This window comes from Streptomyces sp. NPDC031340, from assembly GCF_055569945.1.
The window spans coordinates 1-56,844 of record NZ_JBVIIE010000042.1 but is presented as its reverse complement, the minus strand read 5'-3'; the positions used below and the strand labels follow the sequence as shown (position 1 = coordinate 56,844).

48 protein-coding genes (1 of these 48 only partly in view) are annotated in these 56,844 nt (G+C 72.7%); 21 read left to right on the top strand and 27 right to left on the bottom strand.

Annotation, left to right across the window (positions count from 1 at the left end; translation table 11 throughout):
- The 3 genes from ACZ5GT_RS28460 to ACZ5GT_RS28450 form a co-directional block, all read right to left on the bottom strand.
- Window positions 1-855 carry the 5' portion of an acyl-CoA dehydrogenase family protein gene (locus ACZ5GT_RS28460; protein WP_469031775.1) on the bottom strand. It extends 279 nt beyond the left edge of the window, so 855 of the gene's 1,134 nt are visible here — the first part of the coding sequence; it begins with the start codon at window positions 853-855; its stop codon lies beyond the left edge, outside the window.
- A 52-nt stretch (window positions 856-907) separates the two neighbouring features.
- Window positions 908-2,329 (bottom strand): citrate/2-methylcitrate synthase, encoded by a 1,422-nt coding sequence (locus ACZ5GT_RS28455; RefSeq protein WP_469031774.1) that lies wholly within the window; start codon window positions 2,327-2,329, stop codon window positions 908-910.
- 223 nt (window positions 2,330-2,552) lie between these two features.
- The gene (locus ACZ5GT_RS28450) at window positions 2,553-3,875 is read right to left on the bottom strand and encodes a cation:proton antiporter (protein ID WP_469031773.1); all 1,323 of its coding nucleotides are present in this window, start codon (window positions 3,873-3,875) and stop codon (window positions 2,553-2,555) included.
- A 283-nt stretch (window positions 3,876-4,158) separates the two neighbouring features.
- On the opposite strand from ACZ5GT_RS28450, the gene ccrA reads away from it, so the two are divergent.
- From ccrA to ACZ5GT_RS28425, 5 genes are read left to right on the top strand one after another with little or no spacing between them, the layout of a single operon-like run.
- Window positions 4,159-5,538 (top strand): crotonyl-CoA carboxylase/reductase, encoded by a 1,380-nt coding sequence (ccrA, locus tag ACZ5GT_RS28445; protein ID WP_469031772.1) that lies wholly within the window; start codon window positions 4,159-4,161, stop codon window positions 5,536-5,538.
- Window positions 5,535-7,319 (top strand): 3-hydroxyacyl-CoA dehydrogenase family protein, encoded by a 1,785-nt coding sequence (locus tag ACZ5GT_RS28440; RefSeq protein WP_469031771.1) that lies wholly within the window; start codon window positions 5,535-5,537, stop codon window positions 7,317-7,319. The genes ccrA and ACZ5GT_RS28440 overlap by 4 nt, the downstream gene beginning before the upstream one ends.
- Before the next feature lie 35 nt (window positions 7,320-7,354).
- Window positions 7,355-7,513 (top strand): hypothetical protein, encoded by a 159-nt coding sequence (locus ACZ5GT_RS28435; protein WP_469031770.1) that lies wholly within the window; start codon window positions 7,355-7,357, stop codon window positions 7,511-7,513.
- Window positions 7,510-8,841, top strand: coding sequence for a glutamate-5-semialdehyde dehydrogenase (locus ACZ5GT_RS28430; protein WP_469031769.1), 1,332 nt, complete (start codon window positions 7,510-7,512; stop codon window positions 8,839-8,841). The genes ACZ5GT_RS28435 and ACZ5GT_RS28430 overlap by 4 nt, the downstream gene beginning before the upstream one ends.
- A gap of 15 nt (window positions 8,842-8,856) precedes the next feature.
- Window positions 8,857-9,036, top strand: a complete 180-nt coding sequence (locus ACZ5GT_RS28425) for a hypothetical protein (protein WP_469031768.1) — start codon at window positions 8,857-8,859, stop codon at window positions 9,034-9,036.
- A 66-nt stretch (window positions 9,037-9,102) separates the two neighbouring features.
- On the opposite strand, the gene ACZ5GT_RS28420 is transcribed toward ACZ5GT_RS28425, so the two are convergent.
- The 8 genes from ACZ5GT_RS28420 to ACZ5GT_RS28385 form a co-directional block, all read right to left on the bottom strand.
- Window positions 9,103-9,516, bottom strand: coding sequence for a peptidoglycan-binding domain-containing protein (locus tag ACZ5GT_RS28420; RefSeq protein WP_469031767.1), 414 nt, complete (start codon window positions 9,514-9,516; stop codon window positions 9,103-9,105).
- Window positions 9,517-10,005: 489 nt separating this feature from the next.
- Window positions 10,006-11,607 (bottom strand): Na+/H+ antiporter, encoded by a 1,602-nt coding sequence (locus ACZ5GT_RS28415; RefSeq protein ID WP_469031766.1) that lies wholly within the window; start codon window positions 11,605-11,607, stop codon window positions 10,006-10,008.
- A gap of 195 nt (window positions 11,608-11,802) precedes the next feature.
- Complete coding sequence (locus ACZ5GT_RS28410) at window positions 11,803-12,186, bottom strand: nuclear transport factor 2 family protein (protein ID WP_469031765.1); 384 nt, start codon at window positions 12,184-12,186, stop codon at window positions 11,803-11,805.
- Between the two features lie 186 nt (window positions 12,187-12,372).
- Window positions 12,373-13,419, bottom strand: coding sequence for a zinc-binding dehydrogenase (locus tag ACZ5GT_RS28405; RefSeq protein WP_469031764.1), 1,047 nt, complete (start codon window positions 13,417-13,419; stop codon window positions 12,373-12,375).
- Between the two features lie 24 nt (window positions 13,420-13,443).
- Window positions 13,444-14,223: an SDR family oxidoreductase gene (locus ACZ5GT_RS28400; RefSeq protein WP_469031763.1), complete on the bottom strand. Its 780-nt coding sequence runs from the start codon at window positions 14,221-14,223 to the stop codon at window positions 13,444-13,446.
- A complete protein-coding gene (locus ACZ5GT_RS28395) occupies window positions 14,220-15,287 on the bottom strand; it encodes an NAD(P)-dependent alcohol dehydrogenase (protein WP_469031762.1) in 1,068 nt (355 codons plus the stop codon). The genes ACZ5GT_RS28400 and ACZ5GT_RS28395 overlap by 4 nt, the downstream gene beginning before the upstream one ends.
- 35 nt (window positions 15,288-15,322) lie before the next feature.
- Complete coding sequence (locus ACZ5GT_RS28390; protein ID WP_469031761.1) at window positions 15,323-16,207, bottom strand: aldo/keto reductase; 885 nt, start codon at window positions 16,205-16,207, stop codon at window positions 15,323-15,325.
- Between the two features lie 11 nt (window positions 16,208-16,218).
- Window positions 16,219-17,724: an MFS transporter gene (locus ACZ5GT_RS28385; protein WP_469031760.1), complete on the bottom strand. Its 1,506-nt coding sequence runs from the start codon at window positions 17,722-17,724 to the stop codon at window positions 16,219-16,221.
- A 282-nt stretch (window positions 17,725-18,006) separates the two neighbouring features.
- Between ACZ5GT_RS28385 and ACZ5GT_RS28380 the strand changes: the two genes are divergently transcribed.
- The gene (locus ACZ5GT_RS28380; protein ID WP_469031759.1) at window positions 18,007-18,903 is read left to right on the top strand and encodes a helix-turn-helix transcriptional regulator; all 897 of its coding nucleotides are present in this window, start codon (window positions 18,007-18,009) and stop codon (window positions 18,901-18,903) included.
- 28 nt (window positions 18,904-18,931) lie between these two features.
- Window positions 18,932-19,951 carry an aldo/keto reductase gene (locus ACZ5GT_RS28375; RefSeq protein ID WP_469031758.1) on the top strand — a complete coding sequence of 340 codons (1,020 nt, stop codon included), beginning with the start codon at window positions 18,932-18,934 and terminating at the stop codon, window positions 19,949-19,951.
- Between the two features lie 604 nt (window positions 19,952-20,555).
- Here ACZ5GT_RS28375 and proB read toward each other — a convergent pair.
- From proB to ACZ5GT_RS28360, 3 genes are read right to left on the bottom strand one after another with little or no spacing between them, the layout of a single operon-like run.
- The gene (gene proB, locus ACZ5GT_RS28370; protein ID WP_469031757.1) at window positions 20,556-21,806 is read right to left on the bottom strand and encodes a glutamate 5-kinase; all 1,251 of its coding nucleotides are present in this window, start codon (window positions 21,804-21,806) and stop codon (window positions 20,556-20,558) included.
- Window positions 21,803-22,816 carry an alpha/beta fold hydrolase gene (locus ACZ5GT_RS28365; RefSeq protein WP_469031756.1) on the bottom strand — a complete coding sequence of 338 codons (1,014 nt, stop codon included), beginning with the start codon at window positions 22,814-22,816 and terminating at the stop codon, window positions 21,803-21,805. The genes proB and ACZ5GT_RS28365 overlap by 4 nt, the downstream gene beginning before the upstream one ends.
- Window positions 22,813-23,631, bottom strand: a complete 819-nt coding sequence (locus tag ACZ5GT_RS28360) for a WhiB family transcriptional regulator (protein ID WP_469031755.1) — start codon at window positions 23,629-23,631, stop codon at window positions 22,813-22,815. The genes ACZ5GT_RS28365 and ACZ5GT_RS28360 overlap by 4 nt, the downstream gene beginning before the upstream one ends.
- A gap of 662 nt (window positions 23,632-24,293) precedes the next feature.
- Between ACZ5GT_RS28360 and ACZ5GT_RS28355 the strand changes: the two genes are divergently transcribed.
- Entirely contained in the window at window positions 24,294-25,355 is a 1,062-nt protein-coding gene (locus tag ACZ5GT_RS28355; RefSeq protein WP_469031754.1) for a type III polyketide synthase, read from the top strand.
- Window positions 25,356-25,414: 59 nt separating this feature from the next.
- On the opposite strand, the gene ACZ5GT_RS28350 is transcribed toward ACZ5GT_RS28355, so the two are convergent.
- Both ACZ5GT_RS28350 and ACZ5GT_RS28345 read right to left on the bottom strand, forming a co-directional pair.
- Window positions 25,415-26,134 (bottom strand): TetR/AcrR family transcriptional regulator, encoded by a 720-nt coding sequence (locus ACZ5GT_RS28350; protein WP_469031753.1) that lies wholly within the window; start codon window positions 26,132-26,134, stop codon window positions 25,415-25,417.
- A gap of 174 nt (window positions 26,135-26,308) precedes the next feature.
- Window positions 26,309-26,917 (bottom strand): TetR/AcrR family transcriptional regulator, encoded by a 609-nt coding sequence (locus tag ACZ5GT_RS28345; protein ID WP_469031752.1) that lies wholly within the window; start codon window positions 26,915-26,917, stop codon window positions 26,309-26,311.
- A gap of 165 nt (window positions 26,918-27,082) precedes the next feature.
- On the opposite strand from ACZ5GT_RS28345, the gene ACZ5GT_RS28340 reads away from it, so the two are divergent.
- Genes ACZ5GT_RS28340 through ACZ5GT_RS28330 form a run of 3 tightly spaced genes read left to right on the top strand, consistent with a single transcriptional unit; the run spans window position 27,083 to window position 29,886 of the window.
- Complete coding sequence (locus ACZ5GT_RS28340) at window positions 27,083-28,135, top strand: 3-oxoacyl-ACP synthase III family protein (RefSeq protein WP_469031751.1); 1,053 nt, start codon at window positions 27,083-27,085, stop codon at window positions 28,133-28,135.
- The gene (locus ACZ5GT_RS28335) at window positions 28,132-29,688 is read left to right on the top strand and encodes an acyl-CoA carboxylase subunit beta (RefSeq protein WP_469031750.1); all 1,557 of its coding nucleotides are present in this window, start codon (window positions 28,132-28,134) and stop codon (window positions 29,686-29,688) included. Before ACZ5GT_RS28340 ends, ACZ5GT_RS28335 begins: the two co-directional genes overlap by 4 nt.
- Before the next feature lie 12 nt (window positions 29,689-29,700).
- On the top strand, window positions 29,701-29,886 hold the full coding sequence (locus ACZ5GT_RS28330; protein WP_469031749.1) for an acyl-CoA carboxylase subunit epsilon: 186 nt from the start codon (window positions 29,701-29,703) through the stop codon (window positions 29,884-29,886).
- Here the strand turns inward: ACZ5GT_RS28330 and ACZ5GT_RS28325 are convergent.
- The 9 genes from ACZ5GT_RS28325 to ACZ5GT_RS28285 all read right to left on the bottom strand — a co-directional run bounded on the left by ACZ5GT_RS28325 (window position 29,863) and on the right by ACZ5GT_RS28285 (window position 40,087).
- Complete coding sequence (locus ACZ5GT_RS28325) at window positions 29,863-30,435, bottom strand: TetR/AcrR family transcriptional regulator (RefSeq protein WP_469031748.1); 573 nt, start codon at window positions 30,433-30,435, stop codon at window positions 29,863-29,865. The two genes, ACZ5GT_RS28330 and ACZ5GT_RS28325, sit on opposite strands and share 24 nt — an antisense overlap.
- 554 nt (window positions 30,436-30,989) lie before the next feature.
- Window positions 30,990-32,681, bottom strand: coding sequence for an FAD-dependent monooxygenase (locus ACZ5GT_RS28320; protein ID WP_469031747.1), 1,692 nt, complete (start codon window positions 32,679-32,681; stop codon window positions 30,990-30,992).
- Window positions 32,665-34,011, bottom strand: a complete 1,347-nt coding sequence (locus tag ACZ5GT_RS28315) for an MFS transporter (RefSeq protein ID WP_469031746.1) — start codon at window positions 34,009-34,011, stop codon at window positions 32,665-32,667. The genes ACZ5GT_RS28320 and ACZ5GT_RS28315 overlap by 17 nt, the downstream gene beginning before the upstream one ends.
- A 116-nt stretch (window positions 34,012-34,127) precedes the next feature.
- Entirely contained in the window at window positions 34,128-34,589 is a 462-nt protein-coding gene (locus ACZ5GT_RS28310) for an SAM-dependent methyltransferase (RefSeq protein ID WP_469031787.1), read from the bottom strand.
- Window positions 34,590-35,016: 427 nt separating this feature from the next.
- Window positions 35,017-35,814: a class I SAM-dependent methyltransferase gene (locus ACZ5GT_RS28305; RefSeq protein ID WP_469031745.1), complete on the bottom strand. Its 798-nt coding sequence runs from the start codon at window positions 35,812-35,814 to the stop codon at window positions 35,017-35,019.
- 136 nt (window positions 35,815-35,950) lie between these two features.
- Window positions 35,951-36,745, bottom strand: a complete 795-nt coding sequence (locus ACZ5GT_RS28300) for an alpha/beta hydrolase (RefSeq protein ID WP_469031744.1) — start codon at window positions 36,743-36,745, stop codon at window positions 35,951-35,953.
- A gap of 4 nt (window positions 36,746-36,749) precedes the next feature.
- Entirely contained in the window at window positions 36,750-38,222 is a 1,473-nt protein-coding gene (locus tag ACZ5GT_RS28295; protein ID WP_469031743.1) for a coproporphyrinogen-III oxidase family protein, read from the bottom strand.
- A gap of 262 nt (window positions 38,223-38,484) precedes the next feature.
- On the bottom strand, window positions 38,485-38,643 hold the full coding sequence (locus ACZ5GT_RS28290) for a hypothetical protein (protein ID WP_351894043.1): 159 nt from the start codon (window positions 38,641-38,643) through the stop codon (window positions 38,485-38,487).
- 118 nt (window positions 38,644-38,761) lie between these two features.
- Window positions 38,762-40,087 (bottom strand): radical SAM protein, encoded by a 1,326-nt coding sequence (locus tag ACZ5GT_RS28285; protein ID WP_469031742.1) that lies wholly within the window; start codon window positions 40,085-40,087, stop codon window positions 38,762-38,764.
- A 152-nt stretch (window positions 40,088-40,239) separates the two neighbouring features.
- On the opposite strand from ACZ5GT_RS28285, the gene ACZ5GT_RS28280 reads away from it, so the two are divergent.
- Entirely contained in the window at window positions 40,240-40,647 is a 408-nt protein-coding gene (locus ACZ5GT_RS28280; RefSeq protein ID WP_469031741.1) for a DUF6278 family protein, read from the top strand.
- 433 nt (window positions 40,648-41,080) lie between these two features.
- Here ACZ5GT_RS28280 and ACZ5GT_RS28275 read toward each other — a convergent pair whose 3' ends face one another.
- A complete protein-coding gene (locus ACZ5GT_RS28275) occupies window positions 41,081-41,845 on the bottom strand; it encodes a hypothetical protein (protein WP_469031740.1) in 765 nt (254 codons plus the stop codon).
- A 128-nt stretch (window positions 41,846-41,973) separates the two neighbouring features.
- On the opposite strand from ACZ5GT_RS28275, the gene ggt reads away from it, so the two are divergent.
- Complete coding sequence (gene ggt / locus ACZ5GT_RS28270) at window positions 41,974-43,776, top strand: gamma-glutamyltransferase (RefSeq protein ID WP_469031739.1); 1,803 nt, start codon at window positions 41,974-41,976, stop codon at window positions 43,774-43,776.
- A gap of 173 nt (window positions 43,777-43,949) precedes the next feature.
- Here the strand turns inward: ggt and ACZ5GT_RS28265 are convergent, their stop codons facing one another.
- Window positions 43,950-46,484: an ATP-dependent Clp protease ATP-binding subunit gene (locus ACZ5GT_RS28265; RefSeq protein ID WP_469031738.1), complete on the bottom strand. Its 2,535-nt coding sequence runs from the start codon at window positions 46,482-46,484 to the stop codon at window positions 43,950-43,952.
- 290 nt (window positions 46,485-46,774) lie between these two features.
- Here ACZ5GT_RS28265 and ACZ5GT_RS28260 point away from each other — a divergent pair, with 290 nt between their 5' ends.
- The 8 genes from ACZ5GT_RS28260 to ACZ5GT_RS28225 all read left to right on the top strand — a co-directional run.
- Window positions 46,775-47,026 carry a helix-turn-helix domain-containing protein gene (locus ACZ5GT_RS28260; RefSeq protein ID WP_469031737.1) on the top strand — a complete coding sequence of 84 codons (252 nt, stop codon included), beginning with the start codon at window positions 46,775-46,777 and terminating at the stop codon, window positions 47,024-47,026.
- A 133-nt stretch (window positions 47,027-47,159) separates the two neighbouring features.
- A complete protein-coding gene (locus ACZ5GT_RS28255; protein ID WP_469031736.1) occupies window positions 47,160-49,562 on the top strand; it encodes a hypothetical protein in 2,403 nt (800 codons plus the stop codon).
- 189 nt (window positions 49,563-49,751) lie between these two features.
- Window positions 49,752-50,594, top strand: coding sequence for a nitrilase-related carbon-nitrogen hydrolase (locus ACZ5GT_RS28250; protein WP_469031735.1), 843 nt, complete (start codon window positions 49,752-49,754; stop codon window positions 50,592-50,594).
- Window positions 50,591-51,877, top strand: a complete 1,287-nt coding sequence (locus ACZ5GT_RS28245; protein ID WP_469031734.1) for an aspartate aminotransferase family protein — start codon at window positions 50,591-50,593, stop codon at window positions 51,875-51,877. Before ACZ5GT_RS28250 ends, ACZ5GT_RS28245 begins: the two co-directional genes overlap by 4 nt.
- Before the next feature lie 202 nt (window positions 51,878-52,079).
- Complete coding sequence (locus ACZ5GT_RS28240; protein WP_469031733.1) at window positions 52,080-53,717, top strand: PucR family transcriptional regulator; 1,638 nt, start codon at window positions 52,080-52,082, stop codon at window positions 53,715-53,717.
- 155 nt (window positions 53,718-53,872) lie between these two features.
- The gene (locus ACZ5GT_RS28235; RefSeq protein WP_324788082.1) at window positions 53,873-54,715 is read left to right on the top strand and encodes a nitrilase-related carbon-nitrogen hydrolase; all 843 of its coding nucleotides are present in this window, start codon (window positions 53,873-53,875) and stop codon (window positions 54,713-54,715) included.
- A gap of 31 nt (window positions 54,716-54,746) precedes the next feature.
- Window positions 54,747-56,150 carry a dihydropyrimidinase gene (gene hydA / locus ACZ5GT_RS28230; protein WP_469031732.1) on the top strand — a complete coding sequence of 468 codons (1,404 nt, stop codon included), beginning with the start codon at window positions 54,747-54,749 and terminating at the stop codon, window positions 56,148-56,150.
- An 11-nt stretch (window positions 56,151-56,161) separates the two neighbouring features.
- Window positions 56,162-56,844, top strand: a 683-nt coding sequence (locus tag ACZ5GT_RS28225) for a TIGR03842 family LLM class F420-dependent oxidoreductase (RefSeq protein WP_469031731.1), incomplete at its 3' end; no start/stop codon positions are given.

Genomic DNA, 56,844 nt, shown 5'->3' with positions numbered 1-56,844 from the left:
GTCGGCGATGCGGTTGGACACCGACTGGAACTCACCGATGCGGCGGCCGAACTGGCGCCGCTCGCGGGCGTGCGCCACGCACTGCTCCACGAGCCGGTCCAGCAGCCCCACGTAGAGGGCGAACAGGCAGGCCCGCTCCCAGCCCATGGAGTGCTGGAAGATCGCCGCGCCCGCGCCGACGCCGCCGAGCACCTGCTCCTCGGGGACGAAGCAGTCCTCGAAGGTGATCGCGCCGGCCGGGCAGGAGAGCATGCCCATCTTCTCGTACGGCTGCCCGACCATGAGGCCGTCGGCGCCGCGTTCCACCACGAAGCCGGTCACGCCGAGGAAGCCCGCCTTGGGGTTCACGGTCCCGTACGTCACGTACACGTCGGCGGCCGGGCCGTTGCTGACGAAGCTCTTGGTGCCGTTGAGCAGGTACCCGCCGTCGACCGCCGTCGCCGTCACGCTGAGCCGTGAGGAGTCCGAGCCGGCGTCGGGCTCGGTCATCGCGTTGCCCGCGATGAGCCGGCCCGCGGCCAGCTCCGGAAGCAGCCGGCGCCGCACCGGCTCGCTGCCGAACTCGGCGATCGGCACGGCGCAGGCGAAGGTGTGGGCCGCGGCCGCGAACACCAGTCCGGTGTCCAGGCAGCCGCGGCCCACCGCCTCCACCACGCGGGCGGTGTCCAGCGCGCCGAGGCCGCGCCCGCCGTGCTCCGCGGGCAGGCAGGCCCCGAGCATGCCGATCTCACCGAGGCGCAGCCAGTCCTTGCGGCTGTAGAACCCGCCGTCCGGCGGCGCGGGGAAGGCGGCCCGGGTGGCCGCCAGCACCTCGTCGTAGCGCGCCTGTTGCTCTTCGTTCCAGCCGAACTCCACGTCTTCTCCTGGGGTACGGGGAAGGCGGCGCCCTCCCGCCGTCGGTCGGTGGTCAGTTGTGTCCGGGCCCGAGGGCCTTGGGCAGCCGCAGGTTGCGCGGGCCGACGTAGCGCAGGCGCGGGTGAATGCGCCCCTGCTGGGCCCGCTGCTCCTCGACGTGCGCCAGCCACCCGGGGACCCGGGCGGCGGCGAACATGGGGACGAACAGGTCGGAGGGCATGCCGAGCATGTGGTAGATGGCGGCGGCGTAGCAGTCCACGGTCAGGTAGGGGCGGGGGCCCTTCGACGGGTGGGCGGCGGTCCGCACGGCGTCCAGCACCTCCAGGACGCGCTCGCCGTCCGGGTTGCCGCGCAGCCGCCGGGCCGCCTCGCGCAGCGGCCGGACCCGGGGGTCCTCCTCGGCGTACGAGCCGTTACGGGCGCGCCCCTCGCGGGCCTGGTCGACCCGGCCGCGCAGGTAGGCGGCGGCGGCGGACGGACTGTCGCCCTCCCGGGCCAGCTCGATGACCTGGTGGGCGGCGCCGCCGTGCAGCGGGCCGGTGAAGGTGGCGAGTGCCACGGTCATGGTGGCGAAGGTGTCGGCGCCGGTGCCGGCCGCGACGCGGGCGGCGAACGCCGAGGCGTTGCAGCCATGTTCGGCCTGGAGGATGAGGCACAGGTCGACCAGCTTCACCCGCTCCGGGTCGCGGGGCAGGCCCAGCATGTGCAGGATGTTCTCCGCGTGCGACAACTCCGGTTCGGGGCGCGGGAGTTTGCGCCCCGTACGGGCCGCCTGCTGGATGGCGAAGATGGTCGGGATGCGGGCGACGAGCCGCTCCCCGAGGTCGATGTGGGCCGCCGGGTCGGCGTCGGCCTCCGCGGCGACCGCGAGTGCCGACACCGCCGTGCGCAGCACCGAGGACGTGCTGCAGCCCGAGTTCAGCACGAGGTTGGTGGCGACCATGGAGGGCAGTTCCCGCGCGGCCGCCAGCCGGGCGCGGAAGGCGGTCAGCTCGTCCGGGTCGGGCAGCCAGCCCCGGATCAGCAGGTGGACGACCTCCTCGAACGTCACCCGGCCGATCAGCTCCTGGACGGGATAGCCGCGGTAGGCCAGCCGGCCGCGCGCCGGGTCCACCTCGGAGATGTTGGTCTCGCCGATCACCATCTCGGAGGCGGCCTCAGGAGCCGGGGCCGGTGCGGGCCGGTCGGCCGGTCCGGGCAGGGGAGGGGCGATGGCGGATGCGTCCCGCGGGGCCTTCATCGAGCTGAGCTCGGCCAGCCGTTCGTCGTAGAACTCCCGCAACTGGCCGACGGAGTCGATGCGTTCGATGAGGTGGTCGTCGAGGGTGGTGCCCAACTCGTGTTCCAGGTGGACCTGGAGCTCCACGGCGCTGAGGTCGTCCCAGCTGGCCACGGCGCGGAGCTGCATCTCGTCGCCGATGAACTCCGACGGCATGTCGAAGACCCGGGACAGCGTGCTGATGACGGGGTGCACCTGGACCATCTCCTTGTCTGGACGTCACTTCTGTGGTTCCGGACGCCGCTTGTCGTGCGGGTGCCGTTCGACGCGTCCCGCCCTCGTGGGGCGGCCCGCGGTCGGTCACCGGCCGGGTCGGCGGCCGGTCACCGGGCCGGGCCCGCGGCCGGTAGCCCGCCGGGTGGGCGGCCGGTCACCGGACCGGACCCGCGGCCGGTCACCCGGCCGGATGGGTGGCCGGTCACCCGGCCAGGTCGGTGGCCTGCTCCGCGGGTTCCGGCATGCGGACCACGGAGGCGGTGTGGCGCGAGGCGACCAGGCCGAGCCGGTGGGGGAAGAGGTAGGGCAGCAGCGGGCCGGTCATCGCCGTGGTGATCAGCGCCATGAGGACCATCTCGGTGAACAGCGTCTCGTCGAGCACGCCCAGGTTCAGTCCCACGCCGAGGATGATCAGTTCGGTCAGGCCGCGGGTGTTCATCAGCACTCCCACGCCGGTGGACTCCCGCCAGCTCAGGCCGAACGACCGGGCGGGCAGACCGCCGCCGAGCAGCTTGCCGCACATCGCGGCGCACAGGATGAGGGCCAGCTCGCCCCAGGCGGTCGGCGACATGTCCGCGATGTCGACGGAGAGCCCGGTGACGATGAAGTAGACCGGCAGCATCAGCTCCCCGGCGTGCTGCAGCGGCCGGAGCATCCGCTCCTCCAGCGGGACGTGCGGTTTGCGCGGCATGACCAGGCCGAAGGCGAAGGCGCCGAAGATGGGGTGGATGCCGATCTTCGAGGTGGTGTACGCGGAGAGCAGCAGGCCCGCCGTGACCAGGGCCGCGAGCTGGGCTCCGGTGCCCTTCCGCAACAGCCGGGCCACGGCGCCGGCGAGCAGCGGACGGACGACGACGATCATCGCGGCGCCGTAACCGGCCGACATCCACAGGGTGTCGGTGAACCCGGTGGGGCCGGACGCGGTGACCACCGCGACCACGGCGGCCAGCAGGCACCAGGCGAGCACGTCGCCGAAGGCCGCGCTGGTCAGGGCGAGCGCGCCGACCGCCGTACGGTTGATGCCGTTGTCCTTGAGGATGCGGGCCAGCACCGGGAACGCCGTGATCGACATGCTGACGCCGAGGTAGAGGGTGAAGGAGGTCATCGGGACCTTCTCGCCGTCGACGACCGAGTGGTTGTGGTAGAGGATCGCGGCGACGCCCATGCCGAGGATGAGCGGCGTGAGGATGCTGCCCGCCGTGACGGCGGCCACCGAGCTCTTGCGGCGGCGCATGGAGGCCCAGTCCAGCTCCCATCCGACGGTGAACATGAACAACAGAAGGCCCAGTTGGGCCACCATCGACAGCAAGGGCCGCACATCGTTCGGGAAGAGACGGTGCGTCAGGTCACCCGGCAGCAGTCCGAGCAGGCTCGGGCCGAGCAGGATGCCCGCGGTGATCTCGCCGATGACGGCAGGCTGACGGACTCTGCGGGCCAGGTGCGCCAGGGCGGTGCCGACGATCAGGATGCCGGCGATGCCGGCGATCGCGGTGGCCTGCAGGGACTCGAGCTGGTGCGGTGTCACGGCAGCTCCCTCGGGTGCCTGGGAAGACGAACAAAATTCAACGACCAAGGAACTCAACTGCTGGTGAGTTTTGCATGCCGGGCGATGTCGGACAAGGGGCGTCCGGACGCGGGGGCGGGTCGCGGGCGCGTCGCGGGTGGGTCGGGACGGGGCTTGCCGGGGTCCTGGCTTCGTGTAAAACTCCTTGCCTGTTGAGTTCATTCTCTGTTGAGTTCTCTTCCGGTGGGAAGTCGGGTCGTCCTCGGCGCACACCGGCGAGAACCGCGGAAGGCGGTGCCTGCTCATGCGCGAACTGGTGGAGGCGATCGAGTCACCGGACTCGGTGCCGGCCGACGTGGCGGCCCTGGGGGTTCCCGACTCCTACCGGGCGGCCGTGCTGCACAAGGCGGACGCGGGCATGTTCGACGGCGTGCCGCTGCACGACCGGAAACCCGCCGACTCCTTGCACATCGAGGAGGTGCCCACCCCCGAACCGGGCCCCGGCGAGGTCCTGGTGGCGGTCATGGCGAGCGCCGTGAACTACAACACGGTCTGGAGCGCCCTGTTCGCACCGGTGCCCACCTTCGCCATGCTGGAGCGGTACGCCCGGCTCGGCGGGCTCGCCGCCCGCCACGACCGGCCGTTCCACGTCATCGGCTCCGACCTCGCCGGCGTCGTCGTCAAGCGCGGCCCCGGCGTACGGCGCTGGAACGTCGGCGACCGCGTCGTGGCGCACTGCGTCTCCGTCGAACTCGAGGCCGCCGAAGGCCACAACGACCCCATGCTCGACCCCGAGCAGCGCATCTGGGGCTACGAGACCAACTACGGCGGCCTCGCCGACCTCGCGCTGGTCAAGGCGACCCAGCTGCTGCCCAAGGCGGAGCACCTCACCTGGGAGGAGGCCGCCGCACCGGGCCTGGTGAACTCCACCGCCTACCGCCAGCTCGTCACGCCCAACGGGGCCGGCATGAAGCAGGGCGACAACGTGCTGATCTGGGGCGCGGTCGGCGGCCTCGGCTCCTACGCCACCCAGCTCGCGCTGGCCGGCGGCGCGAACCCGATCTGCGTCGTCTCCTCGCCCGAGAAGGCCGCCCTGGCACGCTCGCTGGGCGCCGAGCTGATCATCGACCGGAACGCTGAGGGCTACCGCTTCTGGAGCGACCCGCACACCCAGGACCCGAAGGAGTGGAAGCGCCTCGGCTCCCGCATCCGCGAGCTGACCGGCGGCGAGGACGTCGACATCGTCTTCGAGCACCCCGGCCGCGAGACCTTCGGCGCCTCCGTCTACGTCACCCGCAAGGGCGGCACCATCGTCACCTGCGCCTCCACCGCCGGATACGTCCACGAGTACGACAACCGCTACCTGTGGATGTCCCTGAAGCGGATCATCGGCACGCACTGCGCCAACTACCGCGAGGCGTGGGAGGCCAACCGCCTCATCGCCAAGGGCAGGATCCACCCCACCCTGTCCCGCACCTACGCCCTCGACGACGTCGCCCGCGCCGTGGAGTCCATCCACCGCAACGAGCACCACGGCAAGGTCGGCGTGCTGTGCCTGGCACCCGGCGAGGGCCTGGGCGTCCGCGACCCGGAACTGCGCGCCCGCCACGAACCGGCCCTGCACCGCTTCCGGGAGACGGCCACCCCGTCGGACCGGGCCCTGCTGAGCGGGGTGGCGGCATGAGCGCGGCGGACAACCGGGAACCGGACGGCACACCACAGCCGGCAGCCGCCCGCCCGCCCGCGGCCGCCGAGGAGCCGGGCGGCGCCGCGCTCGGGATCGTCGGCCTCGGCGTCATCGGCGGGGCGCTGCTGCGCCGGGCCGTGCTCGCCGGGCACGCCGTCGTCGTACGGGATCCGCGCCCCGACGCGCGGGCCCGGATCACCGAGCTGTTCGACACGCCCGAGCAGGCCCGGGCCGCCGGCCGGCACATCCGGCTCGCCCGCGGCTGGGCGGAGTTCGCCTCGGCGCGGGTCGTGGTGGAGGCCGTGCCCGAGCGGCGGGACGTCAAGACCGAGGTGCTGCGCGCACTGAACGGGGCCTGCCCGCCCGACACCGTCCTCGCCACCACCGCCTCGGCGCTCTCCCTCACCGACCTCGCGGCGGCCTCCGGGCGGCCCGGACGGGTCGTCGGCCTGCACCTGCCGCTGCCCGCCGCCGGCCTCGCGGAGATCGGCCGCACCGTCATCGCCGAGTCGTCCGCCGTGGCACGCGTCCGCGAACTCGTGGGCGCGCTGGGCCTGGAGGCCGTCATCCTGGGCGACCGCCCCGGCCTGGTCTCCGCCTCGCTCCTGTTCGGCTTCCTCAACCAGGCCGTCACCATGTACGAGCGGCGGGCCGCCGGACGCGACGACATCGACGCCGCCATGCGGTACGGCTGCGGGCTGCCCAGCGGCCCGTTCGAACTCCTCGACGTCATCGGCACCGGCACCGCCTGCGACGTCCTCGACGCGCTGGCCGCCCGCTACGACGAGCCCGCCTTCGAACCCGCCCGCCGGCTGCGCCACATGGCCCTGGCCGGTCTCCACGGCCGCAAGTCCGGCCGCGGCTTCTACGACTACCGCGAACCCTCCGCCACCGGCCCCGCCCCCGCGCGCCCCTCGCAGGGCGCGTCCCGGGTGCGCCGGGTCGGCGTCGTCGGCACCGGCACCATGGCCACCGGCATCGCCGAGGTCTTCGCCAAGGCCGGCGTCGACACGCTGGTCGTCGGCCGGAGCGACGAGCGCGCCAAGTCCGCCTGGGAGGCGGTCGCCGCCTCCACCGGACGCGCGGTGCGCCGCGGCAGGCTCACCGAGGCCGACCAGACGGCCGCGCTGGAACGGCTGGCGCCGACCAGCGACCTGGACCGGCTCGCCGACCGCGACCTGGTCATCGAGGCCGTCGCGGAGGACCTGGCGGTGAAGAAGCCGCTGTTCGCCCGGCTCGGCGCGGTCGGCAGGCCCGGCGCGCTGCTCGCGACGACCACCTCCAGCCTGCCGGTGATCGAGTGCGGGCTGGCCTCCGGGCGGCCCGAGGACGTCATCGGCCTGCACTTCTTCAACCCGGCGCCGGTAATGCGGCTCGTCGAGGTCATCCCCTCCCTGGAGACCGCGACCCGGCACGTCGACACCGCCCGGGAGATGTGCCGGCGGCTCGGCAAGCACCCGGTGCAGTGCATGGACCGGCCCGGCTTCATCGTCAACGCGCTCCTGTTCCCCTACCTCAACGGCGCGGTACGGCTCGCCGAGAGCCACTACGCCGGCGCCGACGAGATCGACGCCGTGATGAGGCTGGGGTGCGGCTATCCGCTCGGGCCCTTCGAACTGCTCGACGTGATCGGCCTCGACGTGTCGCTCAGCATCCAGCGCGTGCTGCACGACGCCGACCGCCGCCCCGGGACCGTGCCCGCACCGCTGCTGGGCCATCTGGTGGCGGCCGGCCGCGCGGGACGCAAGACGGGCGCCGGATTCCGGGTCTACGGCTGAGCCCGGCAACTCCGCCAAGGACAGGGAGAACCCCTATGAAGAGCACGGGCCCCGAACCCACCGCCCACGGCGACGCGGCGGACGCCCTCGCCTGGGCGCTGCTGGCCGAACTGATCGGCTGGTCACCGACGTCCGCGGACGTCCTGCCCCCGCACGCCCCGACGCCCCCCGCGGAACAGGGGGAGGACCGATGACGACCACGGCACCCCGGCACCCCGGCACCGGCGACGCCCCCGACCCGTCCGCGGCGGCCGCCCCCACCGTCCGCGAGGCCGCGCTCGCCGCCCGGGCCGCCGCGCGCGGCCTCGCCCTCACCACCGGCGCCGAGCGGGACGCCGCGCTGTCCGCGATGGCGCGCCGGCTCGCCCTCGACCCGGCCGGGATCCTCGCCGCCAACGAACGCGACCTCGCCGCGGCCCGCGCCGCCGGCCGGTCGGCGACCGTGCTCGACCGGCTGACCCTCACCCGCGCCCAACTCGACGGCCTCGCGGCCATGTTGCGCACCCTGGCGGACCAGCCCGACCCGGTCGGCGAGATCGTCAGCGGGGGAGTGCTGCCCAGCGGTCTCGAGGTGCGCCGCGTCCGGGTCCCCCTCGGCGTGGTCGGCGTGATCTACGAGGGGCGGCCCAACGTCACCGTCGACGCCGCCGGCCTCTGCCTCAAGAGCGCCAACGCCGCCCTCCTGCGCGGCTCCTCCACCGCACGCCACACCAACGCCGCCCTGGTCGCGGCCCTGCGCGAGGCCCTCGCCGACACCGGCGTCCCCGCCGACGCCGTACAGACGGTGCCCGGCACCACCCACGCCTCCGTACGCGAACTGATGTCCCTGCGGGGCCTGGTGGACGTCCTCGTCCCGCGCGGCGGCGCCGCGCTGATCCAGGCCACGGTGCGGGACGCCGCGGTCCCGGTCATCGAGACGGGCGTCGGCAACTGCCACGTCTACGTCGACGAGCACGCCGACCTCGACAAGGCACTCGCCATCCTGCTCAACGCCAAGACCCAGCGCCCGTCCGTGTGCAACGCGGCCGAGTCCCTGCTGGTGCACGAGGCCGTCGCGGCCGATTTCCTGCCCCGCGCGCTGCGGGCGCTGACCGAGCACCGCGTGCTGGTGCACGGCGACGCGCGGGTGCGCTCCTTCCACGACGCGGTCGTGCCGGCCACCGACGCCGACTGGGACCGCGAGTACCTGGCCCTCGAACTCGCGGCCGCCGTCGTCGGCTCCCTCGACGAGGCGGTCGAGCACATCCGCCGGCACGGCAGCGGCCACACCGAGGCGATCGTCACCGAATCGCAGGCCGCCGCCCGCCGCTTCGTCGCGTCGCTGGACACCGCGGTCGTCGCTGTCAACGCCTCCACCCGCTTCGCCGACGGCGGAGAACTCGGCCTCGGCGCCGAACTCGGCATCTCCACCCAGAAACTCCACGCGCGCGGCCCCATGGGGGTGACCGCGCTGACCACCACCAAGTACGTCCTGGTGGGCGACGGTCACATCCGGGGCGGAGCCGCCGCCCCGGTGCAGTAGACGGGAGGTCGGTCCATGTACATACGGATCATCACGGAGACCAGACCGGCGGGCCGGCCGCTGTACGAGCGCGAGCCGCACGGGATCTCCCGGCCGGCCGCCTTCCGGCCCGCCGCGCCCGAGGCCCCGCACCTGGCCCTCGCCGGCGTGGACGAGGACCCGGCCGAGACCCACATCGTCCGCGGCATCGACTGACGGCTCGCCGCCGGAGCCGGTCGCTGCGGCCCCGGCGGCGAGCCGAGCGCGTCCGATCGGTACGGATCAGGCGGAGCGCAGCGCCCGCCAGGTCTGCGGGCCGACCATGCCGTCGATCGAGATGGGGTGGTCGCCACCGGCACTCCAGTTGACCTGGAGCCTGTGGACCGCCGCCTCCGTCTTCGCGCCGTAGTCCCCGTCGACGGTCAGCTTCGGGCCGTCGTAGTACGCGTGGTCGTTGATCAGGCACTGGATCTCACGGACGATGTTGCCCTGGTCGCCCCGCTGCACCACCGTGTTCCAGGCCCAGCTGTAGCCGGCGGTGAATCCGGAGTAGCCCCCGCTGGTCTTCCAGTGGATGTTGCAGGTGGCCGCGGCGACGGCGCCGGAGTCCTGGGCGGCCCAGGCCGGGGCCTGGGCGCCGGCGGTCAGAACGGCGGCGACCGCCGCGGTGGCGACGAAGAACCTGCGCATGGACATGGGTGTTCCCCCTGTGTTCGGTCGTGGCCGGAAGCGGTCGGCAGTCGCGTGCTTCCGGCTGGTGGTCACGAGGGCGGCGCTTTCCCGCGCCGCCCTCCACCGCGGCCCCGGTGGTCCTCCGGCGCCCCGTGACCCCAGAACCTACGGTCCACCCGGTCGAACCGCGTCCCACCCGCGGTTGACGACCCCGCAAACCACCGCGGTAGCCGCCCGGCCTCTGCAACTTCCGTGGTAACCCCAGGGGTTGACACCACCCGCCCGCGTGGCCGGACTTGCATCCGTGCGGGGTGACCCTCAGCCGCGCGTCGGATCGATTGCCTCAGGCGAGTCCGGTGCGCCGCAGTCAACGCTGATCTGGCCCATGTCGCCTATTCACCGGCGGAAGACTCCTCGTTGTTTCAACGGCGCGGTGGTTTCGGTCGACGACGGTCGAGCCGCCTTCTGGCCGACCAGGGCGCCCGTATCGGGCACCGGCACTGGCGGGGGCAGTTACTGGTCCTGGCTTACCTGCGCGAGGCGTACCTCCTCTGCATCGAGTTGTTCCTGTACCCGCAGCAGAACGGCGTCGTCGATGCGGTGCCCATCGCGCAGGGCGATGACGGCGGAGCGCTTGTGTTCCAGGAGCGCCAGGCGCAGGGAGGTCTCCTGGCGTCGGCGTCGCAGGAGAGGTTCGGACTCCGGGCCGCTCGCGGCGTCGGCGGCGTGCACTGTACTCAGGTGCGTTTCGTACTCGGTCTTCAGCCTCTCGACGGTCTCGGCGTCGGTACCGAGGTCGGCCGCTGTCGCGGGGAGTGCGTCCAGAGCGGCCCGGGAGGCAGCGGTCCGGGCGAGGGCAAGCTCCTGCTCGGAGTCCGTGTCCTGAGGCAGCCGTGCCCAGCGGGCGACGGCCGGAAGCACCAGGCCCTGCACCACGAGGGTGGCGACGACGACACCGGCGGTGACGAAGACGATCGTGTCGCGGTCGGGGAACGGCACGCCGGAGTCGAGCGTGTACGGCACGGACAGGGCCAGGGCCAGGGAGACGGCTCCGCGGAAGCCCGCCAGAGCGCTGACAGCCCGAGCACGGTGACCCATCCGGCGTCCGCGCTGCTGCGGACGCCGGTCCAGCGCCCTGATGGTGTACACCGCGACGAACAGGAACAGGAAGCGGACGATGACCAGCGCACACGCCACCGCCACCACCATCACCACGGCCTCGGTCAGGGCGGTACCGGACAGGGCGCGGACCGCCGCTTGCGCTTCGAGCCCGACCAGAACGAACAGGGCGCCGTTCAGGAGGTACATCGCCAGCGACCAGAAAGCTTCTGTCTGCCGCCGGGCCGCAGCCCGGCCCAGGCTCGGCCCGGCCTGGCTCATGATCAGCCCGCACACCACCACTGCGAGCACGCCTGACGCCTCGATCTGCTCGGCCACCAGGTAGGCGCTGAACGGGATCAGGATGATCGTCAGGTTGTCCAGCAGTGTGTCGCCGAGTTGGCGCACCCGACGCCGCAGCTGGATGCCGAGCCATGCCACCACCGCTCCGGCCGCCAGGCCGCCACCGTAGGACAGCGTCACCAGGCCGCTCACGTGGGCCGCGCTGAGGTGCTCGGAGCCGACGGTGACGCCGACCGCGAGGCTGTAGACGACCAGCGCGGTGCCGTCGTTGATGAGAGATTCGGCGCGCAGCAGTGTGACGTTGCGCTGGGGCAGCAGCCGGGAGGCGACGCTGACGGCGGTGGCGTCCGTCGGTGCCACGGCGGCGCCGAGCACCCAGGCCGGGCCCCACGGCAGACCGAGCATGTGGGCGAGCGCGGCCACGGCCCAGGCGGTGACGGCGACCAGAAGCGTGCCGGTCAGCACGATGCCGCGCAGGTCCCGCCGGATCGCACGCAGCGAGGTGGTCACGCTCTCCCAGTACAGCAGCACTGGCAGGAAGACGAGCAGCAGCACATCCGGCGGCAGTTCTGTCTCACGCAGGGCGGGCACGAAGCCGAGGGCGACGCCGGCGGCCAGTTGCAGGACGGGTGCGGCCACCCGGAGCCGGTGGGCGAGGGCCCCGCTGACGAGCAGGGCGCACCCGAGGATCACGATGAACTCGAGCGCGGCCATGAGTCTTCCTCCGAGGGACGGGTCGGGCGAGCGGTGTGAGCGGGGACAGGCAGTCGGCGTGCCTGTAGCGCGCCCCTTTGTGGTGTTCCGGAGCGTCATGCTCACACGTGGTGCGGGCCGCGCCGTTCGTCGGCGTCGCACGCCGATGTCGGGCGGCTGTAGCGGCGCGCACCGGATCCGAGCCGGCGGCCGGGTTCACCAGGTGGTGGCGACGGTCCGTTGGGCGACCCATACGTCGTCCTGACGGGCGTAGTCGGTGGCCAGGCGCAGACGCCATTCTGCGCGGGTGCCGTACACGGTGGCGTCGGTCACGGTCCGAACCGTCAGGCAGGCCGTGCCGTCGTCATCGACGTCACAAGCGGTGTCCTTCTCCTTGATGGAGTGGTAGCGGAACCGTCCCTGCCGCATCTGCGCCAGCCACTCGGCCTTCGGCTGCACGTATCCCGTCATGTGGGTGAGAGTGAAACTCTCCGCGAGCAGGTCGTCGAGAGTTGCGGTGTCCCCTTCGAGCATGGCGTCAAGGTAGGCGCGGTGGGCCTCCCGCAGATCCGCGGTGGCCGTTGCGTCGGGGGCGGGCATGGTGACTCCTTGTCGGGGTTGTGAGTTGGGTCCGGCCCCCTGGGATTGATCGGGTCGCTCACCGAACTTGGACGGCGCCCTCTGGGGCGATGGCTTCTGCCACGACCCCGTAGTGAGGACCTGTCCCGGCGACTGTGGGAACCGGCTGTGCTGGTCGCCCCATCGGACCGGTGCAGGGGTCCGGGCTTACGGCTGGCTGACCGTGAGGAGTGACTTGATCGCGCGGCGTTCGTCCATGGCGGCGTAGGCGTCGGCGATGTGGTCGAGGTCGGTGGAGTAGTCGAAGACGAGTCCGGGGTTGATCGTTCCGTCCAGTACGTGCTGCAGCAGCTCGGGGATGTAGTGGTGGGCGGGGGCGACGCCGCCCTTGATGCCGATGTTCTTCCAGAAGAGGGTCTTGTGGTCGAACTTTTCGTAGAGCGGGACGCCGACGGCGCCGATCATGCCGCCGGCGCGGACGATGCCTGCGGCGGTCTGGATGGATTGGTCGGTGCCGACGCATTCGAGCGCGGCGTCGACGCCGGCGCCGTCGGTGAGGCCGAGTACGGCCGTGACGGCTTCGTCGCCGCGTTCGGCGACGATGTCGGTGGCGCCGAACTCTCTCGCGAGAGCCTGCCGGTCGGCGTGACGGCTCAGCGCGATGATCCGGCCGGCGCCGAGGAGCTGGGCGGCCAGCACGGCCGAGAGGCCGACTGCGCCGTCACCGACGACGGCGACGGTGTCGCCCTGCTTCACGCCCGCGCTCACGGCGGCGTGGTAGCCGGTGCACATGACGTCGGAGAGTGCGGTGAAGGAGGCGAGCTGAGCGTCGGTGAACCCGTCGGCCGGCGCGGGGACCTTCACAAGGGTCGCATCTGCGTAGGGTGCGCGGACTTTCTCGCCCTGGCCGCCGTCGCTCTCGCCGTCGCCGAAGGCTCCTCCGTGCTCGCAGTTGGACTCGAACCCGGCCCGGCAGGCGGGACAGGTGCCGTCGCTGTAGGTGAAGGGGGCGATCACGAAGTCGCCGACCGCCAGGGTCTGCACGTCCTCGCCCACCGCCTCGACGACGCCGACGTACTCGTGGCCGATGCTGCCCACCTTATGGGGGTTGATGCCGCGGTAGTACCAGAGGTCGGAGCCGCACACGCAGCCCCGCACGACGCGGACGACGGCGTCGGTCGCCTCCCGGATGACGGGGTCAGGGCGTTCTCCGAGCTCGATGTGCTTCTCGCCTCGGAAGATGGCTGCCTTCATGACTGTCTCCTCAAGTGTGGGGTGTCAGGGGGTGTGGGCGTAACGTCGCAGGTCGGCGCGGACACGCTCGGGTTCTGCCTCCGGTCGCGGTCCGGGCCGGTCACGGGCACCGTCCAGGTCGCCCGGCCGGTCGGGTTCGGTTGCGAGGAACGCGCCCGGCCAGTCGGTGATGGCCGGGCCGTCGGCCGAGAAGACCTCCACGGTCCTGCCCCTCGCCGACGGGGTCAGCAGGGCCTGGACGATCGTCTCGGCGACGTGGTCGCGGCGGACGGGCCCGTACTCGGTCAGGTCGCCCTGGCGCAGGTCCACCTGCTGGTGGGAGCTGCTGCCCGCGTCGAACCAGCCGGGCCGGACGATCGTGTACGGCAGGCCGCTGACCCGCAGGAGGCGCTCACCACGGCGCTTCCACTCCAGCAGCTCCCGCGACTGTCCGCCGGTCGCGGTGACCCCGATCGAACTCATCAGCACCACGGGCACGCGATGTCCGTCCAGCGCGTCGAGCACCGCGGGTACGGCGCCGTAGTCGACCGCGGCGTAGTCGCCGGATCCGTAGGGCGCTCCGTGGGTCATCACGACGGCGTCGACGCCGGCGACGGCGGCGCGCACGGCCGGCGGGTCGGCCAGCTCTCCTGCCGCCACCTCGGCGCCGCTGGGCAGCGACCGCTGGGCGCGGTCGGGGTCGCGGGTGAGCACGCGCGGCAGGCGATCCAGCTCGAGCAGGCGGGCGGCGACGAGTCGTCCGATACTGCCGGTGCCGCCGATGATCAGGATGCGATGCATGTCCGAACGGGCTGGCTGCGTCATGCGTTGAGCCCCTTGAAGGTCGAGCCGTCGATCACGAACCGGTAGCGGACGTCGGAGGCGTTGATCCGCTCGTAGGCCGTGTTGATGTCCCGTGCGCCGATCAGCTCGATGTCGGCGGTGACCTGGTGCTCGGCGGCGAAGTGGAGCATCTCCTGCGTCTCGGCGATACCGCCGAACAGGGAACCGGCGTAGGAGCGCCCGTTCTGCAGCAGGGGGAAGACGTCCAGTGGCATCGGCTGCGTGGTGACACCCACGCTGATCATGGTGCCGTGCAGACGCAGAAGGCCGAGGTAGTCCGCCAGATCGATGGGCGCGCTGACGGTGTTGAGGACGATGTCGAAGGTGTTGGCCAGCTCGGTGAAGGCGGTGCCGTCACCGGTCGCGGCGTAGTGGTCGGCGCCGAGGGCCGCGGCGGCTTCGCGCTTGCTTTCCGACCGGGACAGCACGGTGACGTCGGCACCCATGGCCTTGGCCATCTTCACGCCGAGGTGACCGAGACCGCCGAGGCCGACGACCGCGACCTTGGTGCCGGGAGCGGCGGCGAACCGCTTGAGCGGGGCGTAGACGGTGATGCCCGCGCACAGCAGCGGCGCGGCGGCGGCCGGGTCGAGGGTCTCGGGCACGCGGACGACGAAGTCCTCGGGGGCGACGATCGCCTCGGAGTAGCCGCCCTGGGTGTGGGCGCCGGGCTCGGCGGGGTCGGGGCTGCCGAAGACGAGGGTGTTGCCCTTGAGGCAGTACTGTTCCTGCCCGGCCCGGCAGTTGTCGCACTCGCGGCAGGAGTTGGCCATGCAGCCGATGCCGACCAGGTCGCCGACCTGGTGGCGGGTGACGGCGGAGCCGGTTTCGGTGACGCGGCCGACGATCTCGTGGCCGGGGACGAGCGGGCTGACCGGGAGCGGGCCGAAGGAGCCGTCGACGAAGTTCATGTCGGAGTGGCAGATCCCGCAGTACAGGATGTCGAGCCTGACGTCGTGGGGGCCGACGTCACGGCGCTCGATGGTGACGGGGGCGAGCGGCCGGCCGGCCTCGTGGGCGCCGAACGCGCTGACGGTGGTGGGCACTGTGGTTCCTTCTTGCAGGTCGTACGGGGTGAAGGTCAGGCTTCGGGGATAGCGCGGCCGTAGTCGGCGAGGGTGATGTTCTCGGGCTCGGGACCGCCGCGCCGGCCGGTCTCCAGCGCGTCCAGGGCGGCCATCTCGGCGGCGGTGAGGTCGAAGTCGAAGACGTCGATGTTCTCGGCGATGCGGTGCCGCTTGGTGGACTTGGGGATGACGGAGCGGCCCTGCTGGACGCCCCAGCGCAGGAGCACCTGGGCGGGGCTCTTGCCGTGGGCGTCGGCGATGGCAGTGACGGCCGGGTCCTGAAGGACGCTTCGGCGGTCCTCGCCGTAGCCGCGGTAGAAGGTGATGCCCCCGATGGGGGACCACGCCTGGTTGAGGATGCCGTGGGCGTCGTCGAAGTCGAGAACGGCGCGCTGCTGGAAGTAGGGGTGGATCTCCAGCTGGTTGACGGCGGGCACGACATCGGTGGCGTCGAGCAGGGCGGTCAGGTGGTCGACCATGAAGTTGCTGACGCCGATGGCGCGGACCTTGCCGTCGGCCAGCAGCTTCTCCAGCGCCCGGTAGGCGGCGACGGTCTTGTCGAAGTCCGACGGCAGGGCTTGGTGCAGGATGAGCAGGTCGATGCGGTCCAGGCCCAGCTTGGCGGCGCTCTTGTCGAAGCCGTGCAGGGTCTCGTGGTAGCCGTAGTCGCTGATCCAGATCTTGGTCTCGACGAAGATGCCGTCGCGCGGGACGCCGGAGTTGCGCAGGGCCTGGCCGACCTCGCGTTCGTTGCCGTAGGCGGCGGCGGTGTCGATGTGCCGGTAGCCGAGCTCCAGCGCGGCCGTGACCGCGGCGGTCGTCTCGTCGGGCGGGGTCTGGAAGACACCGAGGCCGAGGGCGGGCATCTCGACGCCGTTGTTGAGGGTGAGGGTCTGCATCACATGTTCCTTTACTTGTGGGACGCCTGTGCGGGCACGATCAGGGTGAGGACGGCGGCGACGGCCAGGGTGAGCAGGACGGCGGAGCCCGTCAGCGCCATGCCGGAGCGGGCCGCGATGTCGGCGGCCGCGTGACCGGTGGAGACGGTGGCGGCCACGGCCGTCAGGATGCTCAGGGCCAGTGCGCTGCCGATCTGGTGCACGGTGTTGACCAGGCCCGAGCCGGCCCCTGCGTCCTCGGGTGCGACGCCGTCGACGCCGCTGGAGGTCATCGGGGCCAGTGCCAGGCCCTGGCCGGCGCCGATGATCACCATCGGCAGGGCCACACCGGTCAGGTAGGGGGTGTGCAGGTCCAGGCGGCTCAGCCAGGCCATGCCCACCGTCGTCAGCACGACCCCCGCGGCCAGGACCCGGGGCCTGCCGAACCTTTCCAGCAGCCGGGGTACGCGGACCGCGAAGACGAAGTTGACCAGCGTCATCGGCAGGAAGGCCAGGCCGGCCTGCAGCGGTGTCCAGCCGTAGACGCTCTGCACGAACTGCGCGGTGAAGAAGAAGAACCCGATCATCGCGCCCATGTAGAGCATCCGGGTGACGTAGGCGCCGGCACGCTCCCGGCTCGCGAACAGCCGCAGCGGCACGATCGGCTGCGCGGCCCGCCGCTCCACTCCGACGAACCAGACCAGCATCACCGCGCCCGACGCGAGGGGGAGCCAAGTGGCCGGCGTCGTCCAGCCGTGGTCTGCGGCGTTCACGATGCCCCAGACCAGCGCGGTCGAGCCCACGGTTGCCAGCAGCGCACCTGCGATGTCGAAACGGCCCCGCCGGCGGGCGGTCTCGGGCAGGAAGCGCACCGCCGGCACCATCATCACGATGCCGATGGGGACGTTCAGGAAGAACCCGGCCCGCCACGAGATCAAGTCCGCGACCAGACCTCCGACGACCAGCCCGAACGCCGCGCCGAGGCCGGCCACCGCGCTGTAGGCGGCCATGGCCCGGTTGCGGGCCTTGCCCTCTGCGAAGCTGCGCGTGAGCAGGGAGAGTGCGGACGGAGCCAGAACGGCGGCGCCGACGCCCTGCAGTGCACGCGCGGCGATCAGCCACCAGGCGCTCTGGGCGGCGCCTACCAGGAGCGAGGCCAGCGAGAAGACCACCAGCGAGTACAGGAAGACCTTGCGGTGGCCGAAGAGATCACCGGCGCGCGCTCCCAGGAGCAGAAGCCCGCCGAAGACCAGTACATAGGCGTTGGTGATCCACGACAGGCCCGTCTCGGAGAACCCCATGTCGGAGCGGATCTGCGGCAGCCCGGTGAACACGATCGAGTTGTCCAGGATGACCATGAAGTAACTGACGCAGATGATCGCGAGGATCAGCGTCGAACGAGCCGGGCTCCCGGAGGAACGCCGTGCCTGGCGGCGCGGGGCGCTGGTCCTGTCGCCGCTCGGCCCGCCCGGACGGCTCGAGTCGGCGACCGGCCCGGCGGGGGCATCGCCGGTGTCGTGGGTGGCTGCTGTGCGCACAATCTTCCTCGCGTCGATCGGGAGTGCGACCCGACCCCGGGCCGCCAGTCTGTGGCTTCTTCCAGGTAACGGCACCTTGACGGGGCGGTGGGAGTCACTGCTCTTCCAGGTACTGGCAGTACCTCGCAGGCCCCTCCAGGCCGACCTACCGTGGATGAGCCGGCACACCGAGCAGACCGATGAAGAGGAGTCCGCCGTGCTCCTCTACCCGAGGTCGGGTCCGGCCCGGCGGCCGACGCGACCAGCCCGGTCAGAGCCGGGCACCCACACCAGGAAATGAGCATGACCGACCACACCAAGAAGGACGTGGCTGCCGAGGTGCGGGAGTTCCTCAGCACCCGGCGGGCCAGGATCACCCCCGAGCAGGCCGGGCTGCCGGTCTACGGCGGAAACCGCCGTGTCGCGGGGCTGCGGCGCGAAGAGGTCGCCCTGCTGGCGGGCATGAGCGTGGACTATTACGTCCGCCTGGAGCGCGGCAACCTCGCCGGCGCCTCCGACTCGGTCCTCGAAGCCCTCGCGCAAGCCCTGCAGCTCAACGAGGCCGAACGCACCCACCTCTACGATCTGGCCCGCGCCGCCAGCCCGTCCGGCCGGCGGCCGGCGGTGACCTCCTCACGCGTCCGGCCGACGATCCTGCGGCTGCTCGACTCGATGACAGGCGTGCCGGCGTTCGTCCGCAACGCCCGCTTCGACATCATGGCCGCCAACGCCCTGGGCCGGGCGCTGTACGCGCCGCTGTTCGACTCACCTCTGTTCGCGCAGCGCGGGCCGGTCAACAGCGCCCGCTTCCTGTTCCTCGACCCCGCCAGCCAGGACTTCTGGGTCGACTGGGACAAGGGCGCCGACGATGCCGTCGCCTTCCTGCGCACCGAGACGGGCCGCGCGCCGCACGACAAGGCCCTCACCGACCTGATCGGCGAACTGACCACCCGCAGCAGCGACTTCGCCCGCAGGTGGGCACGGCACGACGTGAAGTTCCACCGCTCCGGGCTGAAGAACCTCCACCACCCGCTCGTCGGCGATCTTGCCCTGCCCTACGAGGCGATGGAGCTGCCCTCCGACCCCGGCCTGCGCCTCAACTTCTACACACCCGAGCCGGACTCCCCGGAGCAGCAGGCCCTGAACCTGCTCGCGAGCTGGACGACCACCGGAACGGTCGTGCCCTCCGGCAACGACTGACCCTCACACGAAAGAGGAGAACCTCTCCATGCAGTACCGACCGCTGGGCCGTACCGGCGTCCAGGTCAGCCCGCTGTGCCTGGGCGCGATGATGTTCGGCCCCTGGGGCAACGAGGACGAGAGCGACTCGATCCGGATCATCCACCGTGCCCTCGACGAGGGCGTCAACTTCGTCGACACCGCGGACGTCTACTCCGCCGGCGTCTCGGAGGAGATCGTCGGCAAGGCGCTGAAGGGCCGCCGCGAGGACGTCTTCCTGGCCACCAAGTTCTTCATGCCGATGGACCCTGACGACCCCAACCAGCGGGGTGGTTCGCGCCGTTGGATCATCCGAGCGGTCGAGAACTCCCTGCAGCGGCTCAATACCGACCACATCGACCTGTACCAGGTCCACCGGCCCAGCCCCGACACAGACGTCTCGGAGACCCTCGGCGCCCTCACCGATCTCGTCCGCCAGGGCAAGGTCCGCTACATCGGCTCCTCGTCCTACTCCGGCTCGCAGATCGTCGAAGCCCAATGGACCTCGCGCGAGCGGAACCTGGAGCGCTTCGTCACCGAGCAGCCGCCCTACTCGATCCTCGTCCGCGGCATCGAAGAGGACGTGCTGCCGACCGTGCGTCGCCACGGCATGGGCACCCTCACCTACAGCCCGCTGGCTGGCGGCTGGCTCTCGGGCCGCTACCGCAAGAACGCCGCCGAGGGGCCGGCCTCGGCCGCCCGCCCCCAGGCCCGCTTCGACATGAACACACCCGCCAACCAGCGCAAGCTCGACGCCGTCGAACAGCTTGCCGTCCTGGCGGAGAAGGCCGGCATCTCCCTGATCGAACTCGCCGTCGCCTTCGTCATCAACCACCCCGGTGTCACCTCGGCGATCATCGGACCACGCACCATGGAGCAGTTGGAGGCGTTCCTGCCCGCCGCCGACATCACCCTCTCTTCCGACATCCTCGACGCCATCGACGAGATCGTCGCACCCGGCGTCACGGTCAACCCGGTCGACAACAGCTACGGAGACTTCGAGCTGCGGGCCGACCAGCGACGCCGCTGACAGGTCCATACGAGTGCGAACCCCCTCAGGGCTGCAAGGGCAGCACTGAGAAATGGCGCTTCTCGCGCAAATCGGATGTCGGGGCCTGGCTGCCCCGCTTACCACACACTGCTCGCATTCAACATCATCGGTCCGCAGAATCCATGAGACACCATCTGTCTGAGACAGGTCTTCAGGTCACATAACGCCGTCGGAGACGTCCCCGAGCGGGACACGACGACGGAAGTGAGCACGATGACCGACCTGGACCGGGTTTCGTGGCCTGCACCCTGCCCGCCGAGGAACGGCCGTTGCGGGTGGCGGAGTGGGACCGGTTGTCCGCCGAGCGGCTGCTCCGGTCGGCTCCGCCGGGCGGCCCCCGGACCGGCCGGGTGTCAGCCCGGTCGGCTGGTGTGGTGACCGGTTTGCCGGCTCTGGAGCCGGGGTGTGGGGTTCGCGCGTGGCGGGACTCCGGTCGGCTCCGCCGGGCGGATCCCGTACCGGTTGGGTGTCATCCCGGTCGGCCGGTGTGGTGACCGGCTCACCGGCTCCGGAGCCGCCGCGTGGGCTCCCCGCGTGGCGGCTCCGGTCGGCGCCGACGGACGTGCCCCGGACCGGCCCGGTGTCAGCCGGTCGGCCGGTGCGGTGAGCGGCCCGCGGGTGCGCCGGGTCGGGCGGTCTCGTGGACGGGCAGCTCGTGGGCGGGCCGGATCCGTACGCTGACCCGTCGGCGCAGCTGGGCCGGGAGTCCGGCGCGGGCGGCGGCCGGCAGCAGCACCAGATCGTCCTGGCCGACCACCTCCCGGCCGGACCGGCCGCGCAGCAGGGCGAGTTCCTGGACGGCGAGCGAGGACAGCCCGCGCCCCACCACCCGCCCCGCCTCGTCCACCAGCTCCACCGGGTCGCCGGCCACGAAGTGCCCCTCGACCCGGGTGACGCCCTCCGCGGGCAGCGGCCCGTGTCCCTGCACCAGCGCGTGCACCGCCCCGTCGGTGAGCTGTACCGTGCCGCGCGGGCTGCTGGCGTGCTCCAGCCACAGCAGGTGGTCGGCGGCCCGGTCGCCGGTGCGGTGGAACAGCGTCCCGGTCTCCCGCCCGGCCAGCGCGTCCGCGGCGTGCCGGGCGGCCGTCAGCACGACGGGGACGCCCGCGGCGGTCGCGATCCGCGCCGCCTCCACCTTGGTCACCATGCCGCCGGTGCCGACGCCGCTGCCCGCGCCCCCGATCTCCACGTCCCGCAGGTCCTGCGGGCCGCGCACCTCGCTCAGCCGCCGGGCTCCGGGGCGGCGCGGGTCGCCGTCGTACAGTCCGTCGATGTCCGACAGCAGGACCAGCAGGTCGGCCCTGACCAGGTGGGCGACCAGCGCGGCGAGCCGGTCGTTGTCGCCGAACCGGATCTCGGCGGTGGCCACCGTGTCGTTCTCGTTGACGACCGGCACCGCGCCCATGGTCAGCACCTGGGCCAGCGCGCGGTAGGCGTTGCGGTACTGGGTGCGGCGGCCCATGTCGTCCGCGGTCAGCAGGACCTGGCCCACCCGCAGGCCATAGCGGGCGAAGGAGGCGGTGTAGCGGGCCACCAGCAGCCCCTGCCCGACGCAGGCCGCCGCCTGCTGGCGGGCCAGGTCCGCGGGCCGTTCGGTGAGGCCCAGCGGGGCGAGGCCGGCGGCGATCGCGCCGGAGGAGACCAGGACGATCTCGGCGCCCGCGACGCGGGCCCGCGCCAGTACGTCCACCAGGGCGTCCACCCGGTCGGAGTCGAGTCCGCCGAGCGCCGTCGTCAGCGACGACGAGCCCACCTTCACCACGATCCGGCGCGCCGCCAGCACGTCGGGGCGCAGTCCCGTCCCGTCGTCCGGGCCGGTGTGCGGGCGCGTCACCGCGCTGTCGCCATCGGCTCGGCGGGACGGGGGCGGGAGCCGCGCGGCGGGTCTTCGGGCCGCCGCAGTTCGCGCAGCAGCGCGTGCACGGTCTCCACGACCAGCACGGGCCGCTCGTACGGCAGGTCGTGGCCCTGGTGCGGCACCGTCTGCAGGACGGCGCCGGGGATGTCGCCGGCCAGCCGCGCGGCCTGCTGCGGCGGGGTGTACCCGTCGAGGGCGCCGACCAGGACGCGGGTGGGCACCCGGCCCAGCGCGGTCAGGCGTCCGGCGCAGTCGTGGGTGGTCAGGGCCGCGTAGAACTCGGCGACCGTCAACGGCGGGATGTCGCGCAGCGCCCGCGCGTCCGTGCGGACGCCCTCGCCCCGCGGCCCCGCGCCGAACAGCGCGCGCCACACGGGAGCGGTCGACGGGTGGGAGAGCGGGCCGGTGAGCAGCCGGTGCACGGTGCGGGCCCAGCCGGGGGAGCGCAGCAGGCCGGCGGCGACCGCCCGGCGCCCGGCCTCGGCCCGGCGCTGCGCCTGCCGTTCGCGGGGCGCGGCGGGCGCCGCTCCGACCTGGTCCAGGCACGTCGAGATCAGCGCGACGCCGGCCACCCGGGCCTCGAACATGCCGGGCCGGTGCGCGGCGAGCTGCTGGATCGCCATGCCGCCCATCGAGTGGCCGACCAGCACCACGGGACCGTCGAGCCCGGCCGTGGTCTCGGTCAGCACGCGGCCGAGGTCGCGGCCGAGGAGGGCCATGTCGAGCAGGGCGGTGCCACGGGTGGAACGGCCGTGTCCGCGCTGGTCGTAGCTGACCGTCCGCACCGCCGGGAAGCCGGGGCGGGGCCGGGTCAGCGCGTCGATGTGCGGCCGCCAGCCGCGGGCGGACAGCGTCCAGCCGTGGCACAGCACGACCGTGGCCCGGGCGTCGGGTCCGCCGTGGGTGTCGACGACGATCTCGGCGCCGTCGTCGGTGGTGACGGTCCGGGTCAGCAGACGCGGCTGCGCCGGCGCGAGCGCGCTCATGACGCCCGCACGGTGCCGGCGCCGACCGCGCCGCCCAGCCGCACCCAGCGCCGGGGGCCGTGGGGCCGACCGGGTTCCGCCGAGCGGACCTTCGGCACTCGGGTCTCCGGCGTACGGTTCCCGGTCACCGGGGCGTCGCCGGGTGGGCCGTCGGGCGTACGGGCATTGGGCGCGGCCGGCCGCGGAGCGCGGACCGCGGGCGTAGCCGGCTCGCCCGTACGGCGGACGTCGTCACGCGCCCCGGCGGTCGCGGCACCGGGCGCACCCGGCCGCGCCGCCGGCGTCCGCGTCCGGCCCGGGGGGATCTTCGCCGGGCTGAATCCCGGCATCCGGTGCACCGGCCCGCGGGTGCAGGCGGAGGCGTACTCCGCCGCCCGCCAGGCCTGCTGGACCTGGCTGAAGGTGAGCCCCAGCGCGGCGGCGATCCGGCCCGGTTCCCAGCCGTGCCGGTGCAGGAACCACACGTACGCCGGCCGTTCCCGCGGCGGCGCGGTGATCCGGCGTCCGCCGTGGGCGAGGAACGCGGCCAGTTCGTCGGTCATCTCCCGCAACGTGGCGGCGACCCGCAGCACTTCGCGCCGTTCCCGCACGGTGAGGCCGCCCCAGATCCCCGTGCTCTCCTCGTGCAGCAGCGCCTCGCGCAGACATTCGCGGGTCACCGGGCAGCGGGCGCACAGGCGTTTGGCGGCCGTCTCGCGGTCGGAGTCGTCGGTGCCGCCGGCGGGCGGGAAGAAGGTCTCTGGGTCGGCGTCGCGGCAGACCGCGCGCTCCACCCAGGGGTCGGTGTCCGCGCGGTGGCGCGCCGGTGCGTACATGGCGGTCGGCCCTTCCTCGGTCTGGACGCGGGCTGCTCGTACCGCCAGGTTAAACTCAACGTGCGATGATTTCAATGCCTGTTGATATCCATTCGCGGAGCGGCCCTCCGTGGCGGGAATGTGGTTGAGAGCTGGACGAACGCGTTCGCCGCATCGATTCCACGGGCGTTGAAATTCGGTCTTGCCGCGGCAACCGCTCTGCCGTACGGTCACGTCGGGGACACGGTCCGAGACCGAAGCGGTTCCGGGCGAGTCCACCGGCGTGCTTCGGGCTGCGCATCCCGGGTGCCGTCAATCAGGACCCGGTCGGCAGCGGAGAGTCTCACGGGCATCCTCCGGACCGCCGTACACCGGCAGGCGCAGCGATCTCAGATCCACCGTTCCGCCGTTCGGCGCTTCCGCATTCCTGCACATCCGCACTTCAGCAGTTCTGCAGTTCTGCAGTTCTGCAGTTCTGCAGCAGTTCCAGGTTCTTCTTTCCGCGCTGCAAGGCGCTCCCGACGGGGGAGCATGCTCAGACACCGGGGGTGTTCGGCGTGCGCAGACTTCCAGGACGAGAGCGGACGGGCCATGGCCCGGGCCCGGAGCCCGGGCGCGGACAGACCGGGCGGGTGCGACCGACCCGCACTTTCCAGCAGACCTCCCACAGTTTTGGAGACGTCGTGCCAGTCGTCAGCGCACCTGTCGTCGCTCTGCCCCACCATCAGGTCACCACTGATGAAGTCCTCGAACGCATCGCGGAGTTGTACCCCGATCACCCCAGATCGGCCGACATCCGCCGGATCATAGGCGCCACCACCGTGCGTACGCGCTGGTACACCAGACCCCTGGCCGACCAGCTGCGCAAGGAGTACTCCCTCGTGGAGCGGACCCGCGAGCACCTCGCCGACTCCCTGGACATCGCGGAGAAGGCCGCGCGCGGCACGCTGCGGGAGGCCGGACTGGAGCCTTCCGACGTCGACGCCCTGGTCGTTGCCAGCGCCACCGGGCACACCATGCCCGGACTCGATATCCCGCTGATGGCGCGGCTGGGGCTGCGGCCGTCGGTGCGCCGTGTCCCGGTGACGCAACTGGGCTGTGCCGGCGGGGTGTTCGGCATCTCCACGGCCATGGACCTGGTGACCGCCCACCCGGACGCCACCGTTCTCGTCGTGTGTGCCGACGTGTTCAGCCACTATCTGCACCGGGACGACCAGGGAATGGACGGCATGATCTTCAAGGGCATCCTGGGGGACGGCGCCGGCGCCTGCGTGGTCCGCTCGCGGGCCAGCGGTCCGCACATGGAACTCACCGGGTCCTGGGAGTGCGTGCAGCCGGACAGCCACCACCTCGTCGGTTCCGACACCCACGGCGACGGGTGGCACGTCCACAACTCGGCCGGACTGGTGGGCGCGATCCGGGGTCTCCTGCCACGCCTCGGCGACTGGCTGGCGCGGACCGCGCCCGACGGGCCGGACGCCGCGCCGGAGTTCATCGTCTCGCACACCGGAAGCCCCAAGATCCTGGACTGCTTCACGGAGGGCTTCGGATGCCCGCCCGAGATGTTCGACCGGGCCCGCGACTCGCTCCGGGAGGTCGGCAACCTCGGCTCCGCCTCGGTGCTGGAGGTGATGGAGAGGACCTTCGCCAAGCCGCCCGCCGAGGGCGCGCGCGGAGTCGTGCTGGGCGTCGGGCCGGGCATCTTCATGACCGCCGTCCGCGCCACCTGGCGGCAGGGAGTCTGATGAGGCGGGGGCGCCGGACACTCGTTCCGGCGCCCCGCACAGCTCCTCGGACCGCGGGGTCAGTCCTGCTGCCGTGCCTCGAGGGGCCGCAACTCGGCGGACAGGCGCAGTTCCAGGGACGGGACGACCCAGGAGATGAACTCCTCGTAGGTCATCTCCGCCAGCGGGTGCAGCCCGATGATGTAGCGCATGATGGCCAGGCCGACCAGATGGCTGGCGGCCAGTGCCAGTCGGACCTCGGAACCGGGGCGGTCCTGGTAACCGCTGCGGTTCGCCCAGGCCTTGGCGCTCTCCTCGACGCGGATCCGGAGGACGTCCGAGGTCGCGCTGTCGGCGAGGCCGGCCCGGTAGATGGCGGTCATCGCGTAGCGGGTGCGCTCGTTCTCCCAGAAGGCCAGGTACGTGCGCGCGATCCAGTCGGCCTCCGACGTGCCCGTCTCCGTGTCCGCCATGGTGTCGAAGGTCGAGGACACGCTGAAGGGCGAGTTGATCGCGGCGTTGAACACACCCTCCTTGTTGTCGAAGAAGTGGTGCACCAGCGCGGGGTCGACCTGGGCGTCCTCGGCGATCGCGCGGATCGTGGTTCTGGCGTAGCCGCGGTCCGCGAAGAGGTGGAGCGCCGACTCCAGGATCTGCTCGCGGGTGCCGCTGTCGCCGGGGCGGCGCCCGCTGCGGGCCCGCTGCGGGCGGGTCCGCTTCGCGGCGGAAGCGGTCGTCCGGGAGGCGGGAGTGGACTTGCGGGCGGGGGTGGCGGAACTGTCCGTGCCCTTGGATGTCATGGGATCACTGCACTTCAACGAGGCTTGCCGACGAGTAATTCACTGCATAATGAATACACCCTACCAGGCGGGGCCCATGGAGACCATCCGTGGACGCCCCCCGAAAGCCGACGCGGGTCGTTCACGCCCCGGACGCCTGCCGGCCGGGCGGTCCTCGTCGTACGGTCGCCGGACTCATCCGGCGGACGCGGTGCCCAGTAGCGTAGCCCGCAGTCCAGGGGTGATCGTCTCTATCACGGTGCCGACGTCGACGGACGCCAGTGTCCTGACGCCGAGCAGGTGCCGGGCTATCGCCGTGCCGCCGAGCTGGGCGCCGAAGAGCGCGGTGCGCAGTTCCGGGTCGTCGCCGCCCAGGCCCTGGTCCACCGCCGAGTTGAGGATCTCCGCGACGCGTGCGCGCAGCACCGCCGAGGCCTCCCTGTCGGCGAGCCCGATCCGGTACACCTGCACCAGCGGGGACTCCTCCTCCTCGCCGGGCTCCCACAGGGCCAGGTAGGTGCGCGCGATCCGGGCGGGGAGGTCCTCGTCCACGCCCTCGGCCAGCGCGGGGCCCAGCAGCCCGGCGACCCGCACCGTCCGCTCGACGAGCGCGCCGAACACCGCCGCCTTGTCCGGCAGCAGTTCGCGGGCGTACGCGGGGTCCAGGCCGGCCGCCGCGGCGAGATCCGTGAACCCGGCCCGGCGGTAGCCGAGTTCGGTGAAGACCGCGCGGCCCGCGGAGATCAGGGACTGGGTCGCCTCGATCCGGGCGTCCTCCGTGCTCACTTCGCTGATGGTGGTCATCTTCCGCAACCCCCGTCGGGTGTGGCCGTCCGGACGGCGCCCTGGTGCGCCGACCACTAATTCACGAGCAAGTGAACTCTCTCTGTGTTGAATTAGTCAAGCGCCTCTGCGATGATTTCAACGAATGGTGAGTTATTGAGGCTCGCCGTTGCCCGAGGAGGAATCGTGCAGTCCATCGGCATCACCGGAGTGGGCTCGTACCTGCCCGAAACGGTCATCAGCAACGAGGAGATCGCGCACGACGCCGGCGTGACCGACGAGTGGATCGTCCGCAAGACCGGCATCCGTGAGCGGCGCCGGGCCGCTCCCCACGAGGCCACCTCGGACCTGGCCGCGGCGGCCGCCCGGGAGGCCCTGGACCGCGCCGGTCTGACGGCCGACCGGCTCGCGTACGTCGTCGTCGCCACCTCCACCCCCGACCACCCCCAGCCCGCCACCGCGGCCCTCGTCCAGGACCGCATCGGCGCCCACCGGGCCGCCGCCTTCGACGTCAACGCGGTGTGCAGCGGCTTCGTCTACGCCCTCAAGACCGTGGAGAAACTGCTGGCCGGCGCCGGCCCCGGCGAGCAGCGGCACGGACTGGTGATCGGCGCCGACCTCTACTCCCGCATCCTCGACTACAGCGACCGCCGCACCGCCGCCCTCTTCGGCGACGGCGCCGGCGCGGTCGTCCTCGGCCCCGTCCCGGCCGGCCGGGGACTGCGCCACGTCTCCCTGACCTCGCGCGGCGACGCGCACCGGCTGATCAGCGTGGAGGCCGGCGGCAGCCGCCGCCCCGCCTCTCCCCGCACCCTCACCGAGGGCGGTCACTACTTCCGCATGGACGGACGCGCGGTGCGCTCCTTCGTCCAGCGCACCCTGCCGCAGGAGGTCGAGGGTCTGCTGCGCGGCGCCGCCGTCCCCGCGGACGCCGTCCAGCACTTCGTGCCCCACCAGGCCAACGGCATCATGCTCGCCGAACTGTGGCCCGGCCTCGGCCTGCACGGCGCCGCCCTGCACCTCACCCTGGAGCGCTACGCCAACACCGGCGCCGCCTCCGTGCCCGTCACCCTGGCCGAGATGGACCGCACCGGCGCCGTCGCCCCCGGCGAACTCGTCGTCCTCGCCGCGTTCGGCGGCGGCATGAGCGTCGGCACGGCCCTGCTGGAGTGGACGCTGGACGGCGCGGCCGGGACAGGCCGGGCGATCCCCGAACTCCTCACCACGGTGGCGTCATGACCGCCCGCGGCGTACAGGGCCGGGCGGCCGCCCTGCGGGCGCTCAAAGAGCAGATCGCGCAGGGAGACGAGAAGGCGACCGCGGCGCAGCACGCCAAGGGCAAGCTGACCGCCCGCGAACGCATCGCCCTGCTCCTGGACGAGGGCTCGTTCACCGAGGCGGAGCCCCTGCGCCGGCACCGCGCCACCGGCTTCGGCCTGGAGGACCGGCGCCCCCACACCGACGGCGTGATCACCGGCTGGGGCACCGTGCACGGCCGTACCGTCTTCGTCTACGCCCACGACTTCCGCATCTTCGGCGGCGCCCTCGGCGAGGCGCACGCCCAGAAGATCCACCGCATCATGGACCGCGCCCTGACCGCCGGCGCCCCGCTGGTCTCCCTGAACGACGGCGCGGGCGCCCGCATCCAGGAGGGCGTCACCGCGCTCGCCGGCTACGGCGGCATCTTCCGGCGCAACACCAAGGCCTCCGGCGTCATCCCGCAGATCTCGGTGATGCTGGGCCCGTGCGCTGGCGGCGCCGCCTACAGCCCCGCCCTCACCGACTTCGTGTTCATGGTCCGCGAGACCTCGCAGATGTTCATCACCGGACCCGACGTCGTGCAGGCCGTCACCGGCGAGCGGGTGTCCATCGGCGGCCTCGGCGGCGCCGACGTGCACGCCGAGGTGTCCGGCGTCGCCCACTTCGCCTACGACGACGAGGAGACCTGCCTCGAGGAGGTCCGCTACCTGCTCTCCCTCCTCCCGCAGAACAACCGCGAGACACCGCCCACCACCCCGCCGGAGGACCCGGCGGACCGCCCCACGGACGCCCTGCTCGACCTCGTCCCCGCCGACGGCAACCGCCCCTACGACATGCGCCGCGTCATCGAGGAGATCGTCGACGACGGCGAGGTCCTCGAAATTCACGAACGATGGGCGGCCAACGTCATCTGCGCGCTCGCCCGCCTCGGCGGCCAGGTGGTGGGCATCGTGGCCAACCAGCCGCTGGTCCAGGCCGGCGTGCTCGACATCGACGCCAGCGAAAAGGCGGCCCGCTTCGTCCAGCTGTGCGACGCCTTCAGCATCCCCCTGGTCACCCTGGTCGACGTCCCCGGCTTCCTGCCCGGCGTCGACCAGGAACACAACGGCATCATCCGGCGCGGCGCCAAACTCCTCTACGCCTACTGCAACGCCACCGTCCCCCGCGTCTCCCTCATCCTGCGCAAGGCGTACGGCGGCGCCTACATCGTCATGGACTCCCGCTCCATCGGCGCCGACCTCACCTACGCCTGGCCCACCAACGAGATCGCGGTCATGGGAGCCGAAGGCGCCGCCAACGTCATCTTCCGCCGCCGCATCCAGAACGCCGACGACCCCGACGCCATGCGCCGCCAACTCGTCAAGGAGTACCAGGCGGAGCTGATGCACCCCTACCACGCGGCCGAGCGCGGCCTGCTCGACGACGTCGTGGACCCGGCCGACACCCGTCGCGTCCTGATCGAGGCGCTGCGCATGCTGCGCACCAAGCACGCCGACCTGGCCCCCCGCAAGCACGGCAACCCGCCCCAGTAGAAGGAGCCTCAGATGACCACACCACTCGTCCGCGTGGTCCGGGGCGGCGAGCTCGGCGCCGAGGAACTCGCCGCCCTCACCGCCGTCCTGCTCTCCCGCGCCGCCGCGGCGCAACACCACGAACCCGAGACGGTACAGGTCGTACCGCTCTGGGAGCGGCCCGCGGTCTACCGCTCACCGGTGAGCTGGCGCGACTGACGGTGTGTCCAGCGCCAGCCGCATCGACGGCGCGACCAGCTCGGCCAGGGCCGGCACCGAGAGCTCGGCGATCGGCCGCAGCCGCAGCACGTACCGCGTGAACGCCACGCCGAGCAGCTGGGCGGCCAGCAGCCCGCTGCCGGCGGCGGCGCGTTCATGCCCCAGCACGCCGCTCAGACAGCTGGTGAACTGCTCGTGCAGCATCTGCCGCAGCCGCTCGGCGGCCCGCTCGTTGGTCGCCGCGCACCGCAGCAACAACCGCAGGGACCCCTCGTCGGAGTCCTCCTCCCACGGCGCCAGGAAATGGGCGATCAGACACTGCGGCAACTGCTCCGGGTCGGTCCCCGTCAGGTCCGGCAGCCCCAGGTCGAGATCGAGCGCCGCGTCGAACAGCCGCTCCTTGCTGCCGAAGTACCGCATCACCATCGAGGGGTCGATCGAGGCGTCGGCCGCGATGGCCCTGATCGTGGCCCGCTGATACCCGTCAGCGGCGAACCGCACCCGAGCGGCCCGCAGTATCCCTTCACGCGTACGCCGCGCCCGAGTCATGACCCTCTCCTTCCCCACCGCCCCCAAGACACCTGTCAGCCACCCGCCCCCCGCCGGCCCCGGAAGAGGCCGCCGACCGCCCACACTTCGCGGCCCGGAAGGGCCGTCGACCGCCCACGCCTCCCGGCCCGGAAGGGGCCCGTCGGCCGCCCACTCCTCGCGGCCCGGAAGGGGCCCGTCGACCGCCCACACTTCGCGGCCCGGAAGGGGCCCGTCGACCGCCCACGCCTCCCGGCCCGGACGGGCCGTCGGCCGCCCACGGCGGGAAGGGGACGGGCCGGGGTGTTCGCCCGCAGCGGTTGGCGCGTCAACGCCGGCACCTCTCCAACGCCCGATTCCGCGCCGTTCCGAGGACGGACACCCCGGCCCGGCCCCGACCCACGACGCACCGCGAGCGCACCGCGCACCCCCCGAGACCCGCGCAGGCGCCGCAGGCACCGCGCACCCCCACCGAACCGGGACAGGCCGCCGCAGGCACCACGCACCGCGAGCGAATCGCGCCCCCGAGACCCGTACAGGCGCCGCAGGCACCACGCACCGCGGACGCGAAGCGATCACACCTGCTCGGCCCCCGCGACCTCGGCATCCGACGGCTCCGCCTCCCGGACGTCCCCGCCCACGGCACCGCCCGCCGGAAGAACACCGGACCCCGAGGAGACCACAGGCCCCTCCGCACCGCACCACTGATGCAGCGCCCGCCGCACCCGCTCCGCGCAGCCGCCCGGATCCGACTCGCCGTCCACCCAGGCCGCATAGCCGTCAGGCCGGACCAACAGCGCGGCGACACCACGGAGTCCGGCCACCGGCCCGGCGACCCGGACCGGACAGACCCGCGACCCCCACGCATCGGCGAGCGAGGCGGCACGCCCGTCCGCGGTGAGGTCGAGCAGCAGAAAGCGGCCGTCGCGCATCAACTCGTACAGCCGTACCGGAGCCGCCTCCGGCCGCGGCACCGTCATGTCCGGCACCCGCTGCCCCGAACGCACCCGCGGACGCGCACCACGCCCGAGCCCGAGCCCGCTGCCACCGAGCCCGAGCCCGAGCCCGCTGCCACCGAGCCCGAGCCCATTGCCACCGAGCCCGCCCTGCCCGCCGTAACCGGACCGCAGCCCCGAGATCGCCTCCCCGGCGAACCGGCGGATCCGGCGCTGCCCGAGGAGCCGCCCCAGCATCAACCGGCGCAGCGTCGTCACCGCCGCCGACGGACTGGTGGCCATCCGGGTCGCCCGGTCGGTGGCCCGCAGGATGCGCTCGGCCTGCGGTCGCCGCTCGGACTCGTAGGAGTCGAGCAGTCCCGCCGGCGCCCATCCCTGCACCGCGGCGGCCAGCTTCCAGCCCAGGTTCACGGCGTCCTGGATGCCCAGGTTCAGCCCCTGCCCGCCCAGCGGCGAGTGCAGGTGCGCCGCGTCCCCGGCGAGCAGCACCCGCCCGGACCGGTACTGGTCCGCGATCCGCTGATGGATCTTGAACCGGGCGAGCCAGACGGGATCGTACGGCTCCGGGTCGAAACCCAGCGACCGGCTCATCAGCTCGGCCAGTTCCTCCACCGTCACCGGCTCCCGCGTCCACGGCCGGTCCCGGCGCGCCACCGCGATCCGGTACAGCCCGTCGCCGTACGGCACGGTCACCACCACCCCGCCGTCGCCGGACACCACCAGCAGGTCGTCCGGCGGCTGCCGGCGCAGCCGCACGTCGGCGAGGACCGGCGAGATGTCGTACGTACGGCCGCGGAACGCGATGCCCGACAGCTCGCGCACGGCGCTGTGCGCGCCGTCGCAGCCGACGACGTAGTCGGCGCTCTCCTCCCACTCCCCGCTCTCGCCCCGCACCTGCACCGTGACGCCGGAGCCGTCCTGCTCCAGGCCGTACACCTCGGCCCCGCGCTGGATGATCACCCCGAGGTCGAGGGCCCGCTGCTGCAGCACCTCCTCGGTACGGCTCTGCGGCACGACGTGCAGCGCGGGGAAGCGCGTGTCGAGTTCGGTGAAGTCGACGACCGCGCCGCGCGCGGGCACCATGCGGCCCACCGGCCGTCCGACGGCCGTCAGCGCGTCGGCGTGCCCGCGCAGGTCGAGCACCTCCATGGTCCTGCTGTACAGGCCCATGGCACGGGACTGCTCGGACGTGGTCAGGCGGCGTTCGAGCACGGTGCAGGAGACTCCGGCGGCGGCCAGTTCACAGGCCAGCGCGAGTCCGGTGGGTCCGGCTCCGGCGATGATGACGGACTGTTCAGGGGCGTTGCCCACGGGTTCCTCCTTGGACGTCGGTCAGCGGTTCGGCCTGGACGGGCCGGACGCCGGGTGCGGCGGCGGGACCGCTGAACCGGGCCGCCCACGCACCGGCGCCGAGTACGAGGGCGCCGAGCAGCAGCCAGCCCGGGGCGCCGGGCCGCACCACGAGGAAGGTGACGACCAGCGGCCCGTAGGTGTTGCGGGCGGCGTTGCCCAGGCTGAAGAAGGCGAGGTAGACCTGGCGCCGGTCGTCGGGGGCGAGTTCGTAGGAGATCGCCCAGGCGCCCGCCTGCTGGTGCATCTCCGCGAACGCCTGGAAGGCCACCGCGACGAGCAGCAGCGCGACGGCGGCAGCGGTCGGCAGCGAGCCGGTGAAGGCGAGCACGCAGCAGCTCACGGCGAGCAGCGCACCGCTCAGCCGGAGGGCGCGCCCGCCGTCCTCGGCGGTCTGCGTGGCCCGGGTCGCCCGCACCTGGAAGAGCACCACGACGACGGTGTTGAGCACCACGGCCCAGGCGATCACGGCGTGGGGCAGGCGGTCATGGGCGAGCACCCACAGCGGAACGCCCGCCGTCAGCACGGTCACGTGCAGGCTCACCACGGAGTTGAGCACGGTCAGCGCGGCGAAGCGCCGGTCCCGGAAGACTCCGAGACGCTGCCGCCAGGGCAGCGGCCGACTCCCACTCGGCACCCCACTCGGCACCCCACTCGGCACCCCACTCGGCACCCCGCCCCCGCCCCGTGCCCCGTCCGCCCCGCCCGGCGCCCCGGTCCGCAGCCGGCCGACCAGAACCGCGGCGATCACGAACGACGCCGAGTTCGCGTACACCACCGCGAGGTACACCGGGTCGCTGTCGGAGACGAGCGCCGCGCCCGCCACCAGACCGCCCAGCGCCAGGCCCAGGTTCTGCAGTGAGCGCGCCCGGCCCATCGCCCGCACCCGCTGCCCGCCGTCCACGGCCGCCCCGAACAGCCCCTGCACCAGCGGCGAGGCGGCCCGGTCGGCCACCGCGAGCAGGGAGACCACGCACAGGAACGGCACGAAGCCGGAGGCGAACGGGTACACGGTCAGCAGCGCCGCCCGCACCAGGTGCGCGGCGATCAGCATCCGGCGCGCACCGGCCCGGTCCGCCAGGATCCCGGTGGGCACCAGCAGCGCGAACGACAGCGCGCCCGCGACGGACAGCCCGACGCCCACCTGGCCGTCGCCCAGGTCCAGGTAGCGGGTGAGGAACACGACGGACACCGACATGTACAGCCCGCTGCCGAGCGCGTCGACGAACACGGCGGCGAGCAGGGCGAGCACCGTGCGCGGCAGCCGCTCCCGTGCGGCGTCACTGTTCATGCCGGCTCCCGGTAGTCGATCGAAACAAAAGCCGAAAACGGCGCGTAAGCCCGATGCACCGCATCAGCCCATCGCACCGCATCAGCCCAACGCATCGCATCAGCCCATCGACCGCGTCAGTCGGACGGGGCGTAGTAGTCGCGCATCAGGTCGTCCACCCACTCCGGCTGTACGACCTCCTCGCGAGGCCCGAACTGCCGCAGATAGGGCTTGATGTCGAGCACCGGGGTGCCGTCCACCGCGTCGAGCCCCACGACGTGCACGTCGAGCCCGTCGACCTTCACCAGCCGGCAGCGCGAGACCCCGATGCGGTTGGGCCGGTTCTTGCCGCGCTGGGCGAAGATCCCGGCGAGCGGCCAGTCGGGGTTGTTGCGCGGATGCCGGGCCGACGTCTGCACCTTCTCCGGCGGGACCCGGTGGAAGTGGAAGACGACCTCCAGGTGGGAGAAGGAGTCGAGGGAGAGCAGCGCCTCGGGGGTGAACCGGCGCCCGTCCAGCCGGATCACCGAGGGCACGTCTCCCCAGTTGTCGTCGGTGAGTTCCCGCCGCTCGCTGTGGACATGAGCGACGGGCACCATCTCGCCGATCCCCGCGGGGACCGCTGCCGCGGGGACCGCCGCCGTGGCGTCCACCGCCGTGGCGTCCTCCCCCCACACCTCGCCGCGCACCAGCAACTCGCCCGCGGGCACACGCTGCACGGCCAGGTAGACGTCCTCCGGCCGCACGTCCAGCAGTTCGCCCAGACGCGTCCGCAACAGCCGCAGCAGCGCGCTCACCTGGTCCGTGCCGTAGCTCTCCTTGCAGACGACGAACCCGGCCGGGGCCGGACCGCGCTCACCCTCGCGCCACTCCGGACGGTGATACGTCCCCGGCGCGAGCTGCTCCCACCACACCCAGCAGTGCCCGGCCGGCAGACCCAGCAACTCCGTTACTGATGCGGCGAGTTGTTCCAATACCGCGGCGCCCGGACTCGGCGCCGGAGAGTGCAGCCTGATCACCGGCATCTCAGCGCACCCCGCCCAGCGGCTTGACGCCGATCAGCATGCAGGTGCGCACCGGGATGAAGAACTCGTCGCCGTCCTGCCGGATGCCGAGCGCCGCGCGGTGCGCCTCGGGCGCCGCGGCCAGCCGGCGGCGGATCGCCTGCTCGGCCTCGGAACCCGAGGAGGCGATCTCGCACCACCGCTTGACCGGCACGCCGGTCCGGCTCTCGGCCTGCTCCCCGCGGGCGACCGGGACGTTCAGCCCCGCGTCCTGCAGGAAGCCGATCCACTCGGTGAGGGTGTAGCTGCGCATGTGGGTCGGGTCGTGCAGGACCTCCAGCTCGTGGTTGAGCGTGTCGATCTCCGGGTCCTCGTTGCCCTCCAGGTCGATCACGGCCAGCCGTCCGCCGGGGCGCAGCAGCCGGGCCATCTCGGCGACCGCCTTCCGGATGTCGAGGAAGTGGTGCGGGGCGAGCCGGGAGACCACCAGGTCGAACGAGGCGTCCGGGAAGGGCAGTTCCTCGGCGGCGGCCTGCGCGGTCTCGACGTCGACCGACCGCTCCGCCGCCAGCGCGCGGAAGGACTCCAGCATCGACGGCGCGGGGTCCACGCCGACGAGCCGGGCCGGGTGCTCGTCGGCGAAGGACAGCGCCAGGTGGCCGGCGCCGCAGGCGACGTCGCAGATCGCGCTGCCGGTCTGCGAGCCGAGCGTCTCGTGGAGCGCATCCATCGTCGGACTCGACCGGTGCACCTCGCTGGTGGCGAAGTTGCCGGCGATCTTGTCGAAACGCCGGCTGGAGAGCGTCTCGGTGGCGGGCATGTCGTCCTCTTTCCTTCGGCGGACCGGAGTGACCGGGAGGTACTGGTGGAGCTGATGGAACCGTCGGCGCTGCTGGAGCTGTCGGATGCGACCGTCACAAAGCGACCCGCGCGAAGCGACCGTCACCGAACGACCGTCACCAAGCGGGCCCCACCAACGAGCTGAGCTCCGCCAGCGGGTCCCGGGCGGGGCCGGAACCACACGGGTGGAGGGTGTGGCCGAGCCCGTCGAGCACATGGACCCGGACCGCGGGCGTGGGGGAGCCGATGAGGTGGCGTGCGGACCAGTCGGCGTAGACGGTGGGCTCGAAGACGGCCGGCGGCAGCGAGGTGTCGGAGCTGTCGACGAAGCCGAGCAGGTCGTGGCCGCCGTAGACGAGTTCGATGGCGGGGAGGCGGGAGGTCAGGAACACGTCGTCGTCGACCACGGTGCCCACCAGGACCAGCCGGTCCGCCCGCCCCGGCGCGCCCGACTCCAGCAGCCGCAGCAGGGCCTGCCCGCCGAGCGAGAACCCGATCAGCACGAGCGGCCCGGTGAGCAGATGGCGGTGGCCGTCCAAGAGCTGCCGCAGCCGGTCGGTCCGCGCGCGCACGTCCGGCTCCCCGGCGGGCGTGCCGGGGTCCCGGGCGGGCATGTCGCACTCCAGCACCTGTGCGCCGGCGGCGACCAGATGCGCCGTCAGCCGGCCGAGCAGCAGGTCGTCCCGGCCCTCGCCGTCGAGGGCCGAGACGGCTCCGGGGCCGGCGAGCAGCACGGTGCGGCTCGCCGGCGTGGCGGGGAACGACCGCCTGGTGCGGTACGCCGTCCCGCTGCCGTCCCTGCGCCACCGCAGGTGCCGATGGACCTGCGGGGCCCGCGGGACCTGACGGACCCGCTGCACCGGCTGCACGCCCCGGTCCGGCTGGACCGGGTGCCCCTGGCGGACGCTCACCGGGTCACCTCCGGCACACCGCGTCGGCGAAGCTGCCGATGCGCTGGTGGAAGTAGACGCTGATGATCTCCTCGTGCAGGGCCTCGCCGTCCAGCGTCGGCACCACGCTCTCCGCCGTTCCCGGCACCGGCTCGACGAGCCGCCGCTCCAGCAGTTCGGCGAACACCGAGGCGAACGGCTCGTCGCGGAACAGCTCGATGCCGAACCGGCGGCGGAACCGGCCGGCGTCGATGGGCTGGTTGGCCTTGAAGTTGAAGCCGAGCACCAGCCCGGCCGCCTCCAGGCCCGCCAGCCGGCGGCCGAAGGCCAGCGGCAGGCCGGGGCCCTGCTTCAGGTGCCGGGCGTAGCCGCTGATGTCGGCGATGTTATGTGTTTGCACGACCGTGTCGTCATCGCCGGTGAGCCAGCCGTACGCGCCGGGGCCGTAGGCGATCATGGAGTCGTGGCGCTGCCACTTGTTGCGCGACACCCGCGGGATGTTGCCGTCCGGGTAGACGCCGGGCCGGTTCCACCAGCCGCACGGGCTCGGGTGGTAGCCGGCGTCGAGCAGCAGCTCCACGATGGCCTCGCGCATCGCGTAGGTGTCGTCGAGGCCGGGGAAGAGATCGTCCTCGCGCAGCCGGTCCCGGACGCTCTCGACGTTCCACAGGGCCCGGTTGCCGATGCCCATCTTCGCCCGGTCCGCGTTGCGCAGCCGGTAGATGGTGATGGTCGGCACGCCCCGGTCGATCAGGCAGCGGATGTCGTCGGCCACCTTCGCCGGGGTCTGGTGCGGCAGGCCGAACATCATGTCGACGTTGAACGGCATGCCGGTGGCCCGGAGTTTGTCGATGGCCGTGAGCGACATGGCCGCGTCGTGGCCCCGGCCCGCGAAGGCGTTGACCTCGCTCTGCAGCGACTGCACGCCCACGCTGAACCGGTTGAAGCCGATCTCGCAGGCCTCGGCCAGCTCGTCGTGCTGGAAGTTGTCGGGGTTTCCCTCGAGGGATATCTCGCAGTTCCCGGTGAGCGTGTAGGAGGCCCGCATGTGGTCGGTCAGGCGCCGCAGTTGCTCGGTGCCCAGCAGCGAGGCGGTGCCGCCGCCGAGGTAGACGGACTCGATCGCGGCGTCGGCCAGCCAGGGGGCGTGCGCGAGCCGGCGGTGGGACTCGTCCAGCAGCAGGTCGGTCCACACTTGCGGCGCTCTGTCTCCCTCGGGGCCGCTGGGGACCTTGCGCTTGACGTAGTTGCAGAAGTGGCAGATGTACGCGCACAGCGGCACGTGGAAGTACAGGTGGGCGGGGCGGCCTGCGCCGGGGTGGGCGCGCAGGGCGTCGGCGACCTCGGTGGCCGTGAGTCGCTCGCCGTAGTTGGCCGTCACGTTGATGTTGTAGTCGTCCTGGCCGATCCGCAGCGCGGGGTTCTCCCGGAGCAGCCGCGTGAGACCCGTGCCGGGGCGCACGGCGGTGGTGCCGGCTGAAGCAACCGTCTTGCTCATCGCGACCTCGTCTCCTCACACCTCGTCGGACTCGGCCGTTCCCGGCCCGTCCCTCTGCGGGCCGGGAAGGCCGTGCGGCGCCCGCCCCTGTGCTCGCAGGGGGCTCGTCGGGCGCGCTTCCCGGCCCGTCCCTCAACGGGCCGGGAAGACCGTGCGGCGCCCGCCCCTGTGTGCTCGCAGGGCGCTCGTCGGGCGCGTTCCCCGGCCCGTCCCTCTACGGGCCTGGGAGGTGGTGCTCCGCTCAGGTCGTCACCCGCGAGGGTCAGATCTCGACCTCGATGACCGTGGCCTCGGTGATGTTGGTGGCCTCCACCAGGGTCTCGGCGGGGGCGGTGGCGGACGCGGCGCCGACGGCGCTCAGGGTCACGCCATCCTGCCCGGGCTCCAGGTGGATGCGGATGACCTTCTTCTCTTCCGGCATGTCGGTGTTCCCTTCACTGATGGGACGGCGGCTCGGTGCGCCGCCCTCGGACGGGGGCCCGCTCACGTCGTCGGGAGCGGGGGCGGTGGGGCCCGGCGGATCGCCGGGCGGGCCTGCGCTAACGCGGGGTGAGCGTCAGGCGTACGTCGCGCTGCTTGCGCTCACGCCAGTAGCGGCCGGCGCGCAGCATGAACTCCTGGAGGTACTCGGTGGCCCCGCAGCCGCGCGGATCACCGGAGAGGTTGCGGGCCAGCGGCGGGCAGCGGAACTGGCACCAGATGTCCTCGCGGGCCACCGGGCACGTACCGCACACCGTGTGGTCCTCGAAGCGGATGTCGCGGAACTCGTCGAAGCCGGTCTCCCAGATCTCGGCGAACGGCCGCCCGGTGACGTTCCCGGCCCGGTGCAGCTGCCCGGACATGCAGTTGCTGCACGGGTAGACGTCGCCGCGGCTGTTCACGTAGACGACCGAGCGGCCGCACTTCTCCTGGCCGACGGCCCGTTCCAGCCGCTGGCAGAACTGGATGGTGTCCACCCCGCGGATCTCGTCCGCGGCGCGCCGCGCCGGCTGCCCGGCGGCGTCAGTGGCGGCGGACTCCGCGGCCTCGGCGGCCATGTCGTCGGGGCCGCTGGAGTAGCGCTCCATGCAGCGCCGGTAGACCTCGAAGACCTCGTCCACGTCCTCGGGACGCAGCAGCATGTCCGGGTGGAGCAGGGCGCGGCCCACCGGGTGGGTCTCCAGCCACTGCGGCCGGGGGTACCCGCGCTCGGCGCACCACTCGAAGATCTCCTCGGCGTCCTGGATGTTGCCGCGGTGGACGGAGATCGCGGTGCGGAAGACGTGCCCGTGGGCGCGCATCATCTCGAAGGCGCGCTCCAGCTTGGGGAAGTCCATCCGGCCGCGGACCGTGCGCTCGGGGTCGGCGGTGTCGAAGCTGATGAAGAACGACTGTCCCGGGGGGATGGCGGCGAGCCGCTCCTCGGTGATCAGCAGCCCGTTGGTGAAGATCTGCGTGCTGAACGGCTTGCTGCGCGCATGCCGGATGATCTCGACCGCGTCCCGGTGCGAGAAGATCTCACCGCCCGTCAGGAACACCTGCAACACGCCCATGTCGGCGAAGTCGTCGAGCAGCGCCTTGATCTTCTCGGTGGGCATCTCGTCGGGCCGCTTGAGCGCGGAGTCCGCGTAGCAGTGCTTGCAGCGCAGGTTGCACAGGTTGGTGGTCTCCACGAACGCGATGGCCGGGGCCGGCAGGTGGAAGCGGTCGAGGGTCACCAGCGGGTCGGACAGCGCGTGGGCCATCAGCTCCTCGGACGCCACCGGCAGCCCGGAGTTGTGCCGCAGGATCAGCTCCCGCGCCTCGGCGGCCAGGAACTCGACGTGACCGTTCGGCAGCAGCGCGACGAGCCCGCCTTCGTTCGTCTGGAACGGAATCTTCTGCACGAGTCCCGCCTCTCCCTGCCTAAGTCAACGGACGTTGAACTCATGACGCGTTGAACTCTACGAGGGATGAATAACCTTGGCAAGAGGTGGTGACCGGGCGGTGTTCCGCGCGCCTGTGGTGCGGCGGCCGGAGTCGATGCGACGCTGAAGGTATGAACATCCGTTTTCTGGGACACCGGAGCGAGCCTTCCCGGCCCCGTGACACGGAGGGTCTCGCCGACCTCCTGGCCGAGTGCGAGCTGCTGCGCTCCCAGGCGGCCCGGGAGGGTGTGCGGCTCGACGACTCCGCAGGCTCGCTGGAGGAACTCGACCAGCTGCTGCCGCGCTGGCGGGACGACGAGGAGGCGCTGGCCTGGCTGGGCAACGACGCGGGCCTGTACCTCGGCACCGTCATCGTACGGACGGTGCCCGGCGCCGGGTGGGAGATCCGGCCCGACGGCCAGCCGGTCGTCCGGCTCGCCTCCGGCCGGGAGTTCGACGTGGTCGACTCGGGCCGGGAGTGGGCGGCCGGCGGAGTTCCCGAACTGTCGCAGCTGTACGCCGAGGTCGCCGAGGCGTGAGCCCGAGATCCTCCGGCACCGACCGGGGGACACCTCGCGCGCGAACCTCGACTACGATGTTCCGCTCACCCCACGGTGAAGCCCGAACCGCCTCCAGAGGCACCGCTGCCGGGTGGGGCCCGTGGTCCTCGCGACCTCGGGGGGCGGCAGTCACAGAGCCATACCCGGCCGGCGCCGGCCGGAGATCACTGCTCGCGCGGCGGGACCGACACGCACGACGTGTCGCCTGCCGCCGGGGAGAAGGTCAGCCGCGCGCCGGACGGGTTGTGCTCGACGTCCACCGGGCGCCCGCCCCCTGACCGGCGCGGCACTCACCGGGCGCCCGCCCTCCTGACCGGCCCGACACGTCGTCACAGCGCGGCCGGAAGCCGCCGTACGAGGCCGAACCTCCGCCGGGCCGCCCCCCGAACCCCGTTCCCCCTCGCTGCCAGGCTCAGCCGGCCCGGTGCGAGGTGCGGGTCGGCGTCGGCTCCGAAGCGGGCGGCGGCGTCTGCGCGGCCCGCGTCACGTCGGCGACCAGCTCCACCACGTCCGGGCCGTACGCCTGCGAGTTGACGACCCGGAGCAGCAGGACGAAGGAGTTGTTGCCGTACTTGCGGGACAACCGCTCGTGGTTGCGGGCGAGATAGCGGGTGGCGGCCTGGTTGTCGATCGCGCGCTGCCCGCAGAACAGGAACACCGGCCTCGTCTCGCGGCGCTCACCGGCGGTCAGCCGGGCCAGGATCACGTACTCGCTGCGACCGCTCTCCAGCCGGTAGTGTTCGCCGCCGATCCGGAACGAGGCCCGGTCCGGGCCCGGTTCGGCGTCCACGTTGACGCGGACGCCGGGCAGCAGGGAGTCGAGATGGGCCGCCATCCGGCGGTTGGACCCGGGGCCGCCGACGCAGAACTCGGTGCGCTCGCCGAAACCCTGCTGGGCGGCGTCGTGCGCGACGACCTGTGCGTGCGCGTTGCAGTCCTTGATGAGCGCCGACAGTTCCAGCAGCGCGAAGACATCGTGGCGCTTGACGGACAGTTCGGTGCCGCCCGGCTCCCGGTTGACCACCAGCAGCGTCTCGGAGTTGTCGGGCAGCCCGAAGAAGGCCTGCTTGCGACGGAGTCTGCGCTTCCACAGATAGGTGCGGGCCAGCCAGCCGAGGGCCGCGCTGATGCCGGCCGCGACCACGCCCAGCACGATGTTGCGCACGTCGTCATTCATGGGCGCGCATGGTAGCGGGCCCACGCAAACCCGTGTTCGAGCGCGGCGCTACGCACGGCGCCACGCGCTCCTGACGGGGCCCCGGCGATGCAATAGGCTGCGCGGACGGTTCCCGACTGGAGGTGCGCATGCGTCGGCCTGTCTTACGGAAACTGCCGGTCCTCGTGGTCTCGGCCGCCGTGGTGTCGGCGGGGGCGGCGGCCCCGCCCGCCGCGGCCGGGGCGGCGGCCCCCGAGAAGGTCCCGGTCGCCGTCGGCTACGGCGGCGCGGTCGCGAGCGTCGACGCGGACGCCTCGGCGGCCGGCATCGAGGTGCTCCGGAAGGGCGGCAACGCCGTCGACGCGGCCGTCGCCACCGCAGCCGCCCTCGGCGTCACCGAGCCGTACTCCTCCGGCATCGGGGGCGGCGGCTACTTCGTCTACTACGACGCCAAGTCCCGCACCGTGCACACCATCGACGGCCGGGAGACCGCGCCCCTGACGGCCGACTCCGGGCTCTTCCTGGAGAACGGCAAGCCGCTCGCCTTCGCCGACGCCGTCAGCAGCGGTCTGAGCGTCGGCACACCGGGCACGCCGGCCACCTGGCAGACGGCGCTGGAGAAGTGGGGCAGCAGAAAGCTGGACACGGTGCTCAAGCCGGCCGAGCGGATCGCCCGCGACGGCTTCACCGTCGATGACACCTTCCGCTCGCAGACGGCCGCCAACGAGACCCGGTTCCGCTACTTCCCGGACACCGCCGAGCTGTTCCTGCCGGGCGGACAACTCCCGGTGGTCGGCTCCACCTTCAAGAACCCCGACCTGGCCCGCACCTACGAGGAACTCGGCCGGAAGGGCATCGGCGCGCTCTACCGCGGCGACCTCGGCGACGACATCGTCGACACCGTCAACCACCCGCCCGTGGAACCCGCTTCGGGCTGGAACGCGCGCCCGGGCAAGCTGTCCGACAAGGACCTCGCCGCCTACCGCGCCAAGCTCCAGGCGCCGACGAAGACGTCCTACCGCGGTCTCGGGGTGTACTCCATGGCGCCCTCCTCTTCCGGCGGCACCACGGTGGGCGAGGCCCTCAACATCCTCGAGAAGACCGACCTCTCGAAGGCGAGCGAGGTCCGCTACCTGCACCGCTACATCGAGGCGAGCCGCATCGCGTTCGCCGACCGCGGGCGCTGGGTCGGCGACCCCGCCTTCGAGGACGTCCCGACGAAGGAACTGCTGTCGCAGAAGTACGCCGACTCGCGGGCCTGCCTCATCAAGGACGACGCCGTCCTCACCAGCCCGCTGGCGCCCGGCGACCCGCGCGACCCCGCGGCCTGCGCCTCCGGCGGCACGGCGGCCCCCACGACGTACGAGGGGGAGAACACCACGCACCTGACGGTCGCCGACAAGTGGGGAGACGTCGTCTCCTACACCCTCACCATCGAGCAGACCGGCGGCAGCGGCATCACCGTGCCCGGCCGCGGCTTCCTGCTCAACAACGAGCTGACGGACTTCTCCTTCGCCCCGGCCAACCCGGCCGTCCACGACCCGAACCTGCCGGGGCCGGGCAAGCGGCCGCGCTCGTCGATGTCGCCCACGATCGTGCTCGACCGCCACAACAGGCCCGTGATGGCGGTGGGTTCGCCCGGCGGCTCCACCATCATCACCACGGTGCTGCAGACACTCACCGGGTTCCTCGACCGGCACCTGCCGCTGGTCGACGCCATCGCCGCGCCGCGCGCCAGCCAGCGCAACGCCACTCAGACCGAACTCGAACCGGGCCTGTACGACAGCGACCTGCGGACGCGGCTGGAGGCCATCGGCCACTCCTTCAAGCTCAACCCGGAGATCGGCGCGGCCACCGGTGTGCAGCGGCTGCCCGACGGCAGGTGGCTGGCCGCCGCGGAGAAGGTACGGCGCGGCGGCGGCTCGGCCATGGTGGTGCACCCGGCGTCGTAGCGCCTGGACGGTGGTGGCACCCGGCTCGTAGACGCGGGTATGAGGGTGCACCCGGCGACGTGGGCGCGGCGATCGGGGTGTACCCGGCGTCGTGGGCGCGGCGATCGGGTGCGCCCGGCGCGTCGTGGGCGCGGGGATGGTGGTGCGCCAGGCGCGTCGTAGGAGCGCGGCGCTCACAGTTCGGGGGTGGGCGGCAGGTCCTCCGTGGCGAACGTCAGCCGCCCGTCCTCGACGCCCACGGTGACCCGGCCGCCCTCGACGACCCGGCCGTCGAGCAGCAGCTTGGACAGCTCGTTGTCGACCTCGCGCTGGATGATGCGGCGCAGCGGACGGGCGCCGTACTCGGGCTGGTACCCGCGCTCGGCCAGCCAGTCGACGGCCGCGTCGGTGAACTGGACCGTCACGCCCTGCGCGTGCAGCAGTCGGCGGGTCCTCTCCAGCAACAGGTCGGTGATCCGCCGCAGTTGGTCACCAGTCAGCTGGCGGAAGACGACGATCTCGTCGATGCGGTTGAGGAACTCCGGCCGGAAGTGCTCCCGCAGCGGCCGCAGGACCTGTTCCCGCCGCGCCTCCTCGTCGGCGTCGGCGCCGCCCGGCCCGAAGCCGATGCCCGCGCCCCTGCGCGTGATCACCTCCGAGCCCAGGTTGCTGGTCATCACGATGACCGTGTTGGTGAAGTCCACCGTGCGGCCCTGCGAGTCGGTCAGCCGCCCGTCGTCCAGGACCTGCAGGAGGATGTTGAAGACATCGGGGTGGGCCTTCTCCACCTCGTCGAGCAGCAGCAGCGAGTACGGGTGCCGGCGCACCACCTCGGTGAGCTGGCCGGCCTCCTCGTGGCCGACGTACCCGGGCGGGGCGCCGATCAGACGGCTGACGGTGTGCCGCTCCTGGTACTCGCTCATGTCCAGGCGCACCATGCGCTCCTCGCTGCCGAACAGCGCCTCGGCGAGCGCCCGGGCCAGCTCGGTCTTGCCGACGCCGGTCGGGCCCAGGAAGAGGAAGCTGCCGATCGGCCGGTCGGGGCTGGCGAGCCCGGCGCGGGAGCGCAGCACCGCCTCGGAGACGACGCGTACGGCCTCGTCCTGCCCGACGACCCGCTCGTGCAGGTGCACCTCCAGGCCGAGCAGGCGTTCCTTCTCCTCCTGGGTGAGGCTGCTGACCGGGATGCCGGTCTGCCGGGACACCACCTCGGCGACGGCCTCGGCGGTGACCTCCAGGTGCTGACCCTCGTCGGCCTGCTGGCCGTCGCCGGCGGCCGCGATCTGCTGCTTCAACTCCACGATGCGGTCGCGCAGTTGCGTGGCCTGCTCGTACTGTTCGTCGGCGACCGCCTGGTCCTTGTCGAGGGTGAGCTGCTCGACCTCGCGCTCCATGGTGCGGACGTCGGTGCCCTTCGTCTTCGCACGCAGCCGCACCCGGGCGCCGGCCTGGTCTATCAGGTCGATCGCCTTGTCGGGCAGCCGGCGGTCGGTCAGGTAGCGGTCGGACAGCTCCACCGCCGCCACCAGCGCCTCGTCGGTGTAACGGACCTGGTGATGCGCCTCGTAGCGGTCGCGCAGCCCGCGCAGGATCTCGATGGCGTCGGGCACGGACGGCTCGGGCACCAGGATCGGCTGGAAGCGGCGGGCCAGCGCCGCGTCCTTCTCCACCCGGCGGTACTCCACCAGCGTGGTGGCCCCGACGACGTGCAGCTCGCCGCGGGCCAGGGCCGGCTTGAGGATGTTGCCGGCGTCCATGGTGCCGCCCTCGCCGCCCGCACCGGCGCCGACGACGGTGTGCAGTTCGTCGATGAAGACGATCAGCCGGTCGGAGTTGGCGCGGATCTCGCCGACGATGTTGTTCAGGCGTTCCTCGAAGTCGCCCCGGTAGCGGGTGCCCGCGACGACGGCGGTCAGGTCCAGGGCGACCACCCGGCGCCCGGCCAGCACGTCGGGCACGTCGCCGTCGGCGATGCGCTGCGCGAGCCCCTCCACCACGGCCGTCTTGCCGACGCCCGCGTCGCCGATCAGCACCGGGTTGTTCTTGCCGCGGCGGGAGAGCACCTCGATGGTCTGCTCGATCTCGTCGTCCCGCCCGATCACCGGGTCGATGCGGCCCTGCCTGGCGAGGTCGGTGAGGTCGCGCGCGTACTTGTCCAGGGTGGGCGTGCCCGTGGACCGGGGCCGTTCCGCGCGGCCCTGCGGCGTCTCGGGGGCCTCGGACGGGCCGGACGGCGTGTAGCGGGCCGAGTTGAGGATGTGCCCGGCGGCGGAGTCCGGGTTCGCGGCGAGCGCGCTGAGCACGTGCTCCGGGCCGATGTAGCCGGTGCCGGCGGCTCGGGCCAGCTCGTGCGCGTCCAGCAGGGCCCGCTTCACGGCCGGGGTCAGGGACAGTGAGGTCGGCGGCGGTGTCTCGCCCGCCGGGTGCTGGACCGGACCGGAGCGCTTGTCGATCTCCTTCGCCAGCGAGTCGGGGTCCGCGCCGGCGCGGCTGAGCAGACTGCGGGTCGGTTCGGCGGCCAGCGCGGCCCGCAGCAGGTGCTGGGTGTCGAGATCCCGGCTGCCGTGCTCGGCCGCGTACTGGGCGGCGCCGCGGACGAGGTCCCGCGCGGGCTGGCTGAGCAGCCGGCCGATGTCGATCTGCCGGGGACTCTGGCGGGGGCCGCCGAAGAAGCGGGCCAGGAATTCACCGAAGGGGTCGCCCTCCGGGCCGAGGTAGCCGCTGGTCATCGTGTTGGGTCCTTCGCTGACGACGTGCCGGAGTCGGGCGGGTAACCCGGACAAAGGGCGCTCATGCCACGATGGCACGTTCTGTTCCGTCGGGCACGTCCAGCGCCCCGCGCCGCGGCCCTGATTCGCCGCCTGAGCGCCGCCCCGCACCGCCCTGGTGGGCCCGGGGCGCCCGCCTCGGTGTTCTGCGCCGGGGGCAGGGCGCTGGTTGCCGGGTGCCCGGGGACGGGTGGCAGGCCCGCGCATGACGCGAACCGCGCCAATTACTATACCGGTATTACTATGACGGCATGGTGCGCACCCCCCTCACTCCCGAAGAGCACGAGCGCGGCGAGCGGCTCGGCAGGCTGCTGCGCGAGGCCCGCGGCGGGCGGAGCATGGCGGACGTCGCGGCCGAGGCCGGCATCTCCGCGGAGACCCTCCGCAAGATCGAGACGGGGCGCGCCCCGACGCCCGCCTTCTTCACGGTCGCCGCGCTCGCCGGTGCCCTCGGCCTGTCGATGGACGAACTGGTCGGACGGTGCGCGCCGCTCGCGGTGTGAGCGGCGGTCGCACGTCACGTTCCGGCAGGATCGGCGTACTCTGCGTCGAGCCCGAAAACTCTCCGTAGCGCCGCCGTAACACGGCTGGTGTTGTCTACGGACCGGAGTCTTCCGGTCTGGCGGGAGTTGGGCGATGGCTGTGGATCAACTCCCTGACATGGTGCGGGAGTTCGCGAACTACCTGAACGGCCTGCTGGGGCGTCTGGACCAGGGCGGCGGCTGGTGCGCGGTGTTCTGGCAGCGTGACCCGGACGGGATGCGGGCGTGCCGGGACGGACGCGAGATGCTGCCCTGGGACGTGGTGGAGGCGCTGCTGCAGGACCTCGCCGCGACGGCCGGGCGGGGGCCCGTGGCCCGCGAGCGGGAGCACGCCCGCGCCCTGCACGCCGCCGCGGTCGCCGCGTACGACGCCCGGCCCGGCGGCCGGGAGGCCCTCGGCGACCGGCTCGACGTCATGTTCCGCGAGCAGCGCTACGCCGCCGAACGCCTGACGGGACTGACCCGCGCCCTCACCCACGCCGCCACCCGGGACGAGGCCGACGCCCTCCGCCTCGACCTCGCCTGGGCCCGCGACGACCACGAGCGAGCCACCGCCCGCTGCCGTGAACTCCGCGCCCGTATGGACGCCGTGCGCCGCCGGTCCGCCGACGGACGTACCGGCCTGCCCCGGACGCCCGCACGGACGGCGGCCGTCGGCGAGCCCCGGGACGATGCCGGCCCCGCGGCCCGCGACATCGCGTCCAGCCCCGGCACGGCGCCGCGCCAGGGTGCTGCCTTCGCGGCGGGGGCCGGGGCCGACGCGGGCGCCGGCTCGACGGGCGGTGCCGTGCCGCGCGCGGACGCCCGGTTCGGGGAGGGTGCGGCGTCCGGGGGAGAGGCTCGGTTCGCGGAGGGCGCTGCCTTCGCGGCCGGGGTCGGGGCCGACGCGGGCGCCGGCTCGACGGGCGGTGCCGTGCCGCGCGCGGACGCCCGGTTCGGGGAGGGGGCCGTTTTCGGTGCCGACGCCGGGGCAGTGCCGGTGGAGGGGGCCCTGCCGGGGGTCGAGGCCAGGCCTGCGGAGGGCGCCGGCTTCCGCGCCGGGGACCGGTTCGCGGAGGGCGCTGCGCTTGGCGGCGACGCCCGCTTCGCGGAGGGTGCGGTGTCCGGCGGCGATGTCCGGTCCGCCCGAGGATTCGCGTCCCAGGTCGGCGTACGCTCCGCCCTCCGGGCTGACGCCCGGTACCCGGAGCCTGCCGACGAGCAGCCGCTCACCCGGGCCGGCGTCCGGTACCCGGAGCCTGCCGACGAGCAGCCGCTCACCCGGGCCGGCGCCCGGTACCCGGAGCGCACCGGCGCCCCGCCCTCGGGGAGGCGCGTCTTCCGGATCGATGCGGCGTACCGGACGGACGTCCTCCCCGCCGATGCCGGCCCCTCCGGCGGTGGCCTCACCGGTGGTGGCCTCGCCGGCGGTGGCCTCGCCGGCGTGCCGCGGCGGCCGGACGCGCGGGTGGGGAACGACGGCGCCGCCCCGCGTCTCCTGGGGCGCGACCGGCCGGGCGCGGAGGCGTCTCCCGGTGGCTCCCCGGGACGCGACCACGCGGAGGTGTTTCCCGGGCGGCTCGGCGCCCCCGAGGCATGGCCCGCGGAAGCCTCCGAAGCCCACGACGTCTCCGAGGCCGTCGGGGCGGTCGGGGCCGCCGAGGCCACCGGGGCCGTCGGGGAACGTCCGAGGCCCGGTCGGGAGGCGTCCGGCTCCACCGCCCCGGTGGAGCAGCCGCCCGGCGACGGCGGCAAGCCGCGCAAGCGGCGTCGGGGCAGCGCCCGGTTCGCCGGGATGGTGGACGAGGACACCGCTCCGGTGACCGTGCCGTCGGCCACCGCGTCGGCCCTGCCCGCGCCGGTCGCGCCGGACGCCGCCGGCACCCGTACCCCACGCGGCGCCCGGTTCGCCGGAGCGGCCGAGGCGGACCACCGGGCACCGGGGGCGCCGCAGCCGCAACCGCAACCGCAGCCCGAGCCGGTGGACGCGGAGGCCGCGCGCGACGTCGCGGCCGCCGTCGAGTCGCTGCTGCGGCTGCGGGCCGAGGGCCGCAGCGGGGAGGCGCACGCCCTGCTCGTCGAGGCGGCCCACTGGCCCCCGGGCCGCTTCCCGCTGCTCGCCGCCGAGCTGCGGCGCGCCGGGCTCGGCGCCGACTGGGCGACGCTGCTGTGGGAGGCCGCGTCGCTGCCCGCCGACCGGCTGGTCGCCGCGGCCGACGCGCTGGTCGCGGCCGGCCGGCACGCGGACGGCGAGCAGATCCTGCGCCAGGGCGTGGTACGGCCCGCCGCCGAGATCGGCGAGGCCGTGCTGGGCCTCGTCGCCGAGGGGCGCCGCCGCGAGGTGCGCGCGCTGCTGGACGCCTACGTCCGCGTCCGCACCCCCGAGGAGGCGGTCCGCAGCGCCGAGCCCGACCCGCCGACCCTCGCCCCGCTGCTGCTCCAGGCCGCGCAGGGGGTGTCCGACGAGCGGCGCTGGGACCTGGTCCACGCCCTCCGGGTCGCCGGCCTCGCCGCCTGACGCCCCGCCCACCGCCCTCACCGGGCCCGCACCGGCCACTCCGCTCACCCACCGGAGTGCGAAACGTGATCGACTCCGCGGGTTGACGACGATGGTCTTGGCAAGGCCGCCCCGGAGGCTTACGTTCATCCCTCTACGACCTGCGTCTACGGGCGTAGAGGCTCTGACGTCCCGTCGAAGGAGCAGCTCATGGCCAACGTCGTACGCGCCGCTCTGGTACAGGCCACCTGGACCGGCGACACCGAGTCCATGGTGGCGAAGCACGAGGAGCACGCCCGTGAGGCGGCCCGCCGGGGCGCGAAGATCATCGGATTCCAGGAAGTCTTCAACGCCCCCTACTTCTGCCAGGTCCAGGAGCCCGAGCACTACCGCTGGGCCGAGCCCGTGCCCGACGGCCCGACCGTGCGCCGTATGCGGGAACTCGCCCGGGAGACCGGCATGGTGATCGTGGTGCCGGTGTTCGAGATCGAGCAGTCCGGTTTCTACTACAACACCGCCGCCGTGATCGACGCCGACGGCACCGTCCTCGGCAAGTACCGCAAGCACCACATCCCGCAGGTCAAGGGCTTCTGGGAGAAGTACTACTTCAAACCCGGGAACGCGGGCTGGCCGGTCTTCGACACCGCCGTCGGCAAGGTCGGCGTCTACATCTGCTACGACCGCCACTTCCCGGAGGGCTGGCGGCAACTCGGCCTCAACGGCGCCCAGCTGGTCTACAACCCGTCGGCCACCCACCGCGGGCTGTCCAGCCACCTCTGGCGCCTGGAGCAGCCCGCGGCGGCCGTCGCCAACGAGTACTTCGTCGCCGCGATCAACCGGGTCGGCGTGGAGGAGTACGGCGACAACGACTTCTACGGCACCTCGTACTTCGTCGACCCGCGCGGTCAGTTCGTCGGCGACGTGGCCGGCGACTCCAAGGAGGAACTCCTCGTCCGGGACCTCGACTTCGGCCTGATCGAGGAAGTGCGGCAGCAGTGGGCGTTCTACCGCGACCGGCGGCCCGACGCGTACGAAGGGCTGGTGCGTCCGTGAGCGAGGAACTGCTGGGCCGCCACCGGGCCGTCCTGCCCGACTGGCTGGCCCTCTACTACGACCGGCCGATCGAGATCACCCACGGCGAGGGCCGTCACGTCTGGGACGCCGACGGCAACAAGTACCTCGACTTCTTCGGCGGCATCCTCACCACCATGACCGCGCACGCGCTGCCCGAGGTCACCAAGGCGGTCAGCGAGCAGGCCGGCCGGATCATCCACTCCTCGACCCTGTACCTCAACCGGCCGATGGTCGAACTCGCCGAGCGCATCGCCCGGTTGAGCGGGATCCCGGACGCCCGGGTCTTCTTCACCACCTCCGGCACCGAGGCCAACGACACCGCCCTGCTGCTGGCGACGACGTACCGGCGCAGCAACGTGATCCTGGCGATGCGCAACAGCTACCACGGCCGCTCCTTCAGCGCGGTCGGCATCACCGGCAACCGCGGCTGGTCCCCGACCTCGCTGTCTCCGCTGCAGACCCTGTACGTGCACGGCGGCGTGCGCACCCGTGGCCCGTACGCCTCCCTCGGCGACGACGAGTTCATCGCCGCCTGCGTCGACGACCTCCAGGACCTGCTCGGCCACACCCGGCCGCCCGCCGCCCTGATCGCCGAGCCCGTGCAGGGCGTCGGCGGCTTCACCTCACCGCCCGACGGCCTGTACGCGGCCTTCCGTCAGGTGCTCGCCGAGCGCGGCGTGCTGTGGATCGCCGACGAGGTGCAGACCGGCTGGGGCCGCACCGGCGACCACTTCTGGGGCTGGCAGGCGCACGGGCAGCACGGCCCGCCGGACATCCTCACCTTCGCCAAGGGCATCGGCAACGGCATGTCCATCGGCGGTGTGGTCGCCCGCGCCGAGATCATGAACTGCCTCGACGCCAACAGCATCTCCACCTTCGGCGGCACCCAGATCACCATGGCGGCGGGCCTCGCCAACCTCGCCTACCTGCTGGAACACGACCTGCAGGGCAACGCCCGGCGGGTCGGCGGGCTGCTCATCGAGCGGCTGCGGGCGGTCGCCGCGCAGCTCCCGCACGTCCGGGAGGTGCGCGGACGGGGCCTGATGATCGGCGTCGAGCTGGTCCGGCCCGGCACGGACGAGGCCGACTTCGACGCGGCGAGCGCCGTACTGGAGGCGGCCCGCGCGGACGGGCTGCTCATCGGCAAGGGCGGCGGCCACCGCACCAGCGCCCTGCGCATCGCCCCGCCGCTGTCCCTCACGGCCGCGGAGGCCGAGGAGGGCGCCGCGATCCTCGAACGCGCTCTGCGGAGCATCCCGTAGCAGCGGGACAGCAGTGCGGGGGGCGAGTGAGCCGAGGGGGCGTGAGTGCGGCGAGCGGACGGGCGTGTCCGTGCCCGGGGGACCGGGCACGGCCGGCCGCTCGCCGCGCGCTCCGGCGCGGGGACCGGGCACGGCCGGCCGCTCGCCGCGCGCTCCGGCGCCCCGGAGGCGAACCGAGCCGCAGAAAAGGGGAACACCGCCCATGACCACCACCTTCGGATCCCTGGAGCGTCCGGAACACCCGGAACAGCCGGAAAACCGGTCACGCCGGGTACACCTGGAACACTTGGAACCGGCCCTGTCGGTCCGCCAGGTGCTGTCGCTGGAACGGGTGCTCGCCGGTGAGCCCGAGGTGGTGGCCGGCGCCGCCCGGCTCGACCGGCCGGTGCGCTGGGTGCACGTCGCCGAGGCGTCCGACGTGGGCGTGATGCTCAGCGGCGGCGAGATGGTCCTCACCACCGGCGTGCTGCTCGCCGGCGACGAGGAGAAGCAGGCCGAGTACATCCGCTCGCTGCACCGCGCGGAGGCCGCCGCCGTCGTCCTGGGCCTCGGCCGGGCGTTCCCCGCCCCGCCGGATGTCATGCGGCGGGCCGCCGAACGGTGCGGGCTGCCGCTGATCGTCCTGCACCGGCCCTTCCCCTTCGCGGAGCTGACGGAGGAGGTGCAGTCCCGGCTGGTGCGGCGGAAGTTCGCCGCGGTCAGCCTCTCGGAGTCGGTGCGCACCGCCCTCACCGGCCTGATCACCGCCGGCGCGCCCCTGCAGCGCCTGCTCGACGAGGTCGCCCAGCACAGCGCCTGCCCCGTCGTCGTCACCAACCTCGCCCACCGGGTCCTCGCCACGGCGGGGGAGCGGCCAGCCGTCGACGACGTGCTGCGCGACTGGGAGCGGATCTCCCGGCAGGCCGGCGGCAACGAGGGCGACGGCTGGATCCGCGCCGAGCTCGGCGGCCGCGGCGAGCGGTGGGGCCGCATCGTGCTGTGCGGCTACCGCGGCGACACCGCCACCGGGCGGCTGCTCGCCGACCGGGCCGCCGAGGCCCTCGTCCTGCACCGGATGCTCGGCTCCAACACGGGCTGCAGCTGGGAGGAGCAGTCCGCGCAGAGCCTGCTGACCGACCTGGTCAGCGGGGTCGTACCGGCGAGGCAGCTGCTGCCGCGGGCGCGTGCGGCCGGGCTGCCGGTCAACCGGCGCGCCTTCGTGCCGCTGGTGGTCCGGGACAAGGACCCCGCCCGGCTCGACCGGGTGCTGCGCATGCTCGGCCTGTCCGGACTGGTCGCCGAACTCGCCGACGGCGCCGTCGCCGTGCTGCTCAGCCTCGCCCGCGACCAGGACGCGCACGCGCTCACCGCGCACTTCGCGGCACGGCTGCGCACCGAGTCGGGGGAGCCGAGGACGGTGGTCGCCGCGGCCGACCCGCGCACCGCCTGGGACGACGTGCCCGCCGGGCTGCGCGAGGCCCAGCACGTCGCCGACGCCGTCGCCGACTCCGCGGCCGCCCTCGACCTGCCGGCCGTCGTCCGGCTGAAGGACGTGCACCTGCGCGGCCTGATCCGGCTGCTGCGCGACGACCCGCACGTGCAGTCCTTCGCCGAACGCGAGCTGGACGGGCTGCTGCGCGGGCCGGACGAGGAGACGGCGGCCCTGCTGTCCGTGCTGCGCACCTACCTCGCCACCGGCCGCAACAAGTCCCGCACCGCCCAGCTCCACCACGTCTCCCGGCCCGCGCTCTACCGGCGCCTGGAGGCCATCCAGGGCCGCCTCGGCGTGGACCTCGACGACTTCGAACAGGCCGCCTCCGTACACATCGCACTCCTCGCGCACGACGCGCAACAGGGCTGAAACACATGATGACCAGGGAAAACGGCGGTGAAACATGGTCCCGCGACAAGGTGACACGGTGGCACGCCGCGGGCCCGCAGACGTGACACGGTGCACCTCAAAGCCCGCCTCCGGACTTCCTAGCCTTCTCGCACACCGAGCGACCGGAGGTCCCGATGAGCCAAGTGATCCGCGCCGCCCTCTTCCAGACCGCGTGGACGGGCGACAAGGAGTCGATGATCCAGGTGCACGAGCAGGCCGCGCGGGACGCGGCCGCGCAGGGCGCCCAAGTCCTCTGCTTCCAGGAACTCTTCTACGGCCCCTACTTCTGCCAGGTCCAGGACAAGGCGTTCTACGAGTACGCCGAGCGCATCCCCGACGGCCCGATCGTCAAGCGCTTCCAGGCGCTCGCCAGGGAGCTGGGCCTGGTCCTCGTCCTGCCGATGTACGAGGAGGAGCAGCCGGGCGTCCTGTACAACACGGCCGCCGTGATCGACGCCGACGGCACCTACCTCGGCAAGTACCGCAAGCACCACATCCCCCAGGTGCCCGGATTCTGGGAGAAGTTCTACTTCCGCCCCGGCAACGCGGGCTGGCCGGTCTTCGACACCGCCGTCGGCCGGATCGGCGTCTACATCTGCTACGACCGGCACTTCCCGGAGGGCTGGCGGGCGCTGGGCCTGGCGGGCGCCGAGATCGTCTTCAACCCGTCGGCCACCTCGCGGGGACTGTCCCGCTACCTGTGGCAGCTGGAGCAGCCGGCCGCGGCCGTCGCCAACGAGTACTTCGTCGGCGCGATCAACCGGGTCGGCGTGGAGAGTTACGGCGACAACGACTTCTACGGCACGTCCTACTTCGTGGACCCGGAGGCCCAGTTCGTCGGCGAGGTGGCGAGCGACAAGGAGACCGAACTCGTCGTCCGCGACCTGGACCTGGCCAAGCTGCGCGAGGTGCGCGACCGCTGGCAGTTCTTCCGGGACCGCCGCCCCGACGCCTACGCCCCGCTGACCGCACCCTGACCGAACCGTTCACCCTGGCAGGAGAGGGACCATGAGCAGCCGTACCGTCATCCGCGGTGGCCTCGTCGTCACCGCGTCCGACGAGATCCACGCCGACGTCCTGATCGAGGACGGCCGTATCGCCGCCCTCGCCGCCTCCGGCACCCCGGCCGCCGACGCCTGGACGGCCGAGCGCGTCATCGACGCGGCCGGCAAGTACGTCATCCCGGGCGGCGTCGACGTCCACACCCACATGGAGCTGCCGTTCGGCGGCACCTCCGCCTCCGACACCTTCGAGACCGGCACCCGGGCGGCCGCCTGGGGCGGCACGACGACGATCGTGGACTTCGCCGTGCAGAGCGTCGGACACTCACTGCGCGAGGGCCTGGACGCCTGGCACGCCAAGGCCGAGGGCAACTGTGCGATCGACTACGGCTTCCACATGATCGTCTCCGATGTGAACCAGGAGACGCTGAAGGAGATGGACCTGCTGGTGGAGGAGGGCGTCACCTCCTTCAAGCAGTTCATGGCCTACCCGGGCGTCTTCTACAGCGACGACGGCCAGATCCTGCGCGCCATGCAGCGCTCCGCCGAGAACGGCGGCCTGATCATGATGCACGCCGAGAACGGCATCGCCATCGACGTCCTCGTCGAACAGGCACTGGCCCGCGGCGAGACCGACCCCCGCTACCACGGCGAGGTCCGCAAGGCCCTGCTGGAGGCGGAGGCCACCCACCGCGCCATCAAGCTCGCACAGGTCGCCGGCGCGCCCCTGTACGTCGTGCACGTCTCGGCCGCGGAGGCGGTCGCGGAGCTGGCCCGGGCCCGCGACGAGGGCCTGAACGTCTTCGGCGAGACCTGCCCGCAGTACCTCTTCCTGTCCACCGACAACCTCGCCGAACCCGACTTCGAGGGCGCGAAGTACGTGTGCTCCACGCCCCTGCGCCCCAAGGAGCACCAGGCCCGGCTGTGGAACGGCCTGCGCACCAACGACCTCCAGGTCGTCTCCACCGACCACTGCCCGTTCTGCTTCACCGGCCAGAAAGAGCTCGGCCGCGGCGACTTCTCCAAGATCCCCAACGGGCTGCCGGGCGTGGAGAACCGCATGGACCTGCTCCACCAGGCCGTCGTCGACGGGCACATCTCGCGCCGCCGCTGGATCGAGATCGCCTGCGCCACCCCGGCCCGCATGTTCGGCCTGTACCCGAAGAAGGGCACCATCGCCCCCGGCGCCGACGCCGACATCGTCATCTACGACCCGCACGCCGAGCAGGTCATGTCCGCGGACACGCACCACATGAACGTCGACTACTCGGCGTACGAGGGCAAGCGCACCACCGGCCGGGTCGAGACGGTCCTCTCGCGCGGCGAACCCGTCATCACCGAGCGGGAGTACACCGGACACGCCGGTCACGGCGTCTACACCCCGCGCTCCACCTGTCAGTACCTCAACTAGGAGTGGCGCCCATGGACTTCGGACTCGTCCTGCAGACCGATCCGCCGGCCACGAAGGTCGTCGAGCTGATGAAGCGCGCCGAGCGCAACGGCTTCACCCACGGCTGGACCTTCGACTCGGCCGTGCTGTGGCAGGAACCGTTCGTGATCTACAGCCAGATCCTCGCCAACACCGAGCGGCTGAAGGTCGGCCCGATGGTGACCAACCCGGGCACCCGCACCTGGGAGGTCACCGCCTCCACCTTCGCCACCCTCAACGACATGTTCGGCAACCGCACCGTCTGCGGCATCGGCCGCGGCGACTCCGCGATGCGCGTGGCGGGCCGCAAGCCCAACACCCTGGCCCGCATCAGCGAGGCCATGAAGGTCATCCGGGCACTGGGCCGCGGCGAGGAGGCCGACCTCGGCGGCGGCACCGTCGTCAGGTTCCCGTGGATCGGGCCCGGCGCCGAAGTCCCCGTCTGGATGGCCGCGTACGGGCCCAAGGCGCTGAAGATGACCGGCGAGGAGGCCGACGGGTTCATCCTCCAGCTCGCCGACCTCTACCTCACCGAGTACATGGTCAAGGCGGTCAAGGACGCCGCCGTGGGGGGGGGGGGGGGGGGGTCGGGGGGGGGGGGGGGTTTGTGCCTCCCCTCGGTCTTTCCCCACGGCCACGCCCTCCAAGGCATCTCCCCCCCTCCTCACACGCGGCG

Bases quoted from the DNA above. Each gene is read 5' to 3' on its own strand.
- ccrA (WP_469031772.1), top strand. From the start codon at position 4,159: ATGCGCGAACTGGTGGAGGCGATCGAGTCACCGGACTCGGTGCCGGCC.
- ACZ5GT_RS28440 (WP_469031771.1), top strand. From the start codon at position 5,535: ATGAGCGCGGCGGACAACCGGGAACCGGACGGCACACCACAGCCGGCA.
- ACZ5GT_RS28435 (WP_469031770.1), top strand. From the start codon at position 7,355: ATGAAGAGCACGGGCCCCGAACCCACCGCCCACGGCGACGCGGCGGAC.
- ACZ5GT_RS28430 (WP_469031769.1), top strand. From the start codon at position 7,510: ATGACGACCACGGCACCCCGGCACCCCGGCACCGGCGACGCCCCCGAC.
- ACZ5GT_RS28425 (WP_469031768.1), top strand. From the start codon at position 8,857: ATGTACATACGGATCATCACGGAGACCAGACCGGCGGGCCGGCCGCTG.
- ACZ5GT_RS28420 (WP_469031767.1), bottom strand. From the start codon at position 9,516: ATGTCCATGCGCAGGTTCTTCGTCGCCACCGCGGCGGTCGCCGCCGTT.
- ACZ5GT_RS28415 (WP_469031766.1), bottom strand. From the start codon at position 11,607: ATGGCCGCGCTCGAGTTCATCGTGATCCTCGGGTGCGCCCTGCTCGTC.
- ACZ5GT_RS28410 (WP_469031765.1), bottom strand. From the start codon at position 12,186: ATGCCCGCCCCCGACGCAACGGCCACCGCGGATCTGCGGGAGGCCCAC.
- ACZ5GT_RS28405 (WP_469031764.1), bottom strand. From the start codon at position 13,419: ATGAAGGCAGCCATCTTCCGAGGCGAGAAGCACATCGAGCTCGGAGAA.
- ACZ5GT_RS28400 (WP_469031763.1), bottom strand. From the start codon at position 14,223: ATGACGCAGCCAGCCCGTTCGGACATGCATCGCATCCTGATCATCGGC.
- ACZ5GT_RS28390 (WP_469031761.1), bottom strand. From the start codon at position 16,207: ATGCAGACCCTCACCCTCAACAACGGCGTCGAGATGCCCGCCCTCGGC.
- ACZ5GT_RS28380 (WP_469031759.1), top strand. From the start codon at position 18,007: ATGACCGACCACACCAAGAAGGACGTGGCTGCCGAGGTGCGGGAGTTC.
- ACZ5GT_RS28375 (WP_469031758.1), top strand. From the start codon at position 18,932: ATGCAGTACCGACCGCTGGGCCGTACCGGCGTCCAGGTCAGCCCGCTG.
- ACZ5GT_RS28365 (WP_469031756.1), bottom strand. From the start codon at position 22,816: ATGAGCGCGCTCGCGCCGGCGCAGCCGCGTCTGCTGACCCGGACCGTC.
- ACZ5GT_RS28360 (WP_469031755.1), bottom strand. From the start codon at position 23,631: ATGTACGCACCGGCGCGCCACCGCGCGGACACCGACCCCTGGGTGGAG.
- ACZ5GT_RS28350 (WP_469031753.1), bottom strand. From the start codon at position 26,134: ATGACATCCAAGGGCACGGACAGTTCCGCCACCCCCGCCCGCAAGTCC.
- ACZ5GT_RS28345 (WP_469031752.1), bottom strand. From the start codon at position 26,917: ATGACCACCATCAGCGAAGTGAGCACGGAGGACGCCCGGATCGAGGCG.
- ACZ5GT_RS28335 (WP_469031750.1), top strand. From the start codon at position 28,132: ATGACCGCCCGCGGCGTACAGGGCCGGGCGGCCGCCCTGCGGGCGCTC.
- ACZ5GT_RS28330 (WP_469031749.1), top strand. From the start codon at position 29,701: ATGACCACACCACTCGTCCGCGTGGTCCGGGGCGGCGAGCTCGGCGCC.
- ACZ5GT_RS28325 (WP_469031748.1), bottom strand. From the start codon at position 30,435: ATGACTCGGGCGCGGCGTACGCGTGAAGGGATACTGCGGGCCGCTCGG.
- ACZ5GT_RS28315 (WP_469031746.1), bottom strand. From the start codon at position 34,011: ATGAACAGTGACGCCGCACGGGAGCGGCTGCCGCGCACGGTGCTCGCC.
- ACZ5GT_RS28310 (WP_469031787.1), bottom strand. From the start codon at position 34,589: ATGGTGCCCGTCGCTCATGTCCACAGCGAGCGGCGGGAACTCACCGAC.
- ACZ5GT_RS28305 (WP_469031745.1), bottom strand. From the start codon at position 35,814: ATGCCCGCCACCGAGACGCTCTCCAGCCGGCGTTTCGACAAGATCGCC.
- ACZ5GT_RS28295 (WP_469031743.1), bottom strand. From the start codon at position 38,222: ATGAGCAAGACGGTTGCTTCAGCCGGCACCACCGCCGTGCGCCCCGGC.
- ACZ5GT_RS28290 (WP_351894043.1), bottom strand. From the start codon at position 38,643: ATGCCGGAAGAGAAGAAGGTCATCCGCATCCACCTGGAGCCCGGGCAG.
- ACZ5GT_RS28280 (WP_469031741.1), top strand. From the start codon at position 40,240: ATGAACATCCGTTTTCTGGGACACCGGAGCGAGCCTTCCCGGCCCCGT.
- ACZ5GT_RS28275 (WP_469031740.1), bottom strand. From the start codon at position 41,845: ATGAATGACGACGTGCGCAACATCGTGCTGGGCGTGGTCGCGGCCGGC.
- ggt (WP_469031739.1), top strand. From the start codon at position 41,974: ATGCGTCGGCCTGTCTTACGGAAACTGCCGGTCCTCGTGGTCTCGGCC.
- ACZ5GT_RS28265 (WP_469031738.1), bottom strand. From the start codon at position 46,484: ATGACCAGCGGCTACCTCGGCCCGGAGGGCGACCCCTTCGGTGAATTC.
- ACZ5GT_RS28260 (WP_469031737.1), top strand. From the start codon at position 46,775: ATGGTGCGCACCCCCCTCACTCCCGAAGAGCACGAGCGCGGCGAGCGG.
- ACZ5GT_RS28255 (WP_469031736.1), top strand. From the start codon at position 47,160: ATGGCTGTGGATCAACTCCCTGACATGGTGCGGGAGTTCGCGAACTAC.
- ACZ5GT_RS28250 (WP_469031735.1), top strand. From the start codon at position 49,752: ATGGCCAACGTCGTACGCGCCGCTCTGGTACAGGCCACCTGGACCGGC.
- ACZ5GT_RS28240 (WP_469031733.1), top strand. From the start codon at position 52,080: ATGACCACCACCTTCGGATCCCTGGAGCGTCCGGAACACCCGGAACAG.
- ACZ5GT_RS28235 (WP_324788082.1), top strand. From the start codon at position 53,873: ATGAGCCAAGTGATCCGCGCCGCCCTCTTCCAGACCGCGTGGACGGGC.
- hydA (WP_469031732.1), top strand. From the start codon at position 54,747: ATGAGCAGCCGTACCGTCATCCGCGGTGGCCTCGTCGTCACCGCGTCC.